The following is a 57,671-nucleotide window of genomic DNA, read 5'->3' on the forward strand; positions in this document are numbered from 1 at the left end:
AGGATGAGGATGCCCCGATCTTCCAGGTCGCGGACATCGGTCTGGTCGGCGATCTCTTCAAGATCGTGCCGGAGCTGGTTGGAAAAATCTGAGACAGGCCTGGAGCTGGGAATGAGTGGGAACCGCGTCCGCCTGGATGGACAGGTCGCAATAATCACCGGAGCCGGTCGGGGCGTTGGCAGGGCCACCGCCTCGCTGCTTGCGGAGCGCGGCGCCCAGCTTGTGATCAATGACATGGATGGCGATGCGGCAGGGCAGGTCGCCAGCGAAATCACCCAAGCCGGAGGGGTGGCCATCCCGGTGGAACGGGCGGTGGGATCGGTGGAATCGGCCCGGGACATCGCAAACGCCGCCCTGTCCGCCTTCGGCCGGATCGACATCCTCATCAACAATGCGGGAATTTCCCGACCGGCTCCGTTCGGGGCGGACAGCGACGAGGATATTGAAAAGGTCATCACGGTCAACCTGCTGGGACCCTATCGGCTGATGCGGGCCGTCTGGCCGACCATGACCGACCAGGGCTATGGCCGCATCCTCAATACCGCGTCCAGCGCGGCGCTGGGATCAGGCATGAGCGGGGCCTATGCGCCGTCCAAGGCAGGGCTGATCGGCCTGACCAAGGAAGCGGCCATTTGCGGCGCGCCGCTGGGGATACAGGTGAATGCCGTGATGCCCAGCGCTTACACGCCGCTGCTGTTGCAGCATCCCGATCCGGATTTCCGGCGCTGGATGGAAATCCATTTCCGGCCCGAGCAGGTTGCGGCGCTGTCCGCCTATCTCGTCAGTCCGGATAGTGCGAATAATGGCGAGCTGTTCACGGCCGGCGGAGGCCTGATATCCCACCTGTCGTTCGCGCGCAGCGAAGGCTTGGCCGATCCCCTGCTGACGCCGGAATCCGTCGGCCAGCATATCGAACAAATCTGTCGGCATGGCGCCGACGATCTATTGCTGTCGCAACAGGCCGATCTTCAGGCGGTCTATTTCGCGGCCTATCCGTTGACTGGACGTCAGCGGCTTTAACGAACCCATTTGTCCCAATCTTGCCAGAGGATGCAGCCCATGATGATGACCGACAAGACAATCCTGGTCACAGGCACCGCCAGCGGCATAGGCCGCGAAACCGCGCTGCTGGCGGCGGCGGAAGGCGCGGCCTGTGTCATCTGCCTCGACGTGCATGATGAGAATAATGAGGCTACCGCCCATGAACTGACCAAAATGGGCGCCAGGGCGATCCCGCTTCATGTCGATCTGGGCAATGTGGACCAAATCCGCGCCGCTTTCGCACGGGTGTCGGCCGAGTGCGGTCGTCTGGACGCCTCTGCCCATATCGGCGGCTTTTCCTGGCGCGGGGAGACGCTGGACGTCACCGTGGAGTTGTGGGAGCAGGTGATGAACGTCAACCTGCGCGGCACGTTCTTCTGCTGTCAGGAGGCGCTGCGCATCATGTATCCGCAGAAAAGCGGCGCCATCGTCAACATGTCGGCGGACGCCGCCTTCCACCCCATTTATGGCTTCGCGCTTCAGGCGGCGGGGAAGGGCGGCATCGTTCATATGACGAAGACGCTCGCGCTGGAGGCGGCGCCCCGCGGCGTGCGCGTCAACGTCATTTCCCCCGGCATCGTCCGCACCCAGAAGGCGGGCGCGGAAAGGCCGTTCCAGCCCGCGCTCCAGCGGGAGCAGAGCCCGCCCGATGATGCGGCGGCGCGGCTGGCGGACCAGACGGCGATCGGCCGCTATATCGCGATGGAAGAAGTGGCCAGGGCCTTTCTGTTCCTCTGTTCGGACTATTCTTCCGGCGTCAACGGCGATCTGATGTTCGTCAACGGCGGCGGCTATCCGACGCTCGATTATTGAGAGCGATCCGGACATTTGGAGGAGAGACGCTATGCCGCAATCCCATCTGGAAATCGACGCCAAGGGCACGGCGCTGCTGATCGTGGACGTGCAGAATTTCACGCTCGGCATAAAGACGGAGCCGTTCCCGACCTCCGTCATATATGAAAATTCGTTGAGGCTGGCCGACGCATGCCGGAAGGCGGGCATATTGGTCGCCCTGGTGCGCGTCGGTCATGACGGCGCGGGCGTTCCGCCGCTGCGCCCCACGACCGATGCGCCCTTTTCCGGCTTTTCCCTGTCGGCGCAGGATAAGGAAATCCCGTCGGAACTCGCCGCAAAGGGCGATATCGTCGTGGACAAATATAATTGGGGCGCCTTTTACGGGACCAGCCTGGATACGCATCTGCGTCGCAGGGCCATTCATACGCTGATCGTGACGGGGCTGGTCACGAATATCGGGGTCGATACGACCATGCGTCAGGCGCATGAGCGCGGATATGACCAGATATTGGTGAGTGACGCCGTGTCCGCGATGACGGTGGCCGAGCATGACTACACGATTCAGGTCATAGCGCCCAGACTGTCGCGGGTGCGCACGACGATGGACGTGATCGCCGGGCTGGAAAAGGCGAGCCTTTAGAGCGTTTTCCAAGCAGGTGGAATCACCTGCTGGCTCGGAAAACGCGGTAAACCAAAACTTAGAGCGGCCGAGCCGATGCAATCGGATCGGAAACAGCTCTAACGAGCGGAAACGTCAAAAAAAGAGCGTTTCCACAGGATGTGGAAACGCTCCAGTAGCCGTGCAGGCGTGAAGATCAGGCCGCAGCCGACTGGGGGCCACGGACAAGGCGGCCGGGAAGAGCGGCCTGTTCCACGCCATCCCTGTAGGTGCACTGGCCCGAAACGAACGTGGCCTTCCAGCCTTCCGCCCGTTGCAGCAGGCGCGTTCCGCCAGCGGGCAGGTCGTGCACCAGATAGGGCTTGGCCAGCGTCAGGCGATCCAGATCGATGACGTTGATGTCCGCCTTCATCCCCGGCGCCAGCACGCCCCGGTCGTGAAGGCCTATCGCATGGGCATTGCGGGCCGACAGCCTGCGCACCACGTCGGTCAGGGGAAATGCGCCCGCATCCCGCGCCCAGTGGGCGAGCAGATAGCTGGGGAAGCTGGAATCGGTGATGAAGCCGACATGCGCCCCGCCATCGCCCAGCCCGAACAGGGCATTGTCGTCGCTCAGCATGGCCCGGCAGGTGTCGAGCGTATAGTGCATATAGTTGACGATCGGCGCGAACAGCAGGGCCTTGCCCTCCTCCTCCAGCAGCAGGTCATAGGTGATGTCCGCCGTGCTGCGCCCGGTCTGCGCGGCCATGGCCGCGACGGAATGCTCCGGCCGGGGGGCGTAGTCGGGCGGGCTGCCGAAGCGGAAGATCTTGTCCGGGGCAAGGCGGGGCAACAGGGCGAAGGTCGAGAATTCAAGCGGGTCTTCGGACACGATGCGCCGGCGAATATCCGGATCGCGCATCGCCTTCACCCGCGCGTCCAGCGGGAGATGCATGATCTCGCGATAGGTTTTCGTGCCGGAAAAGGGGTTTTGCGTGCCCTCCAGGCCGAAAAGGACGCCGATGGGCCGGGGCGCGACCACGCTGTGCATGGGGATGCCGTCCATGCTGGCGGCACGGGCCATGGCCATCACCTGCTTCCAGACCTCGGGCTGATGATAGCGCTCCGTCACGGATACCAGCGCTCGCCTTCCGGAAGCCTGTGCAACGCGGCGCAGCATGGCGAATTCCGCTTCGGGATCATCCCAATCCGATATCACCTCCAGCACGCCATGCCCCGCTTCGGTCATGCCCGACGCGATCGCCGCGAGTTCGCGTTCGCTTGCCTTGAGCGTGGGCGTGATCTTTCCGGCCAGGGTCTTGTGCCCGGCTGTGCGGGACGTTGAAAAACCCAGGGCGCCCGCCTTCATCGCCTCGATCGTGAGGCGGCGCATCCCGGCATTGTCGTCCTCGGTCGACGGCTCGTGATTAAGCGCCCGCTCCCCCATGACGAAAACGCGCAATGGCGCGTGGGGCAGGAGCGCGCAGATATCGATGTCCCTCGGACGCCGATCGAGCACATCCATATATTCGCCGAAGCTTTCCCAGTTCCAGTCGAGTCCCTCCGCAAGGCAGACGCCGGGAATGTCCTCCACCCCTTCCATCAGGTCGATGAGCCGTTCCCGTTCCGACGGACGGGCCGGCGCGAATCCGACGCCGCAATTGCCCATCACGGCCGTCGTCACGCCGTGCCAGCTGACCGGCGCCATCCGGTCATCCCATGCCGCCTGGCCGTCCAGATGGGTGTGGACGTCGACGAAGCCCGGCGTCACCAACATGCCGCGAGCATCGATTTCCTCCGCGCCGCGACCCTCGATCCTGCCCATGGCCGCGATCCTGCCGTCCACAATGCCGATATCGGCATCCCGCAGTTCGCCGCCGCTGCCATCGGCGACAGTGCCGTTGCGGATTACAGCGTCAAAATTCGGCATCTGCTCTACATCCTCTTCATGGCCGGGCTGCCGGACTCAGGCCGCGCGGCTCGCGGGAAGGCCGTCGATGGTGATGCGATGCAGCAGCCTGCGCTTGCCGTCTTCGTTGCTGAGAGGGGTTGGGGCCGCCTTGTGCAGGACCGAGAAATTGTCCCACAGCAGAATCTCGCCCGGAAGGGTCTTGTGGCCGTTACGGAACGAGGATTGGAGCACATGGCGCTTGAGTTCGAGGAGCAGCTTCACCGCTTCCTCCTCATCCATCCCTTCGATGCCATAGGCCGTTGTCGTGGAAAGATAGAGCGCTTTCCTGCCCGTGACGGGATGGCGAAGCACGAGCGGATGTCTGACCGGCTTCAGCTTTGCCCTTTCTTCCGGCGTCGTCTGGCTTTCCAGGGTCAGCGCCTGCTCATGCTCTTCCGGCAGGGCCATGTGCAGCCCGCCATTCTTGACATGCAGGACCTGCATCCCGTCTATTCGCGCCTTCATCTCATCCGACAGCGCATCATAGGCCATTGCAATATCGGCGTACCAGGTTTCGCCGCCTTCCTCCGGCGCTTCCTGTCCGTATAGCATCGTAACCGAATGCGGATTTTCAAGATAAGTGCCATCCGAATGCCAGTTTTCCGCCGGAGGCAACGCCCTGCCCGGAATGGCTTCGTTGGTTATGAGAAGAATCTCCGGCCATTGCGGCAATGTCCAGCGTTCCTGAAAATAGGGAACTATTTGTCCCCAATGCCGGGCGAAGGAAATATATTCCTGGCTATCCAGTTTCTGGCCGCCCAGCACCAGGATATGATGTTGATGAAGGAGATCGAAAAGGCCTGCATAATCCGCGGCGCTTGCGTTCCGCATGTCCAGTCCATCGACCCGGACGCCGAACGGACCCGGCAGGGCTGAAAGCCTGGCATTTGCCAAAAGTGTCGACATTATATTCTCCCGAGCATCTCGCTTTCCTGTCGATCATCTAGCATATGCCCACAAATACGGGGAAGTCTGCCGGAAATATTTCGCATTGGCGATCCGGTGTAATAGAAATCTGTCGACAGTTGTGTATTGCCGCTCAGGGAGTTGGCGCGCGCGACAGGCTGTTCGAGGCCGCCGGCGTGAAGGTGGCGACGATGGCGTGCTTTTCCGCCGGATAGGTGAGGTTGACAAAGGTCACGGCGCCCTGGTCGCTCCAGGTCCGTCGTTGAACGACCAGACATGGTGCGCCTCTCGCCAGGTCCAACCGGGCGGCTTTGCCGGCATCCGCGGCGATGGCGTAGATCTTGTGCTCGGCCGTGTTCCAGGGAACTTGCTGCTGCAACCACTGGCCCGGAGCGGTTTGAGAGAAATCCGCCTCGGCAGCCTGCGGAACGACGTCGAGGTTGATCAGCCTTTCTTCCGTGCAGAACGGAGCATCGCCTGCGAAGTGAACGCAGCTAACCTCCAATATCCGGCCTATTCCGGTCAGATCGAAAGCGCTCCTGTCCGCCCGCGTCGGCGTCCGGACCCGTCTTGATAAAAGCCGGAAACCATATTCCTGATTGAGGGAGCGAACCTCCGACTCTATGCCATGAATTTCCAGAACCGCGGACTGGACCCTGGGTCGCGCGACGAAGCTGCCGGACCTTTTCTTCCGCTCGATCAGCCCCGCTTCCGCCAGACGCGTCAGAACCTTGTTCATCGTCATCCGGGAAACGCCGAATGACGCCGCCAGATCGACTTCGAAGGGCAGCCTGTGGCCCGGAGGCCATTCGCCCGAGACGATCCGCCTTTCCAGATCGCCGAGAATCTGTTGGTGCAGCGGGGCGCCCGCCAATGTCTCCGATGTCATTCGCAAATCCCCTGGCAGCCCGGAGCTTCCTGTTGCAGCCGGGGTCCGGATTGTCACGGAAAATTCCGCAGCAGTTCCTGCATCGCGGCGCGGAACCGCGGGGCGATGCGATCGCGGTCGACGTGCCGTCCCCGTGACACGCGCTTGACGCCGCGCACCCAGACGCAGTCGACGGCGATGCCGTCGCCGAAGATCCATTGATCGAACAAGGCGCCGGTGGACTGGAACGCCACCGCGCTGCGATCCAGCGAGACGAAATCCGCGTCCTGCCCGACCCGAAGATGGCCGCTGCCCCGGAGGGACCGCGCCCCTCCCGCCAAGGCTTCGGCAAACAGCCTTTCGCCGGTTGATTGGCCGGGGCGGGCAATGACGTTGCGGGAGTGCAGGGCCAGTCTTTGAGAATATTCGAGCATGCGCAGTTCCTGCGCCAGCGAGATCGAAACGTTCGAATCCGATCCGATGCCGAACCTGCCGCCCGCCTTCAGAAAGGCGGGCGCCGGGAAAATACCGTCGCCCAGATTCGCCTCCGTCATGGGACATAGTCCGGCGATGGCGCCCCGGCGCGCAATCGCCGCCGTTTCCGCATCCGTCATATGGGTGGCGTGAACCAGCGTCCAGCGGCTGTCGACCGGCGCATGGGCGAGCAGCCATTCGACAGGGCGGGCGCCAAGCGCCGCGACGCAATCCTCGACCTCCTTCATCTGCTCCGCAATATGGATGTGAACCGGTCCGTCGGCTTCCAGCGACAGGATATCGGTCAGTTCTTCGGGCGTTGCCGCTCTCAGACTGTGCGGCGCCAGGCCAAGCTGCCCACCGGGCAAGGCGCGCATGATCTTCCGGCATGCGGCCATCAGCCGCGCATAGCTGTCGACGCTGTTGACATACCGCCTTTGTCCTTCGCCCGGACTCGCGCCGCCAAAGCCGGAATGGGCATAGAAGACGGGGATCAGGGTCAGCGAAATCCCGGACGCGGCCGATGCAGCCGCGATCCGTTCCGAAAGTTCCGCGATATTGGAATAGGGCCGTCCGTCGCTGTCGTGATGCAGATAATGGAACTCGCCGGCGCGCGTGAACCCCGCTTCGAGCATTTCGAGATAAAGTTGCGATGCCACCGCTTCCAGCTGCTCCGGCCGAAAGGCCAGAGCGAATCTGTACATGATGGTCCGCCAGCTCCAGAAGCTGTCGTTGGACGGACCGCGCACTTCGGCCAGACCCGACATGGCCCGCTGAAAAGCATGACTGTGCAGATTGCCCATGCCGGGCACGATGATGTCATGTTTTTCGTCGCCCGGTTCTGGCGAGACGCCTGCCTCCATGGCCCGGATCGATCCATTTTCCACGGTGATGCGAACCCCGTCCTCCCAACCCGCTTCCAGAAAAGCGGAGTTTGCAAACATAGCCGCCACCATCGCCTCCATATCCGCGGTTCGCCCGTGGGCCATCTGAATTTGATCTTGCCAAATCCTTTTTATGTATATACATGTTTAAGTCAAGCGAAGAGAAGGAGAGGGCGCTGGCCAGATGCCCCGGATCGGGTTCAAGCCGGTTCAAATGCGCCACTTCCAGGGAGGCCGGAAATGGCTGTTTTCGAAGTCAGGCAAGGCAACTCTCCGGTCATATTGAGCTTTCCCCATGCCGGAACCGATGTTCCGGCCGACATATGGGAACGTCTGAACGGCAACGGCAGGATTCTCGCCGATACGGATTGGCACGTTCATACCCTTTATGACGGCCTGCTGGATGGTGCCACGACGATATGGGCGACCTTCCACCGTTGCGTGATCGACGCCAATCGCGATCCTGAAGGGCATAGTCTCTACCCCGGCCAGAATATGACATCCCTCATCCCGCTGACGGATTTCGACGGAAAACCGATCTGGCAAGAGGGCGAGGCGCCTGACGGAATGGAGGTGGAAGAACGCCGCAACGCCTTCCATGCGCCCTATCATGCCGCCCTTGCGGCGGAGATCGCGCGCGTGAAGGCGATCCACGGGGTGGCGATCCTCTATGACTGCCACTCCATCCGGTCGCATATTCCCTTCCTGTTCGAGGGGAAGCTGCCCGATTTCAACATCGGAACCGACATGGGCAGGACCTGCGATCCCGCCGTCGAGCAGGCGGTCCTTGACGTTGCCATGGCGGCGGAGGGGTATGAGGCGGTGTTGAACGGCCGGTTCAGGGGCGGGTGGACGACCCGCCATTATGGCCGGCCGCGGGACGGGGTTCACGCCATCCAGATGGAACTGGCGCAATCGGCCTATCTGCAAACCGAATGCCCGCCATTCGCCTATGCGCCGGTCAAGGCAGACCGGCTGCGCGCGCATCTCAAGCCTATATTGGCCCGTCTGGCGGAGACGGCCGGGAGTTTGCAAGGATCACGAAACACCCTGCGACAGGAAAGATGAAAATGACCTCGAATCCTCGTCATGATGTCCGGGACATCCGCGCAGCGCGCGGCAGCGAACTGAGCGCAAGGAGCTGGATGACCGAAGCGCCGCTTCGCATGCTGATGAACAACCTTGATCCGGACGTCGCGGAAAATCCGCATGAACTGGTCGTTTATGGCGGCATCGGCCGCGCCGCGCGCACATGGGCGGATTTCGACAGGATCGTCGCCACGCTGAAAACCCTGGAAGAGGATGAAACCCTGCTCGTCCAGTCGGGCAAGCCCGTCGGCGTCTTCAAGACGCATAGGGATGCGCCGCGGGTCCTGATCGCCAACTCGAACCTTGTTCCGCACTGGGCGAACTGGGAGCATTTCAACGAACTGGATCGGAAGGGGCTGGCGATGTACGGCCAGATGACCGCCGGTTCGTGGATCTATATCGGTTCGCAGGGCATCGTCCAGGGCACCTATGAAACCTTCGTCGAGGCGGGCCGCCAGCATTATGACGGCGACCTGAGGGGCAAATGGGTCCTGACCGGCGGGCTGGGCGGCATGGGCGGCGCGCAGCCTCTGGCGGCCGTCATGGCCGGCGCCTGCTGCCTTGCCGTCGAGTGCAACCCGGATTCGATAGATTTCCGCCTGCGCACCGGCTATGTCGACGTCAGGGCGGAAACGCTGGACGAGGCGATGGAACTGATCGACGGCTGGACCGCCGCCGGCGAGGCGAAGTCGGTGGCTCTGCTGGGCAATTGCGCGGAAATCCTGCCTGAAATGGTTCGCCGCGGCATCCGTCCCGACATGGTGACCGACCAGACTTCGGCGCATGACCCGATCAACGGCTATCTGCCCAAAGGCTGGACCATGGCCCAGTGGAAGGAAAGGCGCGTGACCGATCCCAAGGCCGTCGAAAAGGCCGCCCGCGCGTCCATGCGCGAACATGTCGAGGCGATGATCGCGTTCCAGGACCGGGGTATCCCCACTTTCGACTATGGCAATAACATCCGCCAGATGGCGAAGGACGAGGGGCTGGAAAATGCCTTTGCCTTTCCCGGCTTCGTCCCCGCCTATATCCGTCCGCTCTTCTGCCGGGGCATCGGCCCGTTCCGCTGGGTGGCGCTGTCGGGCGATCCGGAGGATATCGCGAAGACCGACGCCAAAGTGAAGGAACTGCTCCCCGACAACAGGGAACTGCACCGCTGGCTGGACATGGCGAAGGAGCGCATCGCCTATCAGGGGCTGCCGGCGCGCATCTGCTGGGTGGGTCTGGGCGATCGTCATCGCCTGGGCCTTGCTTTCAACGAGATGGTAGGCAATGGCGAACTGAAGGCGCCGATCGTCATCGGCCGCGACCATCTGGACTCTGGCTCGGTGGCTTCGCCCAACCGCGAAACCGAAGCGATGCGGGACGGTTCGGATGCCGTGTCGGACTGGCCGCTGCTGAATGCGCTGCTGAACACCGCATCGGGCGCGACCTGGGTGTCGCTGCACCATGGTGGCGGCGTGGGCATGGGTTTTTCGCAGCATGCGGGCGTCGTGATCTGCTGCGACGGTTCGCAAGACGCCGCGAGGCGCATCGCGCGCGTGCTATGGAACGATCCGGCCACCGGCGTCATGCGCCATGCCGATGCGGGCTATGACATCGCGCTCGACTGCGCCCGCGAAAAGGGCCTGCGCCTGCCGGGCATATTGGGGAATTAATGCCATCGGCAAGGCCGGTGCGGTCATGCGCCAACAAGCGCATTTCCAAACCGAATCTCAGGCATCAACCGAAATCACGCCGCGCCTGATCTGGTCCAGTTCAATGCTCTCGAACAGGGCCTGGAAATTGCCATTGCCAAAGCCTTCATTGCCCTTGCGCTGGATGATTTCGAAGAAGATCGGCCCGAACATGTTCTCGGTGAAGATCTGGAGCAATATGCCCTCTTCCCCGACATTGCCGTCGATCAGGATGCGGTTCTTCTTAAGCCGTTCCAGATCTTCGCCATGACCGGGCACGCGTTTGTCGACCAGTTCATAATAGGTTTCGATCGTGTCCTGCAACTTCACGCCACGCGCCTGCAGCTTTTCCACCGTCTCGTAGATATTGTCGGTGGTGAGCGCGAGATGCTGAATCCCCTCGCCATGATATTGGCGGATGAACTCCTCGATCTGGCTCTTGTCGTCCTGACTTTCATTCAGGGGGATGCGGATGGCCCTGTCCGGCGCGATCATCGCCTGACTGAACAGGCCGGTCGCCTGGCCTTTGATATCGAAATATTTCTGCTCCTCGAATCCGAAGAGCGTGCGGTAGAACCGGCTCCAGACCCGCATCTGACCGCGCCGGACATTGTGGGTCAGATGATCGAGCAAATCCAGGCCGACATTATTCTTCGCCGCGGCTTCCCGCCAGCCGGGGAATTCCGCCCAGTCGGCGTAGAGGTCTTCGCCATCCCTGATGAAATAGAGATAGGAGCCGCCAATCCCCTGGATAACGGTATCATCCTCTTCGGTGGGCTTGGCGCCATGTTCCAGCGCCCATTGCATCGCCGCGTCCGGATCGGCCACGCGAAAGGCCATGGCGCTTGCCGATGGGCCATGCTCGCCGCGAAAGGCCGCCACCCGCCCGGCATCGTCGCGGTTGAGCATCAGGTTGATGCGGCCCTGCCTGTAGCGGGTGATGTTCTTGGTCGGGTGCCGGTGGCTGGCCACGAAACCCAATTGTTCGAACTGCCGTCCCATGGCTTCGGGATCGGGGGAGGTGAATTCGACGAATTCGAAACCGTTAAGGCCAAGCGGATTGACGATATCAGGCATGAAGGCGATCCTCTCGATCATGATGAACCGGGTATGACACCCGCGAAAAGGGCGGTGACATCAGCATGCCATCTTCGCCTTGGCATAATCCTGCGTGCCGCGATGATGGACCCGGTCCTCCGGCAGCACCGCATCGGGCGCCAGATCGCTCTCCCCTTCCAGTGCGCGATAGATTGGCGCGAAGTCCACGTGCGAAGTCCTGGCCAGAAGATCCTCGAAACTGTCGATGACGAAATAGCTCTGCTGATAGTCGTCGATGCGATATTCCGTCCGCATCAGGCGCTTCAGATCGAAGCCGATCCGGTTGGGCGACGCATCGTCCAGCGCGAATATGGACTCGCCATAGGAAGAGACGATGCCCGCCCCATAAAGCTGCATCCCGCCATCGCGCCGCATCAGCCCGAATTCCACCGTATACCAGTAGAGCCGCGCCAGATGGTCGATCGCTCCCATATGGTCGGCGCGCAGGCCGCCTTCGCCATAGGCCTGCATATAGTCCGCAAAGGCCGGATGGGTGAGCAGCGGCACATGGCCGAAGACATCGTGAAAGACGTCGGGTTCCTGTAGATAGTCGATCTGCTCGGGCTTGCGGATGAAACGCCCCGCGACGAAGCGCCGATTGGCGAGATGTTCGAAAAAGACGCGATCGGGCACCAGTCCCGGCACGGCCACCACTTGCCAGCCGGTGCGCCGCATCAGTCGTTCCGACAATTCCGCGAAGTCGGGAATGCCGGGCCTGGTCATCCGCAATATGTCGAGCCCGTCGAGAAATTCGGGCACGACCCGCCCCGGCAGCATGGCCGCCTGCCGCTCGAACAGCCGGTCCCACATCGCATGTTCTTCGCGGGTATAGGCTGCCCAATGCTGCGGAACCGTCCAGTCCGCCGCCGCGCCGTCGGGAAGTGCAGGGTCCACATGTGCCATGGGCAGCCTTATCGCATGGCAAGCCCGGAAAAGGGTTTCAATTTCGCGCCGATCCCGGCTTATGGTGAAATCATTCCATCATCATATGGCAAAATGTGAAACGGAACCACAGGGCCGGATCATGCCGCCACGCCCGGTAGGGCCAGCCCTGCCGCCTCGATCACCGCGCCGGATCGGACAAGGCGATTGGCGACCTCCATATCGGTGTGGAAATGCCGGTCGTCCTCCAGATGCGGCACCTCGGCGCGCAGCCTTGCCCGCACCGCCTCCAGCGCGTCGGAGGAGGTGAGCGGCGCGTGGAAATCGCACCCCTGCGCCGCCGCCAGATATTCTATGCCGATGACGGCTTCGGCGTTTTCGACCATCTCCGCCAGCCGCCGCGCGCCATGCGCCGCCATCGACACATGATCCTCCTGATTGGCGGAGGTCGGGATGGAATCGACGCTGGCCGGGAAGGCGCGCTGCTTGTTCTCCGAAACCAGCGCCGCCGCCGTCACCTGCGGGATCATGAAGCCCGAATTCAACCCCGGCCGGGGCGTCAGGAAGGCGGGCAGGCCCGACAGCGCCGGATCGACCAGCATCGCGATGCGCCGCTCGGCGATCGAGCCGATCTCGCAGACCGCCATGGCGATCATGTCGGCGGCGAAGGCGACCGGCTCGGCATGGAAATTGCCGCCTGACAGCGCCTCATCCGTGTCCGCGAAGATCAGCGGATTGTCGGAAACCCCATTGGCCTCCGTCTCCAGCATCGCGGCGGCGGCGCGCATCACGTCCAGCGCCGCGCCCATCACCTGCGGCTGGCAGCGCAGGCAATAAGGGTCCTGCACGCGCGGATCGTCCGCCCGGTGCGACGCGCGAATGGCCGATCCCGCCATCAACGCGGCCAGCGCCTCGCCCACCGCGATCTGCCCGGCATGGCGGCGCAACCGGTGAATGCGCGGGTCGAAGGGCGCATCGGTCCCCTTGGCCGCCTCGGTCGAGAGGGCGCCGGTCACTAGCGCGGTGCGGAACAGCCGGTCCGCGCCGAACAGCCCGGCCAGCGCATTCGCCGTCGAAAATTGCGTGCCGTTGAGCAGCGCCAGCCCCTCTTTCGGACCCAGTTCCACCGGCGCCAGTCCCGCCCGCGCCAGCGCCTGCGCGGCGGGCAGGCACTCGCCCTCGACCCGGATTTCGCCCACGCCGATCATCGCGGCGGTCATATGGGCGAGGGGGGCGAGGTCGCCGCTCGCCCCGACCGATCCCTGCGCGGGCACCACCGGGGTCAGGCCGCGCTCCAGCATCGCCTCCAGCAGGGTGACGGTCTGGGGGCGGATGCCTGACGCGCCCTGGGCCAGGCTGGCAAGCTTCAGCGCCATCATCAGCCGCACGATCGGCACGGGAGAGGGGGCGCCGGTGCCGGCCGCGTGGCTCAGCACGATATTGCGCTGGAGCGTCGCCAGATCAGCGTCGCCGATCTTGACGCTGGCGAGTTTTCCGAAGCCGGTGTTGATGCCATAGACCGGTTCATGCCGCGCCAATATGCGCTCGACCGCCGCCGCGCCCGCGACGATGCGAGGCGCGCAGGCCGGGTCCAGACGCAGCGCCGAACCGTCATGGATCGCCTGCCACTGGCTTAGCGAAACCTCGCCCGGAATGAGCATCATCGTCCTCTCCAGATACGGGCATGAAGCGGGTTCAGCCCCATGCGATAAACAAGCTCGGCGGGCCGCTCGATGTTCCAGATGGCAAGGTCGCAGCTCTTGCCGATCTCCAGCGTGCCGATGCGGCCGTGAAGCCCCAGGGCGCGTGCCGCGTGGCGCGTCACCCCCGCCAGGCATTCCGCGACGGTCAGGCCGAACAGCGTCGCGCCCATGTTCATCGCCAGCAGCAGGGATGTCAGCGGCGAAGTCCCCGGATTGCAATCGGTCGCGATCGCCATGGGCACCCCCGCCCGACGCAGCGCCGAGATGGGCGGGACCTTGGTGTCGCGCATGAAGTAGAAGGCGCCGGGCAGCAGGGTGGCGACGGTCCCGGCACGCGCCATGGCGGCCACGCCCGCTTCGTCCAGATGCTCCAGATGATCGGCGGAGAGCGCCCGATGCCGGGCCGCCAGCGCCGCGCCATGCAGGTTGGAAAGCTGTTCGGCATGCAGCTTCACCGGCAGGCCGTGGCGCGCCGCGGCGTCGAACAGCCGCTCCATCTGGGCGGGCGAGAAGCCGATGCCTTCGCAAAAGCCATCCACCGCATCGCTGAGCGGCGCGACCGCGGGCAGCACCTGCCCGATCAGCAGATCGACATAGCCGTCCGCATCGCCCGCAAATTCCGGGGGCACGGCATGGGCGCCCAGAAAGGTCGTTGCGATCGATATGGGCCGCTCTTCGCCCAGTCGCCGCGCCGCGCGCAGCATCTTCGCCTCATGGGACAGGTCCAGGCCATAGCCGGACTTGACCTCCAGCGTGGTGACGCCCTCGGCGATCAGCGCGTCGAGCCGGGGCAGGGCGGTTGTGACCAGTTCCTGCTCGCTTGCCTCCCGCGTTGCCCGCATGGTGGCAAGGATGCCGCCGCCCGCCCGCGCGATTTCCTCATAGCTCGCGCCGGAAAGCCGCATCTCGAACTCGACCGCGCGGTTGCCGCCGTGGATGAGATGCGTGTGGCAATCGATCAGCCCCGGCGTGATCCAGCGTCCCGCGCAGTCGAAGATCTCGGCCGCGTCGGGCGCGTCCGGGGCAGGTCCGACATAGGAGATGATGCCCCCCTGCATGCCGACGGCGCCATCCTCGACCACATCCGATCCCTCTCGCATGGTCGCGATCCGGGCATGGGTCCATAATCTGTCGCAGGGCTGGCGCATCGTCATTCCATCGGCGTGACTCAATAATGTATATACTTAAATGCGGATGATCGCCATTGTCCAGAGAGGGGAAACAAGGCGCTGCGCTCTAAGCAGATGGCATCATCTGCTGACTCGGATTATCCCCTAGCCAGCCGCCATCAGCGTCATCGACGCATAATCGGTCTTCCCGGTTCCCAGCAGCGGCAGCGCGTCCAGCACCCTGATCTCGCGCGGCAGCGCCAGCTCCGCCACCCCATTGGCCTTCGCCCAGGCCTGCAACGCCGCCGCCTTCGCCTCCCGCGCGGTCGTGAACAGCACCAGCTGCTCCCCCTTGCGCGCGTCGGGCCGCGTCACCACGGCATGCTCCGCCTCCGGCCAGACCGCCGAAGCATAGCCCTCCACCGCCGGCAGCGAGATCATCTCCCCCCCGATCTTGGCAAAGCGCTTCGCCCGCCCTCTTATGGTCACGAAACCCTGCTCGTCGATGGTCACGATATCGCCGCTATCATGCCAGCCTCCCTCCGGCGGCTGCAAAACCCCCGGCGCGTCGGCCTTCATATAGCCTGCCATGATATTCGGCCCCCGGATCGACAACCGCCCGCCCTCGCTGATTCCGGGCACTGCATCCAGCCGCGCCTCGATACCCGGCAACAACCGCCCGACGGAGCCAGCGCGGAAATGCATCGGCGTGTTGACCGCGATCACCGGCCCCGCCTCGGTCGCGCCATAGCCCTCCAGGATGCGCAGTCCGAACTTCTCGGCATAGACCTTGCGCGTCTCCTCCCGCACCCGCTCGGCCCCTGCGAAGATGTAGCGCAGCGAATAAAAATCATAGCCATGCGCCATCCGCGCATAGCCCGACAGGAAGGTATCGGTCCCGAACAGGATCGTCGCATTGGCGTCATAGGCCAGCGCGGGCACGATCCGGTAATGCAACGGGCTGGGATAAAGCAGCGTCCGCACGCCGTGGAAGATCGGCAGCAAAGTCCCGCCGGTCAGCCCGAAACTGTGGAACACGGGCAGCGCATTCAGCACCACGTCGGAGGAGTTGAAATCGATCCGCGCCGCCAGCTGCCGGCAATTGGACAGCAGGTTGCGATGGGTCAGCACCACCCCCTTGGGCAGCCCCTCCGACCCGCTGGTGAAGAGGATGACGGCCGCATCGTCCGGCGCGATCCCCAGCCTGCGATGCGCTCGCCCGGCAAAGCGGCTGGCGATCAGCCCGCGCAGCTTGGCGCCGGTCCCGATGCCGGAAGCCAGATCCTCCAGCCAGATGAAGCCGATCCCCTCGGCCTCCAGCCCGGCGACCACTTCCCCCAATTTTCCCTGCTCGATAAAGGCGCGGGCGGTCACGATCATCCTGATCTCCGCCGCCGCGCAGGCCGCCTTCAGATTGGCCAGCCCCGCCGTGAAGTTCAGCATCGCCGGCACGCGCCCGCCCGCCTGCAACGCGAAGAAGGCCACCGCCACCCCCGACACGTTGGGCAGCAGCACGCCGACCGCCTCCCCCTGCCGCGTCGATCGCCCGAGCGCCCGTCCCAGCACCAGCGCGCCCGTCACCAGCCGTCCGTAACTCAGCGGCTCGCGCTTCACATCCTCGACCACCAGCGCGCCGCGCCCATGGACATGCCGGGCCTCCAGCAGGGCTTCGAACAAGGTGCGATCCGTGTCCGACGTCGCGAACATCATCTGGCTCATCTCGTCATACAGCCGCTGCCCGGCAATCGCCCGCCGCGCCCGCGCCGTCATCTCGCCCTCTATGACGAAACGGCGCGGCGGCAGGACGGTCAGCGAAATCCTGGGAAAGCGCCGCAACCGTACCTTGCCCTTCAGCCGTGAAAAGGGGGTGAACTGCGCCCCGTCGATCCGCACCGGTATGATCGGCGCCTCGGCCTTGTCCGCGACCATGCCGGGGCCGTCGAACACCTTCATCAGGGCGCCGGTCACGGTGATCCGCCCTTCGGGGAAGATCACCAGAGTCCGTCCCCCCCGCACCGCCTTCACCATCGCCTTGGCCGATAGCGGATTGGTGGGATCGACCGGGAAGGCATCGAACAGCGCCAGAAAGGGCCTCACCCACCAGGCCTTGGCGATGCGCGTATGCACCGCGAAGGTCGGTTTGCCGGGCAGGAAGGCCGCCAGCAGCAGCCCGTCGAGAAACGACACATGGTTCACCACCACGACCGCCGGTTCCCCGACGCCGGGCATATTCTCCGCCCCGTGCACTTCCACCCGGTAACAGAGCTTGAGCAGGCCCCGCACGATCGCCTTGATCACCGTTTCCGGCAGCAGCCAGCACGATATCATCGCCACCACCAGCGTCGCAAAGCCCATCACGCCGATGACGCCCGGCACGCTCTCACCCCGCGCCAGCATCGCCGTCACCGCGCCGACGACCGCGACCGTCGTTGCCGCATTGACGATATTGTTCGCGGCAATCGTCCGCGACCGCTCCTCGCGCGGGCTGTGCGTCTGGAGAATGGCATAGAGCGGCACGACGAACATCCCGCCCGCAAAGGCGATGCCGAACAGATCGGCCATGATCCGCCAGCTTCCCGGCGAACCGACGAATTCGGATATCCCCGCCCCCCGATGCACCGGCGCAAAGCCGCTGGTCGACAGCCAAAGATCGATCATGCACCCGGCCAGCGCCAGCGCGGACGCCGGCACGAATCGCGCCGACACATGCCCGCCCAGCAGCCGGTTCACCAGCATCGATCCCAGCGCGACGCTGATCGAAAAGATCAGCAGGAAAAGGGTCGCCACCTCCTGCCGCGCCTGCAACACCCCGCTCACCAGCGGCGCGAACTCGGCCAGCAGCACTGCGCCCACGGCAAAGAACCAGCTGATCCCCAGGATCGACAGCCACACCCCGCGCCCATGCCGCGCGGCCTTCAGGATATGCCAGGTGCTTTTGAACACATTGCGCTCGATCCGCAGGCCCGGCACGACCGTCGGCGCCGATGGCACGGCCAGGCTGACCAGAAATCCAAGCGTCGCCAGCCCGACCGCGACCAGTCCCGCTTCCCAGGGTGGGATCACCCCGGCCAGCAGCTGGCCACTGAGGATGGCCAGGAATGTCCCCGCCTCGATCAGTCCGGTCCCGCCCATGATCTCTTGCGGATGCAGATGCTGCGGCAGGATCGAGAATTTGACCGGCCCGAAGATCGTCGAATGCAGCCCCATCAGGAACAGGCAGGACAGCAGGACCGGCACCGACTGAAGCCAGAACCCGGTCACGGCCAGGCTCATGATCGCGACCTCCGCGGCCTTCACCGCCCGCACCAGCTTCGCCTTGTCCCAGGCGTCCGCCAGTTGCCCGGCCAGCGCGGAAAAAAGGAAATAGGGCAGGATGAAAAGGCCGGTGGCGATGGTCGCCAGCATCTCCGCCTTGTCCGGCTGCGCGCGATACAGCCCGAAATTGGCGAGGAACAACAGCGCGAACTTCAACAGATTGTCGTTGAACGCACCCAGGAACTGCACCACGAACAAAGGTGCGAAACGGCGTTTACCCAGCAAGGACAGATCAGGTGCGGACATATTTTTACCCCCGTCGGTCAGACATTATGCAACAATATTCGATGAGTTGTTAACCGGTTCCCGCAACACGCGGTTATAAAGCCATCCAATCCCGATCAGGCTGAACCCCAGCGCCAGGAAGGACGCGATCCGCAGCAGTCCGGTCAAGCCCGAAGCATCGAACAGAAACACCTTGGCCACCGCCACCAGCATCAACACCAGCGAAGCGATCCGCCAGTCCCTGGCTTCCCGGCGAATGCCCCACAGCAGAAAGCCGATCGCCAGTCCCAGCGCGAACAGGGACCGCAATATATCCTCCGCCTGACTCACGCCCGGCACGGTGAGCAACGACCCCACGAAAACCTGCCGCAGCAAGGCCACGCCGAACAGCGCGATCAACCCCATCCTCAGCCCGTCCGCGACACGCCGCGTCCGGGCCTGCAGGCCCCAAAGCGCCACGAAGGAGAGGATGAGGGCAGCGGACAGAAGATTGGCCACCGGCATGCTCCCGACCATCTGCGGGAACCACAGCGGATCGTGCAGCACGACGGTATAAACCAGCAGATGCCCCAACCCCGCGCCCGTCAGCGCCCTTCCCGCAAGCGCGAGGGGAACGCCCGCCCGCCCGGCAACAAGGCCCAGACCAATCAGCATCCCCTCCCAAACGGTCCGCTCGGCAAAGGCAAACCGCGTCACATCGCCCAAATTCTCCAACCCGAAAAGCTGCTTGAACCCGACATGCGCCGCGATCCCGCCCAGCACCCCCGCCACGATCCCGCCGATCCGCCGCTCCAGCGCCCCAACCACGCCACCAACGCGCCAAACCGCGAAGCCGACCACAGCCGCCGGCACCGCCAGCCGCCGCGCGGCCTCCGCAATCCCCGGCAAATCCCGTGCCAGCATCGGTTCGCCCGCCAGCGATAGCACAGCCCGTCCCAACCAGACCCCCATGGGCCAGCCAGCCCAAAGCACCACCACCGCCAAAGCCACGCCCAGCGCCGGCACCATCCGCCCCTCGGCCGGCTTGCGCGCGCCCTCCGCCAGCAAGGCCAGCCCCAGGGCCGCTCCCACCGGCACCCAGACCCCTGGCACCGCCTGCGCCACCGCTCCATAAGCCGCCAGCACCGCCACGCCCTGCGCCACCATCCGCCCCTCGGCAAACTGCGCTCGCGACGCAAACAGCGCCGCCATCAGCGCGCCCGCCGCCCAACGCAGAACCCCCTGCCAGGGCGCGTCCGACGCTGCCTCGCCCCACAGCCGGGCCACTTCACCCGACGCAGCCAGAAGCACGACCGCCGCAAAGGCAAAGCCCCAGCCGCTCCATTCGACCCGCCGGTCCTGCGCCCACCCGGCCAGCATCAGCAGCCCCGCCGCCAGCGCCGCGACGACCAGAACCAGCATCCAGTCCGCCAGCCCCAGCGCTCCGGCCATCGCCAGCCCCAGCGCCGCCGCGCTCGCCAGCGTCGCAAAACGCGCATCCGCCCGCCGCCCTTCGCATCGCCAACCCGTCAGCATCGCCACCCCCGGCAAGGCCGCCGCCCCCAGCGCCAGCAGCGCGAATTCCCCATCCAGCCCGGATCGCCAGAAATGCCCCAGAGCCACGACGAAGCCGCCCAGCGCCAGCCCGGCGATCTGCCCCGCCTCGACCAGCCCCCCACGCCAGACCCGCCACAGCGCCGCCCCGCCATAAATCGCGACGATCCCGATCATGACCAGCACAAACCGCCCCATATCCGGATCAGGCCAGGCACCCGCCAGCAATATAGCGACGCCGGCGCCGACCGCCGTCAGGGGCCGCAAGCCTGCCTCCCGCGCCAGCCAGACCAGCGCGACCGACAGCAGCCCGAACAACCCCCAATGCAGCAGGGCAAAGCCCCCGGTCGCCACCAGCGCGGCCATCTGCGCCGCCGCGACGACCGCCGCCCCGACCCGCAACAGCGCCGCGCGCGACCCGGTAAAGGCGACCAGCGGCAATCCGACGCCCAGCATCAGCACCAACAACCCGACCGACAGCGAGGATGCCCAATCCAGCGCCCCTGCGGCCAGCATCGCCACGCCCCAGCCGGTCCCGCCGACCAGCGCGCTTACCCCCAGCCACATCCAGCGCTGCGTCCGCGACAGCACGGTCAGGCCCCCCACGGCCAGGGCCAGATAGCAACTCAGCAACGGTACATTGGGCTGTCCCGCCTCGACCAGGGCGGGCGCCGCCAGACCGCCGACCAGCCCCAGCAGCGCGCTTGGCGCCCCGAAGCGCAAGGACAGCGCCATGGCCAGCCCCGTCACCCCCGCCAGCCCGGCAAAGGCGATCGTCGGCCCGACCAGCCCGTAAAGCGTATGCGCCGCCAAAATGCTGGCATAAAGCGTCGCGAGGCCCGCCCCGGCCAGCGCCTGCCGCACCCGCGCATCGCGCACCCGTTCCTCCAGCCGCAACGCGGCCTCGGCACCCCCGATCAGCGCTCCGCCGAACAGCAGGCCCATCACGACCCGCACCAGTGGCGACAACAACCCCGCATCGATCGAATATTTGACCAGCAATACGCCTGCTACGGCCAGCGTCGCGCCACCCGCCCAGATCGGCAGACGGCGGCCGAACAGCTCCTCGAAGCTGAAGGAAGGGTGGGCAGGGGTTGCGACCGGGGCTTCCGGTTGCTCGATGGGCGGTGAGAGAGGAGGAGGAGGAGGAGCCTCGACACTCTCTACCCGCCGCTCCACAACCGCAGCAGGTCGCGGCGCACGCACCCCCGCCTTGCCGTCAGGTCCGTTTTCGCGCGGACGGCGTACCACCGCAATCCCGCCTTCCAGCATCGCCAATCGTCGCTCGGCGGCCTTCAACCGCCCGCGCATATCGAACAGCACTACCCCGAAAACCAGCAGAACCAGCGCTATGAACATGAGTCGCACCCCTGAAACCCAATCAACGATCCTGTCGCTACCGAAAAATTAAACACCGTTCAATAAAATAATTAGACAGCGTTCAATTCATTCCCTATCGATCATCCATGGGCAGGCGATCCGATCACAACCGCGAAGAACTGGAGGCGCTGATCCTGGCGGAAGGGCACCGCCACATGGCCGAGGCCGGTTTCGCCAAATTCTCCTCGCGTGAGGTCGCCAAACGCATCGGCTATTCGGTCGGCACGCTCTACAATGTCTTCGGCAGCTATGATCGGTTGATCGTCGCCATCAACACCCGCACCTTCCACCTCTGGGCCGCCTATCTGGAGCATTGCCTCGCCAGCAATCCAAAGGACGGCCGGGAAAGCCGGCCCGAAACCCGAATAGCCGCGCTGGTGGAGGGCTATTTCAGCTTCGCCCGGGAAAACACGAACATCTGGATGGCGATCTACGACCACCGCCTGCCGCCGGGCATCCCCATGCCGGAGGATTATGCCCGGCAGCGGGCCGTCCTCACCGAAGTCGTCGTCCGCGAAGTCGCCGCCGCCCTCCCGCCGGAATCGGGGGCCATCGCCCCGCGCCTCGCCCGTTCGCTGGTCGCGACGGTCCACGGCCACTGCACCTTCGCGCTCAACGGCAGCTTCGCCCTTCTGGGCGAAACCGATCCACTCGAAATGGCCACCGCCCGCGTCAGGGAAAGCCTGAGAGCCGCCGGCGCCAGGCTGTAGGCGAAGCCCGCGACGGAAACGCGACGCAGCCTCAAGAATCTGCTATATTCCCCGCCGATTGCACGGGGAGTCGCATCATGGCTTACTGGATGCTCAAGGGCCGGGAATTCGCCAACTGCAACTGCGGATATGGCTGCAACTGCCAGTTTGGCGGCTTGCCCGACAAGGGCTTTTGCCAGGCCGCCTTCGGCTTCGCCATCGATGAAGGCCGCCATGGCGACATCGATCTGGCCGGCCTGAACATCGCGGCCGTCTTCCGCTGGCCCGGCCCGATCCACGAAGGGAAGGGCGAATGCGTGGCCTTCGTCGATGAACGCGCGAGCGAGGCGCAGCGCCAGTCCCTGCTGACCATCATGACCGGCGGTGACACCGCGCCCTTCGCCACGGTCTTCGCGGTGTTCGCCTCCACCGTCACGACCATGCACGAACCGCATTTCGTCCCCATCGCGTTCGATGTGGATGTGGAGGGTCGCAAGGGCCGCCTGCGCATCCCCGGCCATCTGGAAATGGACGGCGAACCGATCCGCAGCCCGGTCAACGGCTCTGAAGTCCGCGCCCAGATCCACCTGCCCGACGGCTTCGAATATGAAGTGGCGGAGGTCGGCTCCGGCGCCAGCCGCGCCATCGCCCCGATGCAGATGGAGCATGCATCAAGCTACGGACAGTTCGCCTATCTCCACCTCGACAGCCACGGCGTCGTCAGGGCTTGAGCGTGGCCGGATTGCCCGCGATGCTTGCCCGGCATCGCCTGATCTCCCTTGTCGCGCTGGCGCTGCTGATCGCGCTTGCCTGGGGCTGGCTGCTGGGCGGCGCGGGCATGGGCATGGCGCCGATGGCCTCGCTCGCCCCCGCCGGCCTTGCTCAAGACCCGATGCTGGCGATGATGATGCCCGGCGACGCGCCCTGGACGGCGGCGCAGTTCGCGCTGACGCTCGCCATGTGGTGGGTGATGATGGTGGCGATGATGCTCCCCTCCGCCGCGCCGGTGATCCTGCTCTATGCCCGTGCCGCCGGTACGGCCCGCCCGCCGACGGAAAGCTTCGCCCTGGGCTATCTCCTCATCTGGGGCTTCTTCTCCCTGCTCGCCACGCTGGCGCAATGGCGCCTCGCCCTGGCGGCGCTGCTTTCCCCCATGGCGATGGCCACGTCCAGCCGCGCGTTGGTCGCCGCCCTGCTGATTGCGGCGGGGGCCTATCAGATCAGCCCGTGGAAGGACGCCTGCCTGCGCCAGTGCCGCAACCCGGCGCAATTCCTCAGCCGCTATTACCGCCCTGGCCGGACCGGCGCGCTGCGCATGGGCATGATCCATGGCGGCTGGTGCGTGGGCTGCTGCTGGCTGCTGATGGCGCTGCTGTTCGCGGGCGGGGTGATGAACCTGACGTGGATCGCCGCTCTGACCCTGCTGGTGGCGCTGGAAAAACTCCTCCCCTGGAGCCGGGCGGTTTCGGTGATGGCGGGACTGGCCTGCATCCTCTGGGGCTGGTGGATATTGGCGGGGTGAATGAACCCATCCCCTTCTGCGGTCACATCCGCCGCGCCGCTGAGGTCGAACAGGTTCAAAGGCTGGCCTTCAACACATCCTCCGGCTTGGCCTCCGGCAACGGCTGGCCGTTATGGAGGTAGGCGGGCGCTTCGATCAGGATGAAGGCGATGCGGCACGGCCTGTCGCTGACATTGCGCCAGAGATGGTTGGTGCCGCGCTGGATGATGACGCCGCCTTCGCGGATGATGGTCTTGCGGCCGTCGTCCAGTTCCAGTTCGATCTCGCCGGACATGACGATGCCATAATCGATGCTGTTGGTGCGATGTTCGGGTGACTGCCTGCCCGGCAGCATGTCGACGATGCGGACCGCCGATCCCCGGTTGAGCGTCAGGCCCGCGTCCCGCTCCCGCCCGTCTGTTTCGTCATTATTGTCGGCCGGAACCGTATCCGTCGTCCAGAGCAGCAGGAAGGATGCGTCGCCCGACGGGATCATCCTTGTCGGGCTGACATCTTCCGACTTGAAGATGGCGCGGCCGTCGGCGTCATGGCCGGTGACGACGCGCTGCACCGGCGGCAGGCCGGAATCGCTGAGTTCGGTCATGCTCACACTCCCTGATGGGCGATGACGCCCTGGTCGATGATGCCGAACGGCGCGCGGCCGTCCGAAAGGCGCGCTTCCATGCGGACGCGGTCGCCAAAGCGCATGAAGTGGGTGCGGGGCGCGCCCTCGTCGACAATCTCGATGCCGCGCCGCTCGGCGATGCAGGAGGAGCCGACTTCGCGGAAATTGGCGTTGGACACGGTGCCCGATCCGATCACTGTCCCGGCGGGGAGATGGCGGGTGCGGGCGGCATGGGCGACCAGTTCATGGAAACCGAAGCCCATCGGCTCGCCATTGGCGGCGCCGAAGCGCGCGCCGTTCCAGTCGACCAGCAGGTCCATGCAGACGCGGCCATTGCGCCATTGATCGCCCAGTTCGTCGGGCGTCGCCGCGAAGGGCGCCATGGAGCAGGCGGGCTTGGCCTGAACCCAGCCGAAGCCGCTCTTCATCTCCGGTCCGGCGAGCATGCGCAGCGACCAGTCGTTGATCTGGACGATCAGGCGGATGTGGGCCATCGCGTCCTCAGCGCTCGTGCCCATCGGCACGTCATCGACGATGACGCCGAATTCGCCCTCGAAATCGATGCCGAGCGTTTCGTCAGGCATGGGAATGGCGTCGGTGGGGCCGTAAAAGCGATCCGACAGGCCCTGATACATGAGCGGGCGGCCGGTCTTTTCCGGCTCCATGCCCAGCGCCTTGTCCATCAGCGCGCCGTGGCTTTCGAAGGCGGAACCGTCCAGCCATTGCCAGGCGCGCGGCAGCGGCGCGGCGAGGGCGGCGGGGTCGAGGCTTTCGGGAAAGCTGGCGATGGCGGCAAGCCCGGCGGCGACGTCGTTCCAGCGGTCCATCGCCTCTTGCAGCGTGCCGACGGGGGCGTGGGCATAGCGGGCGCCATCGGGGGAGATGACGACCAGTCGTCCGTCCCTGCTTCCGTCCTTCAGCGTTGCCAGCCGCATGTCTTCTCCTTCGCTTTTCTTCCCGGACCAGAGCGATGAGGCAGCCGCGTCCCTGGGTCAAAACCAATCTATCGATAGCGCGCCTCGATAATATCGATTTGATCTGGATGATGACTGGCGGTCTGTGGCGGGATGAGGATGCGCGCCCGGCTGGCGCGACACTGCAAGGATCGCATGCATGTTCGAACCCTTTCCCGGAAATTACGTCTGGAATCTCGCGACCAATCTGGCGCTGGTGTGCGGCGGCAATCATGGCGAGATCGACGAGGCCAATCGCCCGATCATGGAAGCGGCGAAGGGCGGTGCGGACGCCGGCAGCGCGCAGATGTTCGACAGCTGGCTGCGCGTCGCCGATCAGGTGGCGGCCAATGCGGCAGCGGACGAGGCGGCGGGCCATGCCCTGTCGGCGGGGAGCAAATATCTGCGGGCGTCCGGCTATTATCTGGCGGCGGAGCGGATGCAGAGCCGTGATCATGCACCGCGCTGGGCGGCTTACGATCGGGGGCTGGAACTCTATGCCAAGGGCGTCAGGCTGCGCGGGTTGCATGTCGATTTCGTCGAGATTCCCTATGAGGGGAGCGCCTATACCGGCATCTTCGTCCACGATGGATCGGGGACGCCGCGGCCGGCTCTGGTGTCGGTCAACGGCCTTGATTCCATGAAGGAGCAGGTCAACATGGCGGGCCATGGCGCCGCCAATCTGGAACGGGGGATCAACACCCTGTTCATCGACCAGCCGGGAACCGGGGAAGCGCTGCGCAAGCGGGGGCTGACGGCGGTTCATGATGCGGAACGCTGGGGATCGCCGGCGTTCGACTATCTGCTGACGCGGGCGGATGTCATTCATGCGAAGATCGGGATATTCGGCCTGTCCTTCGGCGGCTATCATGCGCCGCGCATTGCGGCCAATGATCCGCGCTATGCGCTGTGCGCGGTGATGGGCGCGAACCATGTCTGGGGGCAACGCCAGCGCGAGCGGGTGGCCAATGAGGGTGAAAATCCCGTGCCGCATTATTGGGACCATGTGATGTGGGTGTTCGGCTTCGACAATCGGGACGACTTCCTGACCTATGCCGACCAGATCACGCTGGATGGGCAGGTCGGGAAGATCAGGGTGCCGTTCCTTGTCACCCATGGCGAAAATGACCGGCAGATACCCGCCTTCAACGCGCAATTGAGCTATGATCAGGCGATCAACTCGCCCAGGCGGACGCTCCGCATGTTCACGAAAAAGGATTTCGAGGTCGAGCATTGCGGAGCCGATAACGGCACCGGCATGCGCGACTATATCGCTGACTGGTGCGCCGAGACTTTTGCCCAATTATAAGGAGGATCGGGTGATGGCGGAGTTCAGCTTCCATCATGGCGGGGTCAGCGTGCCCAGCCTGGATGACGCGATCGACTGGTATGGCCGGGTGCTGGGCTTTGCGGTGGAAAAGCGCTTCACGATCGAGGCGGCGCGGGCACGGGCGGCGATGGTCCGCAAGGGGCCGCTGCGCTTCGAACTGTTCGAGGTGGAGGGCGCCGGGCCCTTGCCAGAGGAGCGGCGGCATCCCCCTGCGGACCTTCGCACCCATGGCAACAAGCATGTCGCCTTTCGCGTGGAGGATCTGGACAGCTTTCTGGCCGAGATGGAGGAAAAGGGCGCGGATATCGCCTTCGTCGTGCGGGAAGCGTTCGGCAAGGGATGTTTCCTGCGCGACTGCGCGGGCAATCTGATCGAATTCGTCGAGGAGCTGGATGTCTGAACAGGCCCATCGCTTCTGCGAATAGCTGGGTTTCATCCTTTCGGTTTGACGCTTTCCCTGCGCTGGGCTTCATATTCGCGCATATAGGAGAGGGCCGAGCCATGTTCGATAAGCAAGCCGCATGATGGATCGTGAAGCAACCCTCGCGCCCGGTTTCATGACCGGCTTTTCCCTGTTGTTGCCGATCACCCTGTCGACCATGGCGATCGTGCTGCTGGCGCCGGTCCTGCCGCAATTGCTGTCCGAATTCAGCGCGGTGCCCGGCTTTGAATATTGGGTGCCGATGATCCTGACGATCCCGGCGCTGTGCGTGGCCTTTTTCTCGCCGCTGGCGGGGATGCTGGGGGATATGTTCGGGCGGCGGCGGTTGCTGCTGCTTTCCTTCCTCATCTATGCGGTGGTGGGGATCGCGCCGGTTTTCCTGAAAAGCCTGCCCGCGATCCTGATATCCCGCATCGGCGTGGGGTTGAGCGAGGCGCTGATCATGGTGTTGTCGACCACTCTGATCGGGGATTATTTCACGGGCGCGGCGCGGGACAAATGGCTGGCGGGGCAGACCGCCTTCGCCTCGCTTTCCGCGCTGTTGTTCTTCAACCTGGGCGGGCAATTGGGGGCGTTCGGCTGGCGGACGCCCTTCTGGGTCTATGCCTCCGCCCTGCTCATGTTCGCGCTGGTGTTGCGCTTTACCTGGGAACCGCAGGGGGATACCGACCGGCAAGACAGGCCCAGGGCCAGCTGGGCGGGCTTTCCATGGGCGCGGATATTGATGATCATGGCGATCACCATCTATGGCTCCGTTTTCTTCTATACCGTGCAGATTCAGGCCTCTTCGGGCCTGCATGAACTGGGCCTCAGCGATCCGGCGCGGATCGGTTTCCTGACCTCGGTGGCGAGCGTCGGCGTGCCGCTGGGGACATTGCTCTATTCGCGGATCGGGCGCTGGCCGGTGCGGCATCTGTTGCTGATCGAGTTCGCGCTGCTGGCCGCCGGCTTCGGCATCATGGGGCTGGCGAAGGGGCCGGAGGCATTCCTGATCGGCTGTTTCCTTAACCAGATCGGCGCGGGACTGTTGCTGCCGACCCTGCTGGTCTGGGCGATGAGCCTGCTGTCCTTCGAGATACGCGGGCGCGGCGCGGGCCTGTGGCAGAGCAGCTTTGCCTTTGGGCAGTTCCTCAGCCCCGTGGTCGTGACCCTGTTGTCGAAACAGGCGGGCGGATTGCTGCCGGCGTTCGGCATGCTGTCGATCGGCGCGGTGATCGGCGCGGGGGTCGCGCTGGTCGCGCCCTTCCGACGCGGCGAGCAGCCGGTGGGAGGCGCGGTCGCCCATGGCTGATCGGTTGAAGGGCAAGGTCGCGGTCGTCACCGGCGCGGCCAACGGCATCGGGCAGGGCTGCGCGCGGCTGTTCGCGGAAGAAGGGGCGCATGTGATCGGCGTCGATCGCGGGGATTGCGACCTGCTGGACGAAGCGGCGGTCGCGGCGTTGTTCGCGCGGATCGGGGCGGAGCATGGCCGGATCGACATCCTCGTCAACGCGGCGGCCTTCGCGATATTCGAATGGATCGAGGTGATGCGCTATGCCGACTGGAAAACGACGCTGAGCGGGGAGCTGGACATCGTGTTCCTGGCCACGCAGGCGGCCTGGCCATGGCTGAAGGCGAGTGGCCGGGCATCGGTGATCAACTTCGCCTCCGCCAATGCGCGCCATGCGCTGGCGGGGTCACCGGCGCTGGCGCATTGCGCGGGCAAGGGCGGGGTGCTGGCGATGACGCGCCAACTCGCCATGGAGGGCGCGCCGCACGGCATCCGCGCCAACAGCATCGCGCCGGGCTTTATTCGCACCGCCGCGACGGAACGGCATCTGGCGGCTGATCCCGCTCTGGAGGCGAAGGTGCTGGGCAAGAACATGATTCAGCGCCTGGGCGAGCCGGAGGATATTGGCTGGTGCGCGGTCTGGCTGGCATCCGATGAAGCCCGCTACGTGACCGGCGCGGATATCCCTGTCGATGCTGGCGCGACGGCCTGGTAGAAAGAGGAAAAAGGCGATGATCACCGAAGTTGCGCGGATCGAAATCGATCCGGCGAAGGCTGCCGCCTTCGAAGAGGCGGTGGCGCAGGCCGCACCCCATTTCCGCGCCGCGCCCGGATGTCGCAGTTTCCGGCTGGAGCGATCCGTGGACAGTCCGGGCCATTATCAGCTTGTCGTCGGCTGGGACAGCGTGGACGCCCATATGGTCGATTTCCGCGCATCCGCGGGATTTTCCGTCTGGCGGGCGCTCGCCAGCCCCTTTTTTCGCACGCCGCCGCACGTCGATCATGTCGAACTGGCGGTCGAGGGTTTCTGACATTTCCTGAAAGGACAGGTTCATGGCGCAATATCTGAAACGCGGCGCAACGGCCGAGGCACGGGCCGATGCCGACCGCAAGGTCCGCGATATTGTCGAGGCTGCGCTGGCCGACATCGAAAAGCGGGGCGATGACGCCGTGCGCGACATGTCGGTCAAGTTCGACCGCTGGGATCGTGACGACTATCGCCTCAGCCAGGCGGAAATCGACGCCTGCGTCGACAGCCTTTCGCCACAGGAGCGCAAGGATATCGAATTTGCCCAACACCAGGTGCGCAATTTCGCCCGGATCCAGCGGGATTCGATGAAGGATGTCGAGGTGGAGACGCTGCCCGGCGTCGTGCTGGGCCACAGGAATCTGCCGGTGAACGCGGCGGGCTGCTACGTGCCGGGCGGCAAATATCCGCTGCTTGCCTCCGCCCATATGTCGGTGATCACCGCCAAGGTGGCGGGCGTGCCGCGCGTCATCACCTGCGCGCCGCCCTTCCAGGGAACGCCCGCCCGAGCCATCGTCGCGGCGCAGGCGCTGGCCGGGGCCGACGCGATCTACGCGCTGGGCGGCATTCAGGCCGTGGGCGCGATGGCGCTGGGCACGCAGAGCATCGATCCGGTGGATATGCTGGTCGGGCCGGGCAATGCCTTTGTCGCGGAGGCCAAGCGGCAGTTGTTCGGGCGCGTCGGCATCGACCTGTTCGCCGGGCCGACCGAGACGCTGGTGATTGCGGATGAAATCGGCTGCGACGCGGAACTGGCCGCGACCGACCTGCTGGGTCAGGCGGAACATGGGCCGGACAGCCCGGCGGTGCTGCTCACCACGTCGGAAAAGCTGGCGCGCGAGACGATGAAGCAGGTCGAACGCCTGCTGACCATCCTCCCCACCGCCGACTATGCGCGCAAGGCGTGGGAGATGTTCGGCGAAGTGATCGTGGCGCAGGATGATGCGGAAATGGTCCGCATCGCCGACGAGATCGCCTCGGAGCATGTTCAGGTGATGACCGCCGACCCGGATTATTTCCTGAAGACCATGACCAATTATGGCGCCCTGTTCCTGGGCGCGCGCACCAATGTCAGCTTTGGCGACAAGGTGATCGGCACCAACCATACCCTGCCGACGAAGAAGTCAGCCCGTTACACTGGCGGCCTGTGGGTCGGCAAGTTCATCAAGACCTGTACCTATCAGAAGGTGCTGACCGATGAAGCCTCGGCCCTGGTCGGTGAATATTGCAGCCGCCTGTGCGGGCTGGAGGGTTTTGCGGGTCATGGCGAGCAGGCGAATATCCGCGTGCGCCGCTATGGCAAACGCGACGTCCCCTATGCGGGAATGGCCACGCCGACTCCGGCGACGGCGGCCTGAGGATGGAACCGCTGCCCACAACGCCGAGCTTTCGGCTGGACGGCAAGCGGGCGCTGGTGACGGGGGCGGGGCGGGGCATCGGCCTTGCCTGCGCCGCCGCATTGGCGCAGGCGGGCGCGGATGTGACGCTCGCCGCGCGCAGCAGCGGGGAGATCGAGGCCGGGGCGGAGGCGATCCGCGCGGCGGGCGGCCGGGCCGATGCGCTGATACTCTACGTCAATGACGCGGCGGGGACGGCGCGGGCGCTGGACGCAGTCGCCCCGTTCGACATCTTGCTCAACAATGCGGGCACCAACCGGCCCATGCCCTTCACCGACGTGTCGGAGGAGGATTATGACGCGGTGCTGGACCTCAACCTGCGGGCGGCTTTCTTCGTCGCGCAGGCCGTGGCCCGGCGCATGATCGAGGCAGGCTCGCGCGGTGCGATCATCCATATGGGGTCGCAAATGGGCCATGTCGGCGGCCAGCGCCGGTCGCTCTACTGCGCGTCCAAATGGGGGCTGGAGGGGATGAGCAAGGCGATGGCGCTCGATCTGGCGCCGCATGGCATCCGCTCCAACACCATCGCGCCGACCTTCATCGAAACGCCGATGACCAGGCCCTTTTTCGAGGATCAGGCGTTCCTTGCCAGCGTGCTGGAGAAGATCAAGCTCGGGCGGCTGGGCACGGTGCAGGACCTGATGGGAGCGGTGGTGTTCCTCGCCTCCGACGCGGCCGGCCTGATGACCGGGACCAGCCTGGTCGTCGACGGGGGGTGGACGGCGGAATGAGAAAGGGCCGGTGGAATTCGCCACCGACCCTTTTCCCTGGTTCCCCCCGTCAGAAAGGATCGTTCAACCGGCTGAGGGCGCCTTCCAGCAGGGCCGCATGTTCCTGCGGCGGCCGATGCGCCAATTGCAGCCGGCCGATGCCGACGCTGCTTTCGATGATGTCCCGGCAACGGTCATAGCGGCGCTCTTCATAAGCGGCGAGGGCGGTGGCCACGTCGGCCGCCTTCGCCAGCTCCTCGGCAAGGACGATGCCGCTTTCGACCGCCATGCCCGCGCCCGATGCCAGATGCGGCGTGGTCGCATGGACGGCATCGCCCAGCAGCACGATCCGCCCGTTGGACCAGGGGCGCGGCTGGAGCGCGGCGGCAAGCGGGCGGTAGTTGATCCAGTTTTCCCGCGTCATATTGTCGCGGATCCAGCCGGCATTGCCACCAAAGTCCGCCAGCAGGCCCTTGAGGGTGGAGAAGAGTTCCTCCTCCGACATGAACGCCTCGCGATCCTCATGCCGGGTGAGCATCCACATATAGACGCTGTCCGGGCCGCAGGCGGTGATGCCGCAGGGATTGTCATGGCCAAGGTAGAATTCCCCCGCGTCGAGGCCGGGCGGCTTGGCGATGGAGATGCGCCAGCATCCCTGCCCGGTCGGCCGGGGCGGTCCCATATGCGGGAAGGCGATGGCGCGAACGCCGGAAGAGACGCTGTCGGCGCCGACGACAAGGTCGAAGCGGCCGGCGCCGCCATCGGAAAAGGTGACATCCACGCCATCGGCATCATTGTCCAGCGCCGTGACCGTCAGTCCCAGACGGACCGGGATGGCGAGTTCCCGCACGCGGTCCTGCATGATCCTGTGCAGCACCGGGCGCATGATGCCGCCGGTCGCGGGCAGGCCTTCCTCGATGACGGGTTCGTCCAGATCGTGCATATGGGTGCCATCGAAGCGGAACAGGCGGGTCCGGTTGGTGATGGCGCCGGCCATCTTGACCGGCTCCAGCAGGCCCAGACGGCGATAGGCGCGCAATGTCGGCCCCGTGATGGTGATGCCCGCGCCATAGACGCGCCATTCCGGATCGAGATCGATCAGTTCCGTCCGGACTCCTCTCTCCGCCAGGCTGATGGCGCTCGCCATGCCGCCAATCCCTCCGCCCACGACAAGCGCCGTGGCGATGCTCTCGATATGATCCTCTGCCATGTCCTGAAGAACTAGCGATGGTCGGGGATGAGACAAATTCTTCCTGTCGATGGTTGGCATCCATCCAGTCGTTTCGTGGCCGTCCCTGTGCGCAGATAGTTGTCATCCAACAAATCAATGTGACTTTTTCACTGCCCGGTCCAGAATTGCGCAAAATCAGATCATCGGGGAGAGAGATCATGCGTAGCGTGCTATTGGCCAGTACAGCGGTGGTGGGCGTCTTCGCAGGGGCGTTGGCCGTGATGCCGGCCAGGGCGCAGACCGCCGATCAGGCCGGTCAGGGTTCGGGTCTTGCGGAAATCGTCGTCACCGCCCAGCGCAAGGAGGAAAGCGTCCAGAAGGCGGCCATCGCGATCGACGCGGTATCAGGGGATGCCCTTGCCAGCCAGGGTATCACCTCGGCCGCGCAGATCACCAAGGCCGTGCCCGCTCTCAGCCTTGCCACGCCGGGGGGCAATGTCACCTCGATCTTCCTGCGCGGCGTCGGCAATACGACGACCAGCAGCTGGAACGATCCAGCGGTTACGCCAAATTACGACGGCGTCGTGCTTGGCCGGGCCTCCGGCGCTTTCGGTGCGTCATTCTATGATCTGGCGCGCATCGAAGTGCTCAAGGGGCCGCAAGGCATTCTTTATGGCCGCAACGCCACCGGCGGCGCGGTCAATATCATCCCGGCCCGTCCGAAGCTGGGGGAAACCGGCGGCGGTTTCAATGTCTCCTATGGCAATTACGATGCGGTCAACGCCGATGGATATGTCAATCTGGCGATCGGCGACACCAGCGCCCTGCGCATTTCGGGCATGCGGCAGATTCACGACCCCTATAATCGCGACGGAACCGACGATCTGAAACGATCGGGCCTGCGCGGACAGTTTCTGTTCGAACCGCGGGATGGGCTTTCGCTGCGGATCGGGGCCGACTGGACCCATCTTGGCGGCAAAGGGATCGGGGCGAATTATCTGGGCAGCTATGTGCCCAATGCCTCGGGAACCTATGATTTCGTTCCCGTGTCCTTCGATCCTTCCGAAGGCATCAATACGACGGCGGCCAACGCCTATCGCCAGACCCAGCTCGGGGCGCCCGGTTTCGGTTTTCTCGCAGCACTCAACCGCGACCAGTCATTCAATTCCACCTATTGGGGCGTGAACGCCGAACTGAATGTCGATACCGGGCTTGGCAAGCTGACCGTCATTCCCGCCTATCGCAAATCGAAGGACCGCACCTTCTTCTATGCAGTGGCGTTCAACACGGGCAATACGAACGAGGATACGGCGCAGGCCAGTCTGGAAGCCCGGCTGTCGGGCAAGCGCGGTATCTTCGACTATGTGCTGGGCGGCTTCTATTTTCATGAGAAGATCAAGGCCGACAACGAATATAATCAGGAATTCGTTCTCCCCATCCAGCGCTATACGCAAAAGACCGACAGCTGGGCCGCCTTCGGCCAGTTGACGGCCCATCTGTCCGACCGGTTCCGGCTGGTCGGCGGCCTGCGCTACACGCATGACCACAAGGACATGAACGGCCTCATCAACAATTTCATCACCTTTTGCGGCGGCGTACCGGGCGTGCCGGGCAGTCCCGGCCTGATCACGCCCCCGGGTTCCTTCGCCCAGGGTTGCGCCGCGCCGGGCGCGCTGCCGCATTTCCCCAATTTCCTGAACACGGGGGACATGATCAACTGGCTGGTGGCGAACGGATGGATTTCCTCCACGACCACCGACCAGCCGAACGCGCAGGTCCTGCCGTTGCTCAATGGCGTGGCGCAGATCCTCAAGACCTATAATCCGGTGATTGCCGACGGTTCCTACTCGCGCGTGACGTGGAAGGCCGCCGCCGAATATGATCTGGCGCCCGGCAGCCTGCTCTATGCCTCGGTCGAAAGCGGTTATCGCGCCGGCGGTTTCCAGCTTGCGGAGGGCCGCCCCAGTTACAGGCCGGAATATATCACCGCTTACACGATCGGTTCCAAGAACCGGTTCTTCAATAATCGCGTCCAGCTCAATATCGAGGCATTCTACTGGAAATACCGGAACCAGCAGATCAATTATTTCACGGTCGACACCAGCGGTGCATTGATCAGTTCCACCGAAAATGCCGGAAGGTCCACGATCAAGGGATTCGACATCGATGCGATCGTCAAGCCGGCATCGCGCACGACGCTGAATGCCAAGGTCCAATATCTCAAGGCGCAATATGACGACCTGCATCTCTTCACGGCTGCGCCGCGTGACAATTTCAACTGCCCCTTCACCTATACCGGTCAGATTGCGGGCGGCGCCCCGGTCAAGGATCTGAACTGTTCGGGCAAGCCGCTGCTCTACTCTCCGAAGTGGACCGTCAATCTGGGCGCGGAACAGGTCGTGCCGATCAACGACCGGCTGGAAATCGCCGGGAACGTCAACACTGCCTGGCGCGACAGCCAATATGGCGGGTTTGAATATCTGCCCTTCGAACATATTCCGGCCTATTGGACCACCGATCTTGGCCTGTCCCTGCGCCAGCCCGATGGCCGCTGGGCCATGACCGGGTTCATCCTCAACCTGGAAAACAAGCGCCGCGATCTTTCGCCGCAGGCTTCGCCGATCGGGTTCGCGATCGCACATTATTCCGCCCCGCGCACCTATGGCGTGCGGTTGTCGGCGGATTTTTGAGGGTCCACCCATGACGATCATCGTAACGGGCGCAGGGGGCTTTGTCGGGCGGCAGCTGGTGCGGCGGCTGCTGGCGGCGGGGCAGTCTGTCGTCGGCATGGACAGCATGCCCGGCGGCATTCCGGCGGGCGCGCGGGCAGTGGTGGGCGATATCTGCTCGGCGGAAGTGCGGGCGGAGGCCTTTCGCGACGGGTGCGGCGCGCTCGTCCATCTCGCCACCGTGCCGGGCGGAGCGGCGGAGGCTGATCCGGCGGCGTCGCGGCGGGTGAATATCGACGCCATGTATGATCTGCTGGAGGACGCCAGGGCCGCCGGGGACCGGCCGCGCATCGTCTATGCCAGCTCGATCGCGGTCTTTGGCGACCCGCTTCCAGCGCGCGGCGGGGATGATGCCACGCCGCTCGCGCCGCGCATGGTCTATGGCGGGCACAAGGCGATGATGGAAATCGCCGTTGCCATGATGCATCATCGCGGCGGGATCGAGGGCGTGAGCGTTCGCCCGCCCGGCATTCTTGCCCGCCCCAAAGGCCCGAGCGGCATGAAGTCTGCTTTCATGAGCGACCTGTTCCATGCGCTGCGGGCGGGCGAGGATTTCGTCTGCCCGGTGTCGCGGGGGGCGACGATCTGGGCGCAGTCGGTCAGCCGGTGCGCGGACAATCTGGTGCATGCGCTGGGGATGGATGCGGCGCTGATGCCGGTGACGCGGGTGGTGACCTTGCCCGCGCAGCGCATCGCCATGGGCGATCTGGCCGTCGAGATCGCGCGGCAATGTGGGACGTCCGCCGATCTGGTCCGCTATCAACCCGATGCCGCGCTGGAGGCGGCCTTTGGCGCGCATCCGCCGCTGGCGACCCCGGCGGCGGAGCGGGCGGGCTTTGCCCATGACGGCGACCCTGCTAAGCTGGTCGCCAATGCGCTGGCCGTCATAACGGCGGACTGAAGGGAGAGGGATGTGCGGTTCGACAGGCTGGACCTCAATCTGCTGGTCGCGCTGGATGCGCTGCTGTGCGAACGCAGCGTCAGCCTGGCGGCGGATCGCATCTGCCTCTCGCAATCGGCCACCTCTTCGGCTCTGGGACGGCTGCGCGAATATTTCGCCGACGACCTGCTGGTTCAGAAGGGACGGCAAATGGTGCTGACCGCCCGTGCCGAAGGGTTGGTGGACCCGGTCCGCGCGGTGCTGGAGCAGATCAGGTCGACCATCGCCGTGCCGCCGCCTTTCGATCCGGCGACATCCGACCGGACGATCCGCATCATGGCGTCGGACTATATCACCGAAGTGCTGCTGGCATCGGCCATGACCGACCTTCAACAGCAGGCGCCCGGGATGCGGTTCGAAGTCCAGTCCCTGACCGAGGTTCTGCTGGAATCGCTGGAGCGCGGCGCGATCGACCTGCTCATCACCATCGATTATGCGATTTCGGCCGATCATCCCAGCCAGATATTGTTCGAGGATGATTATGTGGTGGTCGGCTGGAACGGCAATCCGGCCATGGCCATGCCGATGACCAAGGAACTGTATTTCGAACTGGGCCATGTCACGGCCCGCTTCGGCCGGGCGCGGGTGTCCGCGTTCGAGGACTGGTTCGTGCGGCGGCAGAAGCGCCCGCGCCGGGTCGAGATCGTGACCCACAGTTTCCTGTCGCTGCCGGGGTTGGTGATCGGGTCGAACCGGATCGCGACCATGCACCGGCGGCTGGCGACGCGCATGGCCGGATATCTGCCGCTGACCCTGCGCGAAGTGCCGATGGACATTCCGCCGATCCGCGAGGCGATCCAATGGCATATTTCCAGCAATAACGACCCGGCCATCCGCTGGGTGGTGGAGCGGATCGTCGCCGGCGCGCAGGTACCCGTCATGGGAACGGAGGAAACGGTCGTTTCGATCGATGACGCGCGCATTTCGCGCGAGGAACTGGCGGCGCAGTTTCTGAGCGACGCATCGCCCAAGGGGCGCGGTTAATCCTCCGCCGCGTCGAAGCTGGCGCGGGCCTGTTCGATCCGTTCGCGGCCTGATTGGACCCAGACGAGCAGATGCTTCGCCTCGCCCAGCAGGCCCCGGCCCAGAGGCGTCAGCGCATAGCCAACCCTGGGCGGCACATCGTCGCTGACGGATCGGGCCACCATGCCGTTGCGCTCCAGTTGCCGCAGCTTCAGCGTCAGCACGCGCTGCGAAATCTTGCCCTCCGCGCTCATGCGGTCGAGCAGGCGGCGCAGCTCCGCATGGCGAAAGGGCGCAATGTCCAGCAGCAGCAGGATCAGCATCGACCAGCGGTCGCCCAGCAGGCCGAATATGGTGCGGACCGGCGCGTCCCGCTCCGCGCCATGTTCCGCCATGTCGCGGGCAAGCGTGGCCAGGCCTTCGCGGCGGATCAGGTCGAAATCGTCGAAGTCGGTCATGGCCTTTTGAAGGCACAAAAAAGTGCCGTCTTCTCCCCTCTGGTGGCCACATTATGACGGTTTTCCAGAAGATCAATGAGAGGAGAGGACGATGCAGTCCGATTCGGGGAAGGCCGATGCGATCCGTCTCGACGGGAAAGTCGCCATCATCACGGGGGGCGCGGGCGGCATAGGCGCGGCGACCGCACGGCTGATGGTGGCGAGGGGCGCGCGCGTGGCGATTGCCGACATCGCGCTGGATGCGGCGCGGGCCGTGGTGGATGGCTTGCCCGACGCCATGGCGGTGCCGCTCGATCTGGAAAGCGAAGATTCGATCGAGGCGATGGTGGCGCAGGTGTCCGGGCATTTCGGACGGATCGATATCCTCCACAATAATGCCGCGCTGCTGGGCCCCGATATCGCCCGGCAGGATGGCGATGTGGAGCATATGGGAACGGCGCTGTGGGATCGGACCTATGCCGTGAATGTGCGCGGGACGATGATCGCCTGCCGCGCCGCCCTGCCCCATTTGCGGGAGACGCGCGGCAACATCGTCAACACCGTCAGCAACCTGGCGCTTCAGGGGCATGTGATCCAGTCGGCCTATAGCTCGTCCAAGGCGGCGATCATCCAGATGACGCGCTCCATCGCGGCGAGCCATGGCGCGCGGGGCGTGCGCTGCAACGCCGTCGCGCCGGGGATGACGCTGACGCCCGCCTTGCGCGAAGCCTTTCCGCCGGCGCTGCTGCGGGCGGTGGAGGCGGAGACGCTGCGGGATCGGCTGGGCGATCCGGAGGATATTGCCGAGGCCGTCGCCTTCCTCGCGTCGGATGCGGCGCGCAACATCACCGGGCAATTGCTGGTCGCGGACGGCGGCTGCGCGTCGCATGTGCCGGGCATCGCGCAATTCCGGGCCTTTTTTGGAGAGCATCAATGAACGGCCATGACATCGTCGTGATGGGCGGCGGGCATAATGGCCTGACCGCCGCCGCCTATATGGCGAAGGCGGGCAAGAAGGTGCTGGTGCTGGAGCGCAAGCCGCATTTTGGCGGCGGCGTATCGACGCGGGAACTGATCGCGCCCGGATACTGGCATGACGAGCATAGCAATGTGCACATCATGATTCAGGGCAATCCCATGATCCGTGAGGATGAGCTGGGGCTGCTGTCGAAATTCGGGCTGGAATATATCTACCCCGAACTGCCGCATGTCAGCATCTGGGACGACGGCACGGTGATGCGGTCATGGAAGGATCTGGACCGCACCTGTCAGGAGATTGCGCAGTTCAGCCCGCGCGATGCGGAGGCCTATCGCCGCTTCGTCGGCATCAGCCAGAGCGTGCTGCCGATGTTCATGTCCGGCCTCTATGCGCCGCCCTTCCCGATGGGCGCCTTCGTGGCGATGATGGACCAGTCGGATGAGGGCCGCTTCCTGCTCGACGTGATGCAGCGCTCCGCGCTGGACGTCGCCAATCAATATTTTGAGAGCGACCGGCTGAAGATTCACCTCGTCCGGCTGATCACCGAAAATCTCCAGATGCCCGATGAACTGGGCACGGGCATGGGCGTGCTGCTGATGCCGGGGATCATCCACACCTATGGCGTGTCGATGCCCAGGGGCGGGTCGGGCGAACTCAGCCGGGCGCTGGTGCGGGCGATCGAACATATGGGCGGTGAAGTGCGCTGCGATGCGGAGGTCCGGCGCGTGATCGTGTCGTCCGGCAAGGCGGTGGGGCTGGAAATGGCCGATGGCGAGACGCTCATGGCGAAGGACGGCGTGATCGGCGCGATCCATCCCCATGTGCTGCGCAAATTCGTCAGCGAAACGCCAGAGCCGGTGTTGCAGCGGGCGGAGCGGGTCACGCCGTCGACCTTCTCGATCAACCTGCTGCATCTGGCGCTGAAGGAGAAGGCGAAGCTCAAATGGAGCGAAGGGGAGGGCGGGGTGATGACCGAACTGCTCCAGACCCACACGGTCCGCGACATGCTGCTCGACTATGACCATCTGCGGCGCGGCGTGGTGCCGCCGCGCAGGTTGATCGCGGGCGGCGACAACAGCGTGAACGATCCCGGCCGCGCGCCGGCGGGGGGCGGCGTGTTCTATGGCGTCACCTTCGCGCCCTATGATCTGCATGAGGGCGGGCCTGCCGCCTGGGATCGGGTGAAGGAGGAAGTGGCGGAGGAGAGTTTGCGCCAATATCGGCTGTTCTTCACCAATCTCGACGAGGCCAATATCATCGGCAGGCTGGTGCGGTCCCCGCTCGATCATGAGCGCGACAGCCCGGCGAGCTTCCTCAAGGGCGACATCCATGGCTGCGCGCCCTTCATGTACCAGACGGTCGGGCACCGGCCGACGCCGGACCTCGGCCATTTGCGCGTGCCGGGGGTGGAGGGCCTCTATCTGGTCGGCCCCTTCATGCATCCGGGCGGCGGCGTCTTCGGCGCGGGGCGCGCGACCGCGATCCAGATGATGGACGATATGGGGATAGACTTCGACAAGGTCTGCGCAGGAGCGGTGACATGAAGAAGCAGATGAAGATCCTCGACGCGCAGGACAAGGAACTGATGACCGTCCGCAAGATCGAGCGCGAGGGCAATGCGCTGATCATCCGGGGCAAGATCTTCGGCGCGATGCCGATGGTGGCCAAGCTGACGCCTGCCGAGGCGCGCGCCGCGTTCAGCCTGCTGGACATGAAGACGATCCTGTTCCTGCTGTCCTTTCTGTTCCGCAGATAGCTGCGTCCCATGAAATGCGTTTCCGGTGGACCGTGGCACTCCTCATAACCAAGGGGCAGGACGAGGAGTTGTCATGAGCATTTTGGGCGTAGCGAGCGCGGTCTTCGGTGTCGCGGACTTGGAGGAACATCGCCGGTTCTGGACGGATTTCGGGCTGCCGCTGCTGCATGCGGATGACAGCGAAGCGGTATTCGGACTGGCTTCGGGATCGCATGTGGTCCTCTACCGCCATGGTGATCCGCGCCTGCCGTCGCCCGATCCCTTTCCGGGCGATGGCCTCAAGGAAACCGTCTGGGGTGTGGACAGCACGGAGGCGCTGGAGCGCATGGCGGCGAGCCTGGCGAGCGAGGTGGACGTGCGCCGTGATGCCGATGGCACCGTGCATTGCCTCTGCCCCGACGGCCAGCCGATCGCGCTCCGGCTCTGGAACAAGCGGCCGGTGGTGAGCGAAACCAGCCCGGTCAACACGCCGGGCCATTATCCGCGCTTCAACCAGCATCGCATCTGGCGCCGCCGCGCCATTCCCAAGACGATCAACCATGTCGTCTTCTTCTCGCCCGATTATGTCGGCAGCTTCGAATTTTACGAGCGGCATATGGGCTTTCGCTATGTCGATCACAGCAAGGGCACGGGCATCTTCGCCCGCGCGCCCGGCACGTTCGAACATCATTCCATCTTCTGGGTCAATTGCGACCTGCCGATCGCGCCGGACCATTTCAAATTCATGCATATCGCCTTCGGCATGGACGATATCGATGAAGTCATGCTGGGCGCCAATATCATGGAGGCCAGGGGCTGGAAGAATGCCAGCATGAACAGTTCTGGCGGCATTTCACGCCATCGCATTTCCTCGGCCATCTATTATTATTGCGACATGCCCGGTAAAGCGGGCGAAGCGGAATATCATGCCGATACCGACTATCTGGATGATAATTGGGTTCCCCGCGCCTGGGACTTCCGTTTTGGTTCGCTGCTCTGGGCGAATAATGCGCCGCCGATCTTCCGGGGCGACAATATCCCCTGGGACATGACATTCGACGCGGATCGGTCGAGCTTCGAACCGTTTCGGAAGGCGAAGCCCGGAAAGGGAAAAGTTGAGGGCAAGCTCGCCGAAATCACGAGCGAGGATGAGCACGCCATCTGACCCCCAGCCTGACGATTATTTTTTCGTCAGGCGGATGCGACTTTCCCTGTCCTACACACGCCCACCGCGCTACACCGCGCCTGGCTCTTTTCCACCGTGAATCCCGCCTTGGACCCCCGCGCCAAAACCCGCGGGTCCCGGCAATAGCATCGTGTCACCTATGTCACCCAAATCCGCTTCAGTGGGCCAGCAAGAGCGGCACATGCACTTCGCGCAACATGGTCCGCGTCACGCCCCCGAACACGATCTCCCGCAGGCGGCTGTGGCCAAAGGCGCCCATCACCATCCAGTCGGGCTTCAGCACGCCGATCGAGGCTTTCAGGGCCGCCTCGACCGACCGGCCATCCTGCGGCCAGGTGTGGAACTGGCATTTGATGCCGTGCCGGGCCAGATATTCCGGCGCGTCGGTCGCAGGGAAGGGATATTTGCCCGCTTCCTCGACGGTCACGACATGCACCTCCTCGGCCAGTTCCAGCAGCGACACGCTGAGGCGCAGCGCCGCCGACGCTTCCTGCGACCCGTCCCACGCCACGACCGCCCGGCCGGTGACGGCAAAGCCCTTCATATCCTGCGGCACCGCGATCACCGGCGTTCGCCCGCCCAGCGCCAGATCGGCCGCCAGATGCAACGGATCGGCAAGCTCCTTGCGCGGGCCGGAGGGCAGGGTGACGATCATTCCGTCGGCCAGCGACGCGGCGGACAGCAGGCCACGGACGATGTCGCCCTCCGCATGCCGCCAGTCCCAGCTGACATCCTCCCGCCGCAGCCGGTCCTCGACCCGCATCCGCGCCTTTTCGTCGATATCGTACAGCTCGGCCATCATCGCCGGCGCCATGGACGCGCCGCCATACATGTCCGCCGCGACGAAATCGGGAACCGCAGTGACCTGCACGCAATGAATATGCGCGCCCGATGCGCGGGCCAGATCGCAGGCCGCCTGCAAGCGGCTTTCCGCGCCATGATCTTCATGAATGTGCAGCAGGACCGATTTCATCATGCGTCTCCCGGCAAGCTTTCCCCTGCCTGACTAGGACGTCCCCGGTGCCGTCGCCATCAGGGATAATCCTTATATCTCTTTTTGCAGCAGAATCCGATTGGAATGGACATGAGTTGGACCACCATACGCCTTGAACTTGCCCGAACAGCTTGGAGCAGGAGATTTCAAGAAAAAAATAAGCGATCAAGCCAAGTCGTGCATTGATCATGCGCGCATTTGGTTTGGACGCTTTTCGGCCCAGCCCTTATCTCCATCCTCATGAACGCCGGGCGGCAACATGCCCGTCAGGAGAGGAGATTTCACGAGATGAGCCATTTTAGCCCGACCGATCTGGCGCGCCAACTGGGCCAGGGGCTGCTGTCCTTTCCGGTCACCCATTTCGATGCGCAGGGCGCATTTCTGGAAGGCGCCTATCGCGAGCATTGCAGCTGGATGCTCTCACACGAGTTGACCGGCCTGTTCGCGGCGGGTGGCACCGGCGAGTTCTTCTCGTTGACTCCGAACGAGGTGGCGAAGGTCGTGGCGGCGGCGGTCGCGGAAACCAATGGCCGCATCCCGGTCATCTCCGGCTGCGGCTATGGCACCGCCATTGCCGCCGGCATTGCCCGCGACGCGGAAAAGGCGGGTGCCGACGGCCTGCTGCTCCTCCCTCCCTATCTGATGAACAGCAAGCAGGAGGGGCTGGCGAACCATATCGAGGCCGTCTGCCGCTCCACCGGCCTTGGGGTCATCGTCTACAATCGCGACAATGCGGTGGTGAACGACGAAACCCTCGCACGCCTCTGCGATCGCAACCCGAACCTGATCGGTTTCAAGGATGGCGTGGGCGATATCGAACTCATGACCCGCATCCATGCCCGCATGGGCGACCGCCTGACCTATATCGGTGGCCTGCCCACGGCGGAAACCTTTGCCACGCCCTATCTCACCATGGGCGTCACCACCTATAGCTCGGCCATCTTCAACTTCATGCCCGAATGGGCGCTGGCCTTCTACAGGGCGGTGCGCGCGGGCGACCAGGCTCATGTGATGGCGCAACTGCGCAATTTCGTGCTGCCCTATATCGCGTTGCGTGATCGGGGCCGGGGTTATGCCGTCTCGATCGTCAAGGCGGGCCTGCGCGTCATCGGCCGTGATGCAGGGCCCGTCCGTTCACCACTCACCGACCTGTCGGCGGACGAGGAAGCGCAACTGCGCATCCTGATTGAACGCGCGACCGCGTGACTAAAGGCCAAGGCGCGGATAGTCTGGCATGATGTTCGAACTCAGCCAGCTCCGTTGCTTCGTTGCCGCCGCCGAAGAACTGCATTTCGGGCGGGCCGCCCAGCGGCTCAACATGACCCAGTCGCCCTTGAGCCGCCAGATCCAGCTGCTTGAGCGGATATTGGACGTGCAACTGCTCGAACGCACAAGTCGGCAGGTGAGCCTGACCCCCGCGGGCAGCGTCTTTCTGATCGAGGCCCGCCGCATCGTCCGTCTGGCCGACAGCGCCGCCCTTTCCGCCCGCCGCGTGGCAAAGGGCGATGCTGGCCGCGTCGCCATCGGCTTCACGGCGGTATCGGGCTATAATATCGTCCCCCGCATCGTCGCGCAGGCGCGGGCGGTCCTGCCCAATATCGAACTGGAATTGCGCGAAATGGTGTCGGGCGATCAGGTCGACGCGCTGCTGACCGGGCTGGTCGACATCGGCTTCGTCCGCCCACCGGTGAATCGCCATGAGTTCGACAGCGCCTGCGTGCTGCATGAACCCCTGTTCGTCGCCTTGCCCCCCGGCGACCCTCGCAAGGCGATGGCGGCGTTCACTCCGGCCGATTTCGACGGCCAGTCGCTCATCATGTATTCGCGGCAAGGCGCGGCCTATTTCCACAACATGCTGGAGAATCTTTTCAACGAAGCGGAAGCGGCGCCCATCTATGCCCAGCATGTGACGCAGATTCATTCGATGCTGGGTCTTGTCCATGCCGGTGTCGCGCCCGCCATCGTGCCCGAAAGCGCGACCGGCCTGCACATGAGCGACGTCCATTTCCGCCGCCTGATGACGCCTCAGGAAAAGCCGGTCGAACTGCATATGGCCTGGCGGCGCGACAATGCGAACCCGGCATTGCCCGCGATGCAGCAACTCTGCACGGAAATGACGACGTGAGGGATGGCAACCGTTGCGAAGCAGGCCAGCGGGGCGCTACGCCGGTTCCCTTGCCCTGTGCACGATGCCGTCCGCCAGCTTCGCATTGACCTCCGCCAGATGATCGAAGCGCGCTTCATAATGCGCCATGCCCTGGCTCATCGAGCGAATCTCCGCCTCCAGCCCCTGTAGGCTCGCCTCGGGCAACAGCACTTCCAGAACATCCCATTGGAACCAGTCTTCCAGCGCCGTCATGCGCAGCATCTGGCCGCGACGACTCGCCACGGCGGATGTGATGCGGGATGTTGCGGTGCCCGGGGTCGTGACCGTCACATGGGCAATGGGCTCCAGCAGATAGGGCGATGCCGCCGCCAGCGCGTCGGACATGGCCATGCGCCCGGCAGTGCGGAAAGCCAGTTCGGAACTGTCGACGCTGTGAAATGACCCGTCCACCAGCGCGGCGCCGACATCGACGACCGCGAAGCCGAGCGGCCCCTTCGCCACGGCATCCATGACGCCTTTCTCGACCGCCGGAATATATTGCTTGGGCACGGCGCCGCCCGTGATCCGTTCGTCGAACCGGATGCCGTCCCCGCGTTCGAGCGGGCGGACCTCCAGCACCACATCGCCAAACTGGCCGTGGCCGCCGGACTGTTTCTTGTGACGTCCGCGCTGGGTGACCGGCTTGCGGATGGACTCCCTGTAGGCGATCGTCGGCTTGCCGACCGACACGGCGACGCCGTAGCGGCGCTTGAGACGGTCGAGCGCGACGGAGAGATGATCCTCGCTCATGCCATGAAGGAGGGTTTCGCGCGAGCCTTCGTCCTGATCCCAGCGCAAACCGGCATCTTCTTCGGCCAGTCGGTTGAGCGCGGTGGAAAGCCGAACTTCGTCCTTATGATCCTTGGCCGCGATCGCCAGCGCGCAATTTGCCGACCCTGTTTCCGCGGCCAAGGGCGTTTCCGCTGCAAAGCCGGTCGCCGGGACCTTCCCCGCCAGGCCGATCACCTCGCCTGCCTGGACGCCCTCGATCTTCGCGATGCCGATGATCGCGCCGGCCTGTGCCGACGGAGTTTTGGTGGTGGCCGCGCCCTGAAGCGCGAACAGCCCGCCGGGCCGGAGCATCCGCCCGGCGCCGTCGACCATCTCCGCCCCATCCGCCAGTGGACCACCGAAGACGCGGGCCAGCGCCAGCCGGCCGACCGTCGCGGCGTGGGAGATCTTGAAGAGTTGCACCGCATCCCCCCGGATCGCCAGCCGTTCGGCCGTTTGCGCCGCCTTGGGCGTGTCATGGCGCAGCATCTTCAGCAGCCGCCGGATGCCAAAGCCGTTCGACGCGGAACCGAACAGGACCGGCACGATCAGTCCGCTGGCGGTTTCGCGCGCGAGATCGGCGAAGACGGTATCCAGACTCGGCTGTTCGTCGGACAACAATTGTTCGAGCAACAGATCGTCATGGTCGGCCAGTTGTTCGAGCATGTGGAAACGCGCCACCGTCTCATCGCTCTTCACATGCGCAGCGAGCGCGACCTGCTGGGATTTCTTCCCCGCCTCATAATGATAAGCGCGTTCGAGCGCGAGATCGACGAAGCCCGCGACTCGCTCCCCGGCGCGGATCGGGATCTGACGCGCGACGAGGGCGGCGGCGCTCATCGGCGCAAGAGCGACGAGCAGGTCCTCGATGCTGCCGTGCGCCTGATCGATCTTGTTGACGAACAGCGCATGGGGGATGCCCGCCCGTTCCAGCCTGCGTAGCACTGGCTGGGCGAGGGCTGCCCGCTCCGGGTCAGGATCGATCACGACCACGGCAAGGTCGGCCACGTCGAGCGCGATTGCCGCGTCGGGGGCGAAGCCCGGCGCGCCCGGTACGTCGATCAGCGCGAAATCGTCGCCCATCCATTCGAAATGCATGAGGTTGAGCTCGGTCGAACTGCCGCGCTCGCGCGCTTCCGGGCTGGCGTCGCCGACGCTGCTTCCCGCCTGTACCGATCCCTGGCGCGGGATCGCGCCGGTTATGAACAGCATCGCTTCCGCGAGGCTGGTCTTGCCCCCTCCGGCGGGGCCAACGAGCGCGATGGCCCTTGTACAACAGCCGCTCATCCTGGCTCTCCTCCAATTCATCCGTCTTTCTTGATGAAGCCGGTCGCTTGGACGGGGGATGTTCGTCCCATATCGATCCGAACGCAAGACCCGACATTCGATGGATAAATCGCGATCCGGACGATGCGCGAAAGAGTAGCGATTTATACTGCTAATGACTTGCAACATCCTCACTGTTTCGTTAGCGGGCGGGCAGCTTATTGGGGAAATCAATGCACATCCGCTCATCCATCCTGCTCGCATCCACGGCGCTTGCGCTTTTCGACGTGCCCGCCTTGGCCCAATCGGAACCCGCCGCCGGGGACGCCGGCAATATCGTCGTGACCGCCGCGCGTACCATATTGCCCGCCAATGCCCTGCCGCTGACTATCGACGTCATCGATCAGGAAACACTGGGCCAGCAGGTGGCGATCGGCGGATCGATCGTCGACGCGGTATCGGCGTTGACCCCCTCCTTCTCTCCCACGCGGCAGAAGCTGTCCGGCGCGGGCGAGACGTTGCGTGGCCGTTCGCCACTCTATGCGATCAACGGCATTCCCCAGACCGCGCCGCTGCGTGACGGCGCGCGCGACGGCTTCACCATCGATCCCTTCTTCATTGACCGGGTGGAGCTGATCTACGGCTCCAACGCGTTGCAGGGCATTGGCGGCACGGGCGGCATCGTCAATCAGGTGACGGTCGCGCCGCCTGGAAAGGACGGCCTGTCGGGCCGGGTGCTGGCGCAGGGCAATGGCGACACCGGCTTTCGCGGCGACGGCATCGGCGGCAAGGTCGCGGGACTGATCGGCTGGCGCGACGGGCGCTGGGATGCGATGGTCGGCGCGGCTTATGAGAAGCGCGGCGCCTTTTACGACGGCCGCGGGAATCGCGTCGGCACCGACCTGACCCAGGGAGAGACGCAGGACAGCCGCAGCTGGTCGCTGTTCGGCCGCTTCGGCTATGCGCTGAGCGACAGCGCGCGGCTGGACCTGACCATGAGTCGCTTCCAGCTGAAGGGAGAGGGGGATTATATCGCGGCCAACGGCGATTATCGCATCGACCGGCCGACGATATCGGTGCGCGGCACGCCGCCGGGCGTTCCGGCCACCAATCGTACCGAAAGCGCGGCGCTGACCCTGACCGACAGCGATTTGCGGGGCGGCAATTTAATCGCCCAGCTCTTCTTCAACCGTTCCCGCGACACTTATGGCGGGGAGATCGCGCCGATCGCGAGCTTCCAGGACCCGTCGATCGCGCCGGTGGGCAGGCTGTTCGACCAGTCGCAGAATCGCAGCCGCAAATATGGCGGCAAGATCAGCTATGAACGCGCCATGCCGGGGTTCGAGGCGTTGACCGCCACGATCGGCTTCGACGCGCTCTACGACCGCACGGAGCAGCGATTGATCGCCACGGGCCGCAGCTGGGTGCCGCCGACGGACTATCGCAGCCTTGCCCCCTTCGCTCAGTTCAACCTGGCGTTGTTCGACAAGAAGCTTCGCTTCGCGGGCGGCCTGCGTCACGAGGATGTGCGCATCCGGATCGACGATTACCGGACGCTCTGGACCTATGGCGGCGGCGTTGACGTGGCCGGGGGCACGCCGACCTTCAGCGACACGCTGGTCAACGGTGGCGTGATCCTGGAACCCTGGACCGGCATCCGCGCCTATGCCAGCTATGCGGAAGGCTATACCGTGCCCGATGTCGGCCGCATCGCCCGCGCCGTCAGCACCGCGGGAGTCGATATCGACGATTATGTGAACATCAGCCCGATCGTCTCGAACAACCGCGAAATCGGCGTCGAGCTGAAGCGCGGCCCGATCGACGCCAGTGCCGCCTATTTCTGGTCGACCAGCAAGAACGGATCGCTGCTGGTCCAGAGCGGCGGCGTGTTCGAGGTTCAGCGCCAGCGGGTCGAGATTCAGGGCCTGGAACTGAACCTGTCGGCCAGGACGCCGTTGCCGGGGCTGACGCTGTCCACCGGCTATGCCCATCTGATCGGCCGCACTGATGGATCGGACGATGGCATCGACAAGGTCGACCGCGATCTGGACGGCGCCAATATTTCGCCCGACCGGCTGAACGTCGCGGCCAGCTATGCGCGCGGGCCGTTGTCGGCGCGCATCCAGACGCAATTCTTCCTGTCGCGCCAGTTCGAGCGGACGCCGGGCGCCTATCCGCCGCTTTATCGTTTCGACGGTTATGACGTGACCGACCTGTCGCTGCGTTACCAGACCCGTTTCGGGGCGCTGACCCTGGCGGCGCAGAATATCTTCGACACATTTTATATCGACTATTACAGCCAGACCGTCCGGCCCAACGACAATGCCCATTATTTCGCGGGGCGTGGACGCAATTTCACCTTGTCCTGGGATTATCGATTCTAGTGAAACTGATCGACGCGCTGCATCGCTGGACCGGCGGCTTGATTGGGCTGCTGCTGGCCATTCTGGGCCTGAGCGGCGCGCTGCTGGTGCACAGGAATGCCTGGACGCTCGCGCCCCACGCCGGCGATCCACGGGTGGCGGATGTCCGCCAGCTGGCGGAGGCGACGCAGCGCCTGATGGCCGATCCCGCCGCGCGACCTCAATCGATCAGCTATGCGTCCGATGATTTCGGGCTGTTGCGGCTGATGTTCGAAGGCGGCCGGGGCGCTTATGCCGATCAGCACGGCGCCATGGTGATGCAATGGAACAGCCAGTGGGAGCGGCCTGAATTGTGGCTGTTCGACCTGCACCACCATCTCTTCGCAGGAGATGCGGGCGAATGGGTGATTGGGGTCGCCGCGCTGTGCGGCCTGTTCTTCGTCCTGACCGGTCTTGTCCTGTGGTGGCGGACGCGCCGGACCTTCGAATGGCGGCTGCTGCCCGCGCGGATGAGCCGCCCCGCGATCGTGCGCCACCATCGCGATCTGGGCGTGATCGTCGCGCCGCTGCTGTTGTTGTCGCTGGTGACGGGGGCTGTGCTGGTGTTCCGGCCGATGACGGCGCTGTTGTTCGGACCGGGCGCGCCCGCCCGGATCGATCGGGCTTTGGCACCGCCGCCGCCCCGCGACGCGAAACTGGCCGGACGGCTGGATTGGGCGGGGATGATCGTGATGGCGCAAGCCCGCTTTCCCGATGCGGAGCTGCGCAGCCTGACCCTGCCGCGCAAGAATAGCGGGCTGATCACGGTCCGGATGCGGCGGCCGCAGGAATGGCTGCCCAATGGCCGCACCACGCTTTGGTTCGCGGCGGACAGCGGCGCGCTGGTGGCGGCGCGCGACGCGGCCGCGCTGCCGCCGACGGTGTGGGCGTACAACCTGCTCTACCCGCTCCACGCCGCGAAGGTGGGGGGCCTGCCGTTCAGGCTGGTCATGACCCTGTCGGGACTGGCGATGACGCTGCTGGGCACGCTGGCGGTCTGGACCTTCTGGTTCAGGCGCCCTGGGCGAGCGGATCGGAAGCGGCCGTCATACGCGCGCCGAAGCGCGCGTATAATGTGGGCAAAACGAACAGGGTGAGCAGCGTCGCGGAGATAAGTCCGCCGATCACCACTGTCGCAAGCGGTTTCTGCACTTCCGCCCCGGCTCCCGTCCCCAACGCCATCGGCACGAAGCCGAGGCTGGCGACCAGCGCGGTCATCACCACCGGCCGAAGCCGCTGGATCGCCCCGGTGCGGGCGGCCTGCGCCGCGTCCATGCCGCCGCGCAGGAGGTCCTGGATCGAGGAAACCATGACCAGCCCGTTCAGCACCGCTATGCCCGACAGCGCGATGAAGCCGACCGCCGCGGAAATGGAAAAGTCCATGCCCCGCAGGAACAGCGCCAGAACCCCGCCCACCAGCGCCAGCGGCACGCCGGTGAAGACGATCGCGGCGTCCCGAACCGACCCCAACGCGCCGTAAAGCAGCAGCAGGATCAGCACGAAGCAGGCCGGGATCACCAGTTGAAGCCGTTCCCGCGCCGAGGCCAGATTTTCGAACTGTCCGCCCCATTCGAGGTAGCTGCCGGGGGGCAGGCGCACCTCCTTCGCAATCGCCTCCTGCGCGTCCGCGACAACGCTGCCGACATCCCGGCCGCGCACATTGGCCTGCACCACGACGCGGCGCTTGCCATTTTCGCGGCTGATCTGATTGGGTCCGTCGACGATGCGCAGGTCCGCGACGCTGGCGAGCGGCACGAACTGCCCGCCGGGCGTGGGCAGCTGGACCTGACTCAACAGGGCGAAGTCCGCCCGCTGGACATCGGACAGGCGGATGACCACGGGAAAGCGCCGGTCGCCTTCGAAGATCATCCCGGCCTGCCGCCCGCCGATTGTCGCGGTGATCGTGTCCTGCACATCCTGCGCCGTGACGCCCAGCCGCGCCATGGCGTCGCGGTTGACGCGGATGTCAAGCATCGGCAGCCCGGCCGTCTGTTCGACCTTCACATCCGCCGCGCCCGGCGTTTTGCGCAGGACCGCCGCGATTTTCTCTGCCGTGGCGTTCATGGCGGTGAAGTCGTCGCCGAATATCTTCACCGCCACGTCTCCGCGCACGCCCGCGATCAGCTCGTTGAAGCGCATCTGGATCGGCTGGGTGATCTCATAGGCATTGCCGGGTAATTTCGCGAGTTCCCCTTCGATCCGCTCGATCAGCGCCTCCTTGCTCAGGCGGGGGTCGGGCCATTCGCTCCGATCCTTGAGGATGACGAACATGTCGGTGGCGTTGGGCGGCATCGGATCGGATGCGAGTTCCGCCGTGCCCGTCTTGGAAAAGGCGAACTTCACCTCCGGCTGGCGCGCCACCATCCGTTCGATCGGCACCTGCATGGCCTGGCTTTGCTGCACCGACGTCGCCGGGATGCGCAGCGCCTGAATCATCAGGTCGCCCTCATCCAGCTGCGGCAGGAACACCTGCCCCAGCGCCATGAAGGCGATCGCTGCCACGCCGAAGGCGCCCACGCCCGCGCCCAGGGTGAGCGAGGGTCGCCGCATCGCCCGGTCAAGGCCGGGTTCATAGCGGGCCTTCAGCCAGCCCATGATCCGCCCTTCCTTTTCCTCGATCCGTTTCGACAGCCACAGCGCGATCGCGGCGGGCACGAAGGTCAGCGACAGGATGAAGGCGCAGGCGAGCGCGATGATGACGGTGAAGGCCATTGGCACGAAGCTCTTGCCCTCCACCCCGGTCAGGGTGAGCAGCGGCACATAGACGAGGATGATGATCGCCTGACCATAGACGGAAGGCTTGATCATCTCGCGCGCGGCGGCGGCGACGGTGTCTAGCCGCTCTTCGACCGTTAGCAGGCGTCCTTTCCGATGCTGCTGTTCGGCCATGCGGCGCAGGGCATTTTCCACGATGATGACCGCGCCGTCGACGATCAGGCCGAAATCGAGCGCGCCCAGACTCATGAGATTGGCGGACACGCCCGCATGCAGCATGCCGAAGCCGGTCAGCATCATGGTGACGGGAATGACCATCGCCGCGATCAGCGCCGCGCGGAAATTGCCCAGCAGCGCGAACAGCACGACGATGACGAGCAACGCGCCTTCGCCCAGATTCTTCGCGACGGTCCTGATCGTCGCGTTGACCAGCGCCGTGCGGTCCAGCACCGGCTGCACGATCACGTCGGGCGGCAGGGAAGCGTTGATTTCCTCCAGACGCTGGGCGACGGCGGTGGCGACAGTGCGGCTATTCTCCCCGATCCGCATGATCGCGGTGCCGACGACGACCTCCGTGCCATTTTCCGAAGCCGATCCCATGCGGATCGCCTGACCTGTGCGGACGGTGGCGACCTGTCCCAGGGTGATCGGCACGCCTTCTCGAGTCGCGACGACGATCTGCGACAGTTCGCTGGCATTGCGGACCAGCGCGTCGGAACGCACCGCCAGCCCTTCGCCATTGCGGTTGACGAAGCCGCCGCCAACGCTGCTGTTGTTGCGTTCCAGCGCGGTGGCGAGGTCGGTCAGCGAAAGGCCCATGGCGGCGAGCCGCTGGATATCGGGAATGACCAGATGCTGCTTGGCATAGCCGCCGATGGAATCGACGCCTGCAAGGCCCGGGGTGTTCTTCAGCAGCGGTGCGACGATCCAGTCCTGCGCGGTGCGCAAATAGGTCGACTTGTCGGTGTCGTTGATCAGCCGCTCGCCCTCCGGCGTGATATAGCTGCCATCCGGTTGCATGCCGGGTTCGCCGGGCTGGTGCTTGTCGTCCTTGCGATGCTCCAGCCGGACGGTCCACATATAGACTTCGCCCAGACCGGTGGCGATCGGACCCATTTCGGGGGTCACGCCTTCGGGCAGATTCTCCGCGACTCCCGCCAGCCGTTCGCCCACCTGCTGGCGGGCGAAATAGATGTCGGTGGAATCGGTAAAGACCGCCGTGACCTGCGCAAAGCCGTTGCGGCTCAGCGACCGGCTATATTCCAGGCCCGGAATCCCGGCCAGCGCGGTTTCGATGGGAAAAGCGACCTGTTTTTCCACCAGATCCGGGGATAATGCGGGCGCGCGCAGGTTGATCTGGACCTGATTGTTGGTGATGTCCGGCACCGCATCGATGGGCAGGCGGTACAGGGCGGCGGCGCCGATGATGGCGGCAATGGCGGTCAGCAGCAGGACGAGCCGGCGCTTGTGCACCGCCCAGGTGACGATAGGGGCGATCATCGGCTCAATGATCCTCGTGCGTGGCTTCGCCCTTGCCGAGTTCGGCCTTGAGCGTGAAGCTGTTGGTGGTGGCGATCTCCTCCGTACCCTTGAGCCCGGACCGGATGATCACGCTGCCGCTGGTGTTTTCGCCCAGCGTCACGGGCATGGCCTGAAAGCCGGTTTGCGTACGCGCAAAAACGACGGATTGGCCTTCATAGGTCTGGATGGCGGTGGAGGGGAGGCGGATCGCGCCGTCGCCGCCGCTGTCCGACAGGGCGATGGAGGCGGTCACAGGTTCCCCGACGCGCCATTGCCCGTCATTATTGGGAAGGGTTGCTATGACAGGGACAAGCCGGGTGGCGGGATCAAGCGCGGGCGATACGAAGCCGACTTTGGCGTGGGCCTCCCGTCCTGGCGCTTTCACGGTCACGGCCGCGCCGGGGCGCACCCGCCCGGCATCCTGCGGCTGAAGGTTGAGCGACAGCGAGACGCTCGACAGATTGGCGACACGGAACAGTTCCGCATCGGCGGCGACGGTCTGTCCCAACACCACGCTGCGCGCGATCACCTGACCGGAGATGGGCGCGGTGATGGCGATGCGGTTGAGGCTTCCGCCTCTGGCCCCGGCAGCCGAAACCTGTTGTTGCGCAAGGCGCAAGGCGATGCGCGCTTCTGTCGCGGCAGTGCGGGCGGCGATCAGGTCCTGCTCGGGCGAGACGCGTTGGGCGAAGAGGCGCTGTTCGCGGGCCAGATTGGCATTGGCCAGCGAAAGCCGGGCGCTGGCGGCGTTCACTTCGGCGTTCAGGGACGCCGCCTCGCGGCTTTCGATGACTGCCAGCGTCTGGCCATGCCCGATCGATTGCCCGAGATTGCGGGTCAGCGCCACGACGCGCCCACCGATGGCGGCGGATACGACCTGTGTGCCCTGCGGATCGCCCTCGATGCTCGCGGGCAGGTCGATGGTGCCGGAGCCGCCGATCATCGGGCGCTCGATCCGGATGCCGGCGGCGGCGATCTGGTCGGCGGTCAGCTTGATCTTGCCCTCTTCGGCATGGCCCGCCTCGCCGTCATGCTCCTCCTGCGCGGTTTCATGCGAGGGTTCGCCACCGCTGCCACAGGCGGCAAGGAGCAGGAGGAGGGTGGGCGTGAAATGTCTGAACGTCATGGATCAATTCCCCTGTTGCGGCGCGGGCGTCGTCAGGCGCTCCAGCTGCGCGCGGGCATTGTGATAGGCGGCCAGCGCATCGATCGCGGCGATGCGGGTGTCCGCCAGGGTGCGCTCGGCATCGAGCAGGTCGAGCTGGCCGAATTTGCCCTCGCGATAGCCGATGCGGGCGATGCGGGCCGCTTCCTGCGCGGCGGCGAGGGCAGGACCGGCGGTGGCGCGGGCCGTAATGGCGGCATTGGCGGCTTCCGCCTGCGCATCGGTGATGGCCTGCTCGATATCGAGCGCGGTCAGGCGCTTCTGCGCATCTGCCTGGGCGCGCTGGGCGTGGGCTTGCGCCACAGCGGCCCGCCCCGAATTGAAGAGCGGGATCGGCATGGACAGGCTGAAGACCAGGGCGGTGTCGCCAGTCTGGGACAGGCGCCGGACGCCGGGGCCGACTTCCAGATCCGGCACGCGCTGTGATCGGGCGAGCCCTACGCCCGCATCGGCGATCGCCAGATCGGCATCGGCGGCGACCAAAGCGAGGGTGCCTGCCGCGCTGGCGGGCACCTCGGGACCTTGTCCGGGCAGGCGGTCGAGCCAGCCGAGGTCGAGCGGCCCCGAACGGCCGACCCGCCGCATCAGATTGGCGCGGGCGGCGTCGGTCAGCCGGGATGCCCGTTCGACCGCCGCATCGGCATTGATGCGAGCGACATCGGCGCGCTGCTGCTCGATCGGGGAGGCGCGCCCGGCCTGAACGCGGATCATCGCGGCATGGGCGGCGTCGGCCGCGATGCGGGCCTGGTCACGCGCGGTGCCAAGGCGTCGCTCGGCTGCGACGGCCTCGACATAGAGCTGCGTGACCTGAAGGCGGATATCCGCCTGGGCGATGGCGGCGGTCAGCAGCGCGCGGCTGGCCTGCGCGTCGGCCACGGCTATGCGGGCGGATCGTTTTCGGCCCAGTTCGATCGGCATGGCCAGGCTGACCGTTGATTCCGCGCTGTCGAAGCCGCCATAGGGACCGGACCCCGCGACATTTTCGACCTGCGCTTGGATTGCGGGATTGGGCCGAAGCCCGGCGACCGTGCGGGCCGCCCGCGCCGCGTCGATCCCGGCCTGAGCGGCTTGGGCGGCGGGGGCGCTTCCCCCTGCCGCGATGACAGCATCATCGAGTGTAAGTGTCGTATCGGCCACTGTCGTGACCGGTTCCCGCGCCTGCGCCATGGGGATGCAGGACGCGGCAGCCAGCAAGGCTGCAAGCGTTCGGATCATATATGCGAATCCTGAACATGAGTCATGGATGACCCGGCGCTTCACGGCGGCGGGCGGTTTATGGCTCTGTCAGGCGATGGGTGGTCTGAGCGCTGGATAGCCGCAGGAGGCCGCCAGCTTCGCGGCGGCTGCGCGCCAGTGTCGGTCGGCAACCCCGCGTTCGGGCCACGCTCCGGTCATGGCGAGCGGCGGCGCGACATGGTGGCCATGGCAACCGCCATGATGATGGGGATAGCCCTTTTCGCCGTCGGCCGGCACCTGATCGCCATCGTCGCTGGAATGCAACCCGTTATCATCCGCCAGTTCGATACAGGTCATGGGCTCCGCCGCATGCGCCACCGGCGCCATGCCGAGTGAGGCAAGAAGACAGATCGAAAGGAGGAGGATGAGCCGTCGCACGAGCGACCCTTACAGCGGATTGATCGATGGAGCCACCTATATTGCGATCGGTCAGATCGCGATCAGGGCATAGGGCCGGTCAAACCGTTCCGACAGCACGAACTGCGCGCAATTATAGACCGGGATGCCGCGCGGCGTCTTGCCTTCGAAAGCGCCCCTGTGCGCATGGCCATGAACGGCGAAGCGGACATTGTCGAACCGGTCCATCGCTTCGGCCAGACGGGAGGAGCCGAGAAAGGGAAAGATTTCCGGCGGTTCGCCCTGCACCGTGTCGACGACGGGGGCATAGTGAAGCACCGCCACGGCCCGATCCGTGCGCAGGGAGCGGAGCGCATTTTCCAGTTTGCGTGCTTCGTTGATCGATTCCTCGACAAAGCCCTTGATCGCGCTTTCCCCGAATGCGCCCAACTCGCCCCGGCCGAAACCGCCCACGAACCCTTTGACGCCGGCAAAGCCCACGCCCCTGATCTCGATCGCCTGATCGTCCAGCACGGTGACGCCAGCCCCGCGCAATATCTGCGCGACCGCCTCGGGCTGGCCGCATTCATGATCGTGATTGCCCAGAACCGCGACGGTGGGGATGGTGCAACTGTGCAGGTCCTCGGCCAATATTTCCGCCTCACGCGTCTTGCCGAAATTGGTGAGGTCGCCGCACAGCGCCAATATGTCGGCATCGCGGGAAATCTCCTCGAACATTGCGCGATAGCGATGTTCGGAGTTGTCCGTGACATGCAGATCACCGATCGCCGCCAGGATCAGGCTGTCCTGCGGACGCGGCTCACTGGTTGCGGTCATGGCTTTCCTCCAGCCCCTTGCCGACCACGTCGGCAAAGCCCCAGTCGGTGATGTCGATCAGATAGTCGCGCGGCGACAGCAGCCGCCCGCGGCAGACGCGCAGATTGGGGATCGGCAGCTCAGCGCGGGTTTGCAGCCGGCCCAGCAATTCCTCGAACAGCCAGAGCGGGATGCAGTGGCGCTCGGTTGGATAGATGAAGCGGAAGTTGAGCAGATGGATCAGCAGAACTTCCCAATGCAACTCCATCGCATCCAGCAGCCGCTGCCAGTCGATGCGCTCATGTTGGCGCAGGATGATATGCGCGACATCGGCGCCGTCATAGCGGTAGCGGTCCTGGATGAAGACCTTCGACAGGATGAATTCGGTCGGCGGCGTAACCCGCACCGTTATTCCATAGACTTCGGCGTGGGAGACATCGCGGAACCATTCCTCCGTCACCGGCAGGCTGGCCGAGGAAATATTGTAGATCACGTCGAAAAAATGATCGTCGCGCCAGACCTTGCCGATCCAGCGTTCATCCTCGAACTCCACCCGATGGCCTAGCGCCTTGAAATAAGCGAGAATGCGGGGCGCGTCGCCCGGCTTGCAGAAGACGTCCAGATCCTTGGTCGGGCGCACGATGCCGGTATGGCATCCCAGCGCGTAAGTGCCCGACAGCATGAAGGGGATG

The 57,671-nt window shown here is 64.9% G+C and carries 48 protein-coding genes (1 of these 48 running past the window's edge); 26 read left to right on the forward strand and 22 right to left on the reverse strand.

What is annotated here, in order from left to right; all coding sequences use genetic code 11:
• The first annotated feature begins 111 nt into the window (after window positions 1-111).
• Genes RUH75_RS07455 through RUH75_RS07465 form a run of 3 tightly spaced genes read left to right on the forward strand, consistent with a single transcriptional unit; the run spans window position 112 to window position 2,476 of the window.
• On the forward strand, window positions 112-1,020 hold the full coding sequence (locus RUH75_RS07455) for an SDR family NAD(P)-dependent oxidoreductase (protein WP_313803811.1): 909 nt from the start codon (window positions 112-114) through the stop codon (window positions 1,018-1,020).
• A 45-nt stretch (window positions 1,021-1,065) separates the two neighbouring features.
• Entirely contained in the window at window positions 1,066-1,854 is a 789-nt protein-coding gene (locus tag RUH75_RS07460; RefSeq protein ID WP_313803814.1) for an SDR family oxidoreductase, read from the forward strand.
• Between the two features lie 31 nt (window positions 1,855-1,885).
• The gene (locus tag RUH75_RS07465; RefSeq protein ID WP_313803817.1) at window positions 1,886-2,476 is read left to right on the forward strand and encodes an isochorismatase family protein; all 591 of its coding nucleotides are present in this window, start codon (window positions 1,886-1,888) and stop codon (window positions 2,474-2,476) included.
• A gap of 175 nt (window positions 2,477-2,651) precedes the next feature.
• On the opposite strand, the gene RUH75_RS07470 is transcribed toward RUH75_RS07465, so the two are convergent.
• From RUH75_RS07470 to RUH75_RS07485, 4 genes are all read right to left on the reverse strand, one after another.
• On the reverse strand, window positions 2,652-4,364 hold the full coding sequence (locus RUH75_RS07470) for an amidohydrolase family protein (protein ID WP_313803820.1): 1,713 nt from the start codon (window positions 4,362-4,364) through the stop codon (window positions 2,652-2,654).
• 36 nt (window positions 4,365-4,400) lie between these two features.
• The gene (locus RUH75_RS07475; RefSeq protein WP_313803824.1) at window positions 4,401-5,291 is read right to left on the reverse strand and encodes a TauD/TfdA family dioxygenase; all 891 of its coding nucleotides are present in this window, start codon (window positions 5,289-5,291) and stop codon (window positions 4,401-4,403) included.
• Window positions 5,292-5,424: 133 nt separating this feature from the next.
• Window positions 5,425-6,180 carry a histidine utilization repressor gene (gene hutC / locus RUH75_RS07480; protein ID WP_313803827.1) on the reverse strand — a complete coding sequence of 252 codons (756 nt, stop codon included), beginning with the start codon at window positions 6,178-6,180 and terminating at the stop codon, window positions 5,425-5,427.
• A gap of 53 nt (window positions 6,181-6,233) precedes the next feature.
• Window positions 6,234-7,589 (reverse strand): formimidoylglutamate deiminase, encoded by a 1,356-nt coding sequence (locus tag RUH75_RS07485; RefSeq protein WP_313803980.1) that lies wholly within the window; start codon window positions 7,587-7,589, stop codon window positions 6,234-6,236.
• 168 nt (window positions 7,590-7,757) lie between these two features.
• Between RUH75_RS07485 and hutG the strand changes: the two genes are divergently transcribed.
• Together hutG and hutU are read left to right on the forward strand one after the other, a co-directional pair.
• Entirely contained in the window at window positions 7,758-8,585 is an 828-nt protein-coding gene (gene hutG / locus RUH75_RS07490; RefSeq protein WP_313803830.1) for an N-formylglutamate deformylase, read from the forward strand.
• A 2-nt stretch (window positions 8,586-8,587) separates the two neighbouring features.
• Window positions 8,588-10,264 (forward strand): urocanate hydratase, encoded by a 1,677-nt coding sequence (hutU, locus tag RUH75_RS07495; RefSeq protein WP_313803833.1) that lies wholly within the window; start codon window positions 8,588-8,590, stop codon window positions 10,262-10,264.
• Between the two features lie 57 nt (window positions 10,265-10,321).
• On the opposite strand, the gene hppD is transcribed toward hutU, so the two are convergent.
• The 6 genes from hppD to RUH75_RS07525 all read right to left on the reverse strand — a co-directional run bounded on the left by hppD (window position 10,322) and on the right by RUH75_RS07525 (window position 21,506).
• Window positions 10,322-11,359 (reverse strand): 4-hydroxyphenylpyruvate dioxygenase, encoded by a 1,038-nt coding sequence (gene hppD, locus RUH75_RS07500; RefSeq protein ID WP_313803836.1) that lies wholly within the window; start codon window positions 11,357-11,359, stop codon window positions 10,322-10,324.
• 60 nt (window positions 11,360-11,419) lie between these two features.
• Window positions 11,420-12,283 (reverse strand): phenylalanine 4-monooxygenase, encoded by an 864-nt coding sequence (gene phhA, locus RUH75_RS07505; protein WP_313803839.1) that lies wholly within the window; start codon window positions 12,281-12,283, stop codon window positions 11,420-11,422.
• A gap of 119 nt (window positions 12,284-12,402) precedes the next feature.
• The gene (gene hutH / locus RUH75_RS07510; protein ID WP_313803842.1) at window positions 12,403-13,926 is read right to left on the reverse strand and encodes a histidine ammonia-lyase; all 1,524 of its coding nucleotides are present in this window, start codon (window positions 13,924-13,926) and stop codon (window positions 12,403-12,405) included.
• Window positions 13,923-15,113: an imidazolonepropionase gene (gene hutI, locus RUH75_RS07515; RefSeq protein WP_313803983.1), complete on the reverse strand. Its 1,191-nt coding sequence runs from the start codon at window positions 15,111-15,113 to the stop codon at window positions 13,923-13,925. The genes hutH and hutI overlap by 4 nt, the downstream gene beginning before the upstream one ends.
• A gap of 126 nt (window positions 15,114-15,239) precedes the next feature.
• Window positions 15,240-18,635 carry an acyl-[ACP]--phospholipid O-acyltransferase gene (locus RUH75_RS07520; protein WP_313803844.1) on the reverse strand — a complete coding sequence of 1,132 codons (3,396 nt, stop codon included), beginning with the start codon at window positions 18,633-18,635 and terminating at the stop codon, window positions 15,240-15,242.
• A 24-nt stretch (window positions 18,636-18,659) separates the two neighbouring features.
• Window positions 18,660-21,506, reverse strand: a complete 2,847-nt coding sequence (locus RUH75_RS07525) for a DUF2339 domain-containing protein (RefSeq protein ID WP_313803847.1) — start codon at window positions 21,504-21,506, stop codon at window positions 18,660-18,662.
• 107 nt (window positions 21,507-21,613) lie between these two features.
• On the opposite strand from RUH75_RS07525, the gene RUH75_RS07530 reads away from it, so the two are divergent.
• The 3 genes from RUH75_RS07530 (at window position 21,614) to RUH75_RS07540 (ending at window position 23,738) form a co-directional block, all read left to right on the forward strand.
• Window positions 21,614-22,237, forward strand: coding sequence for a TetR/AcrR family transcriptional regulator (locus RUH75_RS07530; protein ID WP_313803850.1), 624 nt, complete (start codon window positions 21,614-21,616; stop codon window positions 22,235-22,237).
• 77 nt (window positions 22,238-22,314) lie between these two features.
• Window positions 22,315-22,947 (forward strand): DUF1326 domain-containing protein, encoded by a 633-nt coding sequence (locus RUH75_RS07535; protein WP_313803853.1) that lies wholly within the window; start codon window positions 22,315-22,317, stop codon window positions 22,945-22,947.
• A 2-nt stretch (window positions 22,948-22,949) separates the two neighbouring features.
• Window positions 22,950-23,738 carry a DUF2182 domain-containing protein gene (locus tag RUH75_RS07540; RefSeq protein ID WP_313803856.1) on the forward strand — a complete coding sequence of 263 codons (789 nt, stop codon included), beginning with the start codon at window positions 22,950-22,952 and terminating at the stop codon, window positions 23,736-23,738.
• 55 nt (window positions 23,739-23,793) lie between these two features.
• Here RUH75_RS07540 and RUH75_RS07545 read toward each other — a convergent pair whose 3' ends face one another.
• Together RUH75_RS07545 and RUH75_RS07550 are read right to left on the reverse strand one after the other, a co-directional pair.
• The gene (locus RUH75_RS07545; RefSeq protein WP_313803859.1) at window positions 23,794-24,321 is read right to left on the reverse strand and encodes a cupin domain-containing protein; all 528 of its coding nucleotides are present in this window, start codon (window positions 24,319-24,321) and stop codon (window positions 23,794-23,796) included.
• 2 nt (window positions 24,322-24,323) lie between these two features.
• Complete coding sequence (locus RUH75_RS07550; RefSeq protein ID WP_313803862.1) at window positions 24,324-25,277, reverse strand: fumarylacetoacetate hydrolase family protein; 954 nt, start codon at window positions 25,275-25,277, stop codon at window positions 24,324-24,326.
• 178 nt (window positions 25,278-25,455) lie between these two features.
• Between RUH75_RS07550 and RUH75_RS07555 the strand changes: the two genes are divergently transcribed.
• The 7 genes from RUH75_RS07555 to RUH75_RS07585 all read left to right on the forward strand — a co-directional run bounded on the left by RUH75_RS07555 (window position 25,456) and on the right by RUH75_RS07585 (window position 31,492).
• Complete coding sequence (locus tag RUH75_RS07555) at window positions 25,456-26,604, forward strand: alpha/beta hydrolase (protein ID WP_313803865.1); 1,149 nt, start codon at window positions 25,456-25,458, stop codon at window positions 26,602-26,604.
• Window positions 26,605-26,617: 13 nt separating this feature from the next.
• Complete coding sequence (locus RUH75_RS07560; protein WP_313803868.1) at window positions 26,618-27,025, forward strand: VOC family protein; 408 nt, start codon at window positions 26,618-26,620, stop codon at window positions 27,023-27,025.
• 157 nt (window positions 27,026-27,182) lie between these two features.
• Window positions 27,183-28,358 (forward strand): MFS transporter, encoded by a 1,176-nt coding sequence (locus tag RUH75_RS07565; RefSeq protein ID WP_313803871.1) that lies wholly within the window; start codon window positions 27,183-27,185, stop codon window positions 28,356-28,358.
• Complete coding sequence (locus tag RUH75_RS07570; RefSeq protein WP_313803874.1) at window positions 28,351-29,052, forward strand: SDR family NAD(P)-dependent oxidoreductase; 702 nt, start codon at window positions 28,351-28,353, stop codon at window positions 29,050-29,052. The genes RUH75_RS07565 and RUH75_RS07570 overlap by 8 nt, the downstream gene beginning before the upstream one ends.
• A 16-nt stretch (window positions 29,053-29,068) precedes the next feature.
• Window positions 29,069-29,368 (forward strand): antibiotic biosynthesis monooxygenase family protein, encoded by a 300-nt coding sequence (locus tag RUH75_RS07575; RefSeq protein WP_313803877.1) that lies wholly within the window; start codon window positions 29,069-29,071, stop codon window positions 29,366-29,368.
• A 22-nt stretch (window positions 29,369-29,390) separates the two neighbouring features.
• The gene (hisD, locus tag RUH75_RS07580; protein WP_313803880.1) at window positions 29,391-30,722 is read left to right on the forward strand and encodes a histidinol dehydrogenase; all 1,332 of its coding nucleotides are present in this window, start codon (window positions 29,391-29,393) and stop codon (window positions 30,720-30,722) included.
• A gap of 2 nt (window positions 30,723-30,724) precedes the next feature.
• Window positions 30,725-31,492: an SDR family NAD(P)-dependent oxidoreductase gene (locus RUH75_RS07585; RefSeq protein WP_313803883.1), complete on the forward strand. Its 768-nt coding sequence runs from the start codon at window positions 30,725-30,727 to the stop codon at window positions 31,490-31,492.
• 49 nt (window positions 31,493-31,541) lie between these two features.
• On the opposite strand, the gene RUH75_RS07590 is transcribed toward RUH75_RS07585, so the two are convergent.
• On the reverse strand, window positions 31,542-32,681 hold the full coding sequence (locus tag RUH75_RS07590; protein WP_313803886.1) for an FAD-dependent monooxygenase: 1,140 nt from the start codon (window positions 32,679-32,681) through the stop codon (window positions 31,542-31,544).
• 179 nt (window positions 32,682-32,860) lie between these two features.
• On the opposite strand from RUH75_RS07590, the gene RUH75_RS07595 reads away from it, so the two are divergent.
• From RUH75_RS07595 to RUH75_RS07605, 3 genes are read left to right on the forward strand one after another with little or no spacing between them, the layout of a single operon-like run.
• A complete protein-coding gene (locus tag RUH75_RS07595) occupies window positions 32,861-35,332 on the forward strand; it encodes a TonB-dependent receptor (RefSeq protein ID WP_313803889.1) in 2,472 nt (823 codons plus the stop codon).
• 10 nt (window positions 35,333-35,342) lie between these two features.
• A complete protein-coding gene (locus RUH75_RS07600; protein WP_313803892.1) occupies window positions 35,343-36,272 on the forward strand; it encodes an NAD-dependent epimerase/dehydratase family protein in 930 nt (309 codons plus the stop codon).
• 12 nt (window positions 36,273-36,284) lie between these two features.
• Window positions 36,285-37,295 carry a LysR family transcriptional regulator gene (locus RUH75_RS07605; RefSeq protein ID WP_313803895.1) on the forward strand — a complete coding sequence of 337 codons (1,011 nt, stop codon included), beginning with the start codon at window positions 36,285-36,287 and terminating at the stop codon, window positions 37,293-37,295.
• Here RUH75_RS07605 and RUH75_RS07610 read toward each other — a convergent pair.
• Complete coding sequence (locus RUH75_RS07610; RefSeq protein ID WP_313803898.1) at window positions 37,292-37,732, reverse strand: helix-turn-helix domain-containing protein; 441 nt, start codon at window positions 37,730-37,732, stop codon at window positions 37,292-37,294. The two genes, RUH75_RS07605 and RUH75_RS07610, sit on opposite strands and share 4 nt — an antisense overlap.
• A 91-nt stretch (window positions 37,733-37,823) precedes the next feature.
• On the opposite strand from RUH75_RS07610, the gene RUH75_RS07615 reads away from it, so the two are divergent.
• The 4 genes from RUH75_RS07615 to RUH75_RS07630 all read left to right on the forward strand — a co-directional run bounded on the left by RUH75_RS07615 (window position 37,824) and on the right by RUH75_RS07630 (window position 41,590).
• A complete protein-coding gene (locus tag RUH75_RS07615) occupies window positions 37,824-38,648 on the forward strand; it encodes an SDR family oxidoreductase (RefSeq protein WP_313803901.1) in 825 nt (274 codons plus the stop codon).
• The gene (locus RUH75_RS07620; protein ID WP_313803904.1) at window positions 38,645-40,234 is read left to right on the forward strand and encodes an NAD(P)/FAD-dependent oxidoreductase; all 1,590 of its coding nucleotides are present in this window, start codon (window positions 38,645-38,647) and stop codon (window positions 40,232-40,234) included. Before RUH75_RS07615 ends, RUH75_RS07620 begins: the two co-directional genes overlap by 4 nt.
• Entirely contained in the window at window positions 40,231-40,446 is a 216-nt protein-coding gene (locus tag RUH75_RS07625; protein ID WP_313803907.1) for a hypothetical protein, read from the forward strand. Before RUH75_RS07620 ends, RUH75_RS07625 begins: the two co-directional genes overlap by 4 nt.
• 73 nt (window positions 40,447-40,519) lie before the next feature.
• Window positions 40,520-41,590 (forward strand): VOC family protein, encoded by a 1,071-nt coding sequence (locus tag RUH75_RS07630; RefSeq protein ID WP_313803910.1) that lies wholly within the window; start codon window positions 40,520-40,522, stop codon window positions 41,588-41,590.
• Between the two features lie 178 nt (window positions 41,591-41,768).
• On the opposite strand, the gene RUH75_RS07635 is transcribed toward RUH75_RS07630, so the two are convergent.
• Entirely contained in the window at window positions 41,769-42,584 is an 816-nt protein-coding gene (locus tag RUH75_RS07635) for a universal stress protein (RefSeq protein ID WP_313803986.1), read from the reverse strand.
• Between the two features lie 309 nt (window positions 42,585-42,893).
• On the opposite strand from RUH75_RS07635, the gene kdgD reads away from it, so the two are divergent.
• Entirely contained in the window at window positions 42,894-43,811 is a 918-nt protein-coding gene (gene kdgD, locus RUH75_RS07640) for a 5-dehydro-4-deoxyglucarate dehydratase (RefSeq protein ID WP_313803912.1), read from the forward strand.
• 28 nt (window positions 43,812-43,839) lie between these two features.
• Complete coding sequence (locus RUH75_RS07645) at window positions 43,840-44,730, forward strand: LysR family transcriptional regulator (protein WP_313803914.1); 891 nt, start codon at window positions 43,840-43,842, stop codon at window positions 44,728-44,730.
• A gap of 36 nt (window positions 44,731-44,766) precedes the next feature.
• On the opposite strand, the gene RUH75_RS07650 is transcribed toward RUH75_RS07645, so the two are convergent.
• On the reverse strand, window positions 44,767-46,809 hold the full coding sequence (locus RUH75_RS07650; RefSeq protein ID WP_313803916.1) for an elongation factor G: 2,043 nt from the start codon (window positions 46,807-46,809) through the stop codon (window positions 44,767-44,769).
• A gap of 212 nt (window positions 46,810-47,021) precedes the next feature.
• Between RUH75_RS07650 and RUH75_RS07655 the strand changes: the two genes are divergently transcribed.
• Window positions 47,022-49,172: a TonB-dependent receptor gene (locus RUH75_RS07655; protein WP_313803918.1), complete on the forward strand. Its 2,151-nt coding sequence runs from the start codon at window positions 47,022-47,024 to the stop codon at window positions 49,170-49,172.
• A complete protein-coding gene (locus RUH75_RS07660; RefSeq protein ID WP_313803921.1) occupies window positions 49,172-50,287 on the forward strand; it encodes a PepSY-associated TM helix domain-containing protein in 1,116 nt (371 codons plus the stop codon). The genes RUH75_RS07655 and RUH75_RS07660 overlap by 1 nt, the downstream gene beginning before the upstream one ends.
• Here the strand turns inward: RUH75_RS07660 and RUH75_RS07665 are convergent.
• From RUH75_RS07665 to RUH75_RS07690, 6 genes are all read right to left on the reverse strand, one after another.
• Window positions 50,202-53,405: a CusA/CzcA family heavy metal efflux RND transporter gene (locus RUH75_RS07665; protein WP_313803924.1), complete on the reverse strand. Its 3,204-nt coding sequence runs from the start codon at window positions 53,403-53,405 to the stop codon at window positions 50,202-50,204. The two genes, RUH75_RS07660 and RUH75_RS07665, sit on opposite strands and share 86 nt — an antisense overlap.
• Before the next feature lie 4 nt (window positions 53,406-53,409).
• Complete coding sequence (locus tag RUH75_RS07670) at window positions 53,410-54,552, reverse strand: efflux RND transporter periplasmic adaptor subunit (protein WP_313803927.1); 1,143 nt, start codon at window positions 54,550-54,552, stop codon at window positions 53,410-53,412.
• A 3-nt stretch (window positions 54,553-54,555) separates the two neighbouring features.
• Window positions 54,556-55,806 carry a TolC family protein gene (locus tag RUH75_RS07675; RefSeq protein WP_313803930.1) on the reverse strand — a complete coding sequence of 417 codons (1,251 nt, stop codon included), beginning with the start codon at window positions 55,804-55,806 and terminating at the stop codon, window positions 54,556-54,558.
• A gap of 69 nt (window positions 55,807-55,875) precedes the next feature.
• Window positions 55,876-56,205, reverse strand: a complete 330-nt coding sequence (locus tag RUH75_RS07680) for a hypothetical protein (protein WP_313803933.1) — start codon at window positions 56,203-56,205, stop codon at window positions 55,876-55,878.
• Window positions 56,206-56,256: 51 nt separating this feature from the next.
• The gene (locus tag RUH75_RS07685; RefSeq protein ID WP_313803936.1) at window positions 56,257-57,000 is read right to left on the reverse strand and encodes a metallophosphoesterase; all 744 of its coding nucleotides are present in this window, start codon (window positions 56,998-57,000) and stop codon (window positions 56,257-56,259) included.
• Window positions 56,984-57,671: the 3' portion of a hypothetical protein gene (locus tag RUH75_RS07690; RefSeq protein WP_313803938.1), read on the reverse strand. 104 nt of this gene lie beyond the right edge of the window; only the last 688 of its 792 coding nucleotides appear in the window; its start codon lies off the right edge, out of view; the stop codon is at window positions 56,984-56,986. Before RUH75_RS07690 ends, RUH75_RS07685 begins: the two co-directional genes overlap by 17 nt.

It is taken from the genome of Sphingobium sp. (assembly GCF_032153725.1).
In the GTDB taxonomy this organism is placed as follows: Bacteria; Pseudomonadota; Alphaproteobacteria; order Sphingomonadales; family Sphingomonadaceae; genus Sphingobium.

Bases quoted from the DNA above. Each gene is read 5' to 3' on its own strand.
- RUH75_RS07635 (WP_313803986.1), bottom strand. From the start codon at position 42,584: ATGAAATCGGTCCTGCTGCACATTCATGAAGATCATGGCGCGGAAAGC.
- hutI (WP_313803983.1), bottom strand. From the start codon at position 15,113: ATGCGCCAGCCCTGCGACAGATTATGGACCCATGCCCGGATCGCGACC.
- RUH75_RS07675 (WP_313803930.1), bottom strand. From the start codon at position 55,806: ATGATCCGAACGCTTGCAGCCTTGCTGGCTGCCGCGTCCTGCATCCCC.
- RUH75_RS07645 (WP_313803914.1), top strand. From the start codon at position 43,840: ATGATGTTCGAACTCAGCCAGCTCCGTTGCTTCGTTGCCGCCGCCGAA.
- RUH75_RS07625 (WP_313803907.1), top strand. From the start codon at position 40,231: ATGAAGAAGCAGATGAAGATCCTCGACGCGCAGGACAAGGAACTGATG.
- RUH75_RS07465 (WP_313803817.1), top strand. From the start codon at position 1,886: ATGCCGCAATCCCATCTGGAAATCGACGCCAAGGGCACGGCGCTGCTG.
- RUH75_RS07525 (WP_313803847.1), bottom strand. From the start codon at position 21,506: ATGTTCATAGCGCTGGTTCTGCTGGTTTTCGGGGTAGTGCTGTTCGAT.
- RUH75_RS07595 (WP_313803889.1), top strand. From the start codon at position 32,861: ATGCGTAGCGTGCTATTGGCCAGTACAGCGGTGGTGGGCGTCTTCGCA.
- RUH75_RS07485 (WP_313803980.1), bottom strand. From the start codon at position 7,589: ATGGTGGCGGCTATGTTTGCAAACTCCGCTTTTCTGGAAGCGGGTTGG.
- RUH75_RS07565 (WP_313803871.1), top strand. From the start codon at position 27,183: ATGACCGGCTTTTCCCTGTTGTTGCCGATCACCCTGTCGACCATGGCG.
- hppD (WP_313803836.1), bottom strand. From the start codon at position 11,359: ATGCCTGATATCGTCAATCCGCTTGGCCTTAACGGTTTCGAATTCGTC.
- hutC (WP_313803827.1), bottom strand. From the start codon at position 6,180: ATGACATCGGAGACATTGGCGGGCGCCCCGCTGCACCAACAGATTCTC.
- hutU (WP_313803833.1), top strand. From the start codon at position 8,588: ATGACCTCGAATCCTCGTCATGATGTCCGGGACATCCGCGCAGCGCGC.
- RUH75_RS07545 (WP_313803859.1), bottom strand. From the start codon at position 24,321: ATGACCGAACTCAGCGATTCCGGCCTGCCGCCGGTGCAGCGCGTCGTC.
- RUH75_RS07460 (WP_313803814.1), top strand. From the start codon at position 1,066: ATGACCGACAAGACAATCCTGGTCACAGGCACCGCCAGCGGCATAGGC.
- RUH75_RS07470 (WP_313803820.1), bottom strand. From the start codon at position 4,364: ATGCCGAATTTTGACGCTGTAATCCGCAACGGCACTGTCGCCGATGGC.
- RUH75_RS07610 (WP_313803898.1), bottom strand. From the start codon at position 37,732: ATGACCGACTTCGACGATTTCGACCTGATCCGCCGCGAAGGCCTGGCC.
- RUH75_RS07655 (WP_313803918.1), top strand. From the start codon at position 47,022: ATGCACATCCGCTCATCCATCCTGCTCGCATCCACGGCGCTTGCGCTT.
- RUH75_RS07575 (WP_313803877.1), top strand. From the start codon at position 29,069: ATGATCACCGAAGTTGCGCGGATCGAAATCGATCCGGCGAAGGCTGCC.
- RUH75_RS07475 (WP_313803824.1), bottom strand. From the start codon at position 5,291: ATGTCGACACTTTTGGCAAATGCCAGGCTTTCAGCCCTGCCGGGTCCG.
- RUH75_RS07685 (WP_313803936.1), bottom strand. From the start codon at position 57,000: ATGACCGCAACCAGTGAGCCGCGTCCGCAGGACAGCCTGATCCTGGCG.
- hutG (WP_313803830.1), top strand. From the start codon at position 7,758: ATGGCTGTTTTCGAAGTCAGGCAAGGCAACTCTCCGGTCATATTGAGC.
- RUH75_RS07665 (WP_313803924.1), bottom strand. From the start codon at position 53,405: ATGATCGCCCCTATCGTCACCTGGGCGGTGCACAAGCGCCGGCTCGTC.
- RUH75_RS07560 (WP_313803868.1), top strand. From the start codon at position 26,618: ATGGCGGAGTTCAGCTTCCATCATGGCGGGGTCAGCGTGCCCAGCCTG.
- hisD (WP_313803880.1), top strand. From the start codon at position 29,391: ATGGCGCAATATCTGAAACGCGGCGCAACGGCCGAGGCACGGGCCGAT.
- RUH75_RS07520 (WP_313803844.1), bottom strand. From the start codon at position 18,635: ATGTCCGCACCTGATCTGTCCTTGCTGGGTAAACGCCGTTTCGCACCT.
- kdgD (WP_313803912.1), top strand. From the start codon at position 42,894: ATGAGCCATTTTAGCCCGACCGATCTGGCGCGCCAACTGGGCCAGGGG.
- RUH75_RS07530 (WP_313803850.1), top strand. From the start codon at position 21,614: ATGGGCAGGCGATCCGATCACAACCGCGAAGAACTGGAGGCGCTGATC.
- RUH75_RS07550 (WP_313803862.1), bottom strand. From the start codon at position 25,277: ATGCGGCTGGCAACGCTGAAGGACGGAAGCAGGGACGGACGACTGGTC.
- RUH75_RS07585 (WP_313803883.1), top strand. From the start codon at position 30,725: ATGGAACCGCTGCCCACAACGCCGAGCTTTCGGCTGGACGGCAAGCGG.
- RUH75_RS07650 (WP_313803916.1), bottom strand. From the start codon at position 46,809: ATGAGCGGCTGTTGTACAAGGGCCATCGCGCTCGTTGGCCCCGCCGGA.
- RUH75_RS07670 (WP_313803927.1), bottom strand. From the start codon at position 54,552: ATGACGTTCAGACATTTCACGCCCACCCTCCTCCTGCTCCTTGCCGCC.
- RUH75_RS07570 (WP_313803874.1), top strand. From the start codon at position 28,351: ATGGCTGATCGGTTGAAGGGCAAGGTCGCGGTCGTCACCGGCGCGGCC.
- RUH75_RS07615 (WP_313803901.1), top strand. From the start codon at position 37,824: ATGCAGTCCGATTCGGGGAAGGCCGATGCGATCCGTCTCGACGGGAAA.
- RUH75_RS07620 (WP_313803904.1), top strand. From the start codon at position 38,645: ATGAACGGCCATGACATCGTCGTGATGGGCGGCGGGCATAATGGCCTG.
- phhA (WP_313803839.1), bottom strand. From the start codon at position 12,283: ATGGCACATGTGGACCCTGCACTTCCCGACGGCGCGGCGGCGGACTGG.
- RUH75_RS07600 (WP_313803892.1), top strand. From the start codon at position 35,343: ATGACGATCATCGTAACGGGCGCAGGGGGCTTTGTCGGGCGGCAGCTG.
- RUH75_RS07630 (WP_313803910.1), top strand. From the start codon at position 40,520: ATGAGCATTTTGGGCGTAGCGAGCGCGGTCTTCGGTGTCGCGGACTTG.
- hutH (WP_313803842.1), bottom strand. From the start codon at position 13,926: ATGATGCTCATTCCGGGCGAGGTTTCGCTAAGCCAGTGGCAGGCGATC.
- RUH75_RS07555 (WP_313803865.1), top strand. From the start codon at position 25,456: ATGTTCGAACCCTTTCCCGGAAATTACGTCTGGAATCTCGCGACCAAT.
- RUH75_RS07590 (WP_313803886.1), bottom strand. From the start codon at position 32,681: ATGGCAGAGGATCATATCGAGAGCATCGCCACGGCGCTTGTCGTGGGC.
- RUH75_RS07535 (WP_313803853.1), top strand. From the start codon at position 22,315: ATGGCTTACTGGATGCTCAAGGGCCGGGAATTCGCCAACTGCAACTGC.
- RUH75_RS07455 (WP_313803811.1), top strand. From the start codon at position 112: ATGAGTGGGAACCGCGTCCGCCTGGATGGACAGGTCGCAATAATCACC.